Source organism: Paraburkholderia metrosideri (genome assembly GCF_904848625.1).
GTDB lineage: Bacteria > Pseudomonadota > Gammaproteobacteria > Burkholderiales > Burkholderiaceae > Paraburkholderia > Paraburkholderia metrosideri.
Genome location: NZ_CAJHCP010000014.1, coordinates 173015 through 230685 on the forward strand (window position 1 = coordinate 173015; position 57671 = coordinate 230685).

Genomic DNA, 57671 nt, shown 5'->3' on the forward strand with positions numbered 1-57671 from the left:
GTCACAGCAAAATACCGTGTCCGACGCGGCGGTTCTCATCGCACGAGAGACGCCAGGCCAAGCTGCCAGGCGCGGCAGCCTGCGCTGGTCTGCTGTTTTCGAGCGCTCGATCGCGCTGGTGGTGTTCGTGTTGCTGTGGGAGTTGTTGCCGCGGCTTGGCATCGTCAATGCTGCGTATCTGAGTCCGCCTTCGCAGGTCGCCGTTGCCATCGCCAGGCTGTTTCAGAACGGCGCTGTGTGGGTGCATCTCGGCGCGAGCGCGTGGCGCGCCCTCAGCGGTCTGCTGGTCGCCGTGGTCGGCGGAGTGGTATGCGGCGTAGCACTCGGCTGGTTCCGGCGCGCCGAACGCATCATCGATCCGTTGTACCAGTTGCTGCGGCAGGTCTCCGCGTTCGCGCTGTTCCCGGTGTTCATGCTGTTTCTCGGGATCGGTGAATCCTCGAAAATCGCCATCATCGTGTGGGCCGCGTTCTGGCCGGTTCTGCTCAACACGATTTCGGGCGTCAAGCAGGTGGAGCGAATCTTTGTCGATTGCGCGCGTTCCATGGGGGCGTCGCAAGGATTTATTTTTGCGAAGGTCGTGTTGCCGGCGGCATTGCCGCAGATCCTCACGGGCGTGCGGCTCGCCGGCGCATACAGCATCACCGCGCTGGTCGCGGCGGAAATGATCGGCGCCCGCGCGGGTCTGGGCTTCTACACGCTCAATTCTCAGGAGACGTTCCAGATTCCCGACATGTACGCGGGCATCGTGCTGCTCGCGGTTTTCGGGCTGTTGATCAACAAGAGCCTTTCATTACTCGAACGGCGGCTGCTGCGCTGGCGTGTCGGTCTCGAACAGAATGGCTAGAGCGGGGCAGGCGATCGGCGTCGGCAACGGTCGGCGGCTACGCTGGGCGCCGCTCGCGGCCGTTGCTGCGCTGGCGTTGCTGGGCGTGTTACTGAAGCCGCTAGCAGGCGGCGCATGGCAGCAGCGGTTCGATGACGAGCGCCCGTTTGCTGCGGCGCTCGCGCGTGGCACCCTGATTGTCGCGGTGCCATCACAGCCCGCGCCCATTCTGTATGTGGGCAAGGTGGACCGCTCCGTACGCGCCCCCGAGAGTTATTCAGCGTCGCTTGCGGGGGAGTTGGGACGACGCATCGGCTTGCCGGTCAAGCTGCTATTGAGCGACCCGGCGGCTGCGCGCAAGGCGGTGCAATCCGGCCGCGCCGACGTGGCGATTGCGGGTCTTTCGTTCGCTCCAGATACGTCGATTGCGTTTGCGCCGACCGCCTACTCGTCGGGCCGTGGCGCGGCGCTCGTGTTGCGCGGTGGGAGCGTGCAAACGCAAAGTGATATGCGGGGCCGCACGGTTTGCGCATCGCGCGAAAGCCCGTTTGCCAGCCGGGCTGCCCGTCAGCTCGGCGCGATACTACAGAGCTTTGACCGTCCGCTCGACGCGTTGCTGGCATTTCAGGCCGGCGAGTGCGCAGCATTGATCGACGACGAGTATGTGATCCGCGCGCTGCTGAAGCAACCCGATTGGGCTTATTACCGGGTGTTGCCTGGCGGGTTCGAACCGACTCCCGCGTTCATCGCGGTGCGGGGCACGGACGCGGCTGGCGCTGCCTACGTCGAACGAGTGGTGGGCGACTGGCGGCGTCAACGCTGGCTGAACACGGTGCGCGAGGATCGGGCAACTCAGCTCGCCTTCGAGATGTTCAATGCGGAAAACGATCTGTATTGCCACTGAGTTGCCGTTGAGTTGCCACTGAGGTCGGGCTGGCCTGCCCGAACCCGCCGAGAAATCAAAATCTGAACCAGCTCACTTCGCACGCAGATGCGGACGAAGCGCAAGCGCCAGTGGAAAGATAGCCAACGCGGTGATCGCAGTCGCGATAGTGGCACCGTGTACGCCGATCCGGTCGCCCAGAAGACCGTAGACAACCGGAGAGAGTGCCCCCGAAGCAATGGTGCCGGTATAAAACAGCGCAAACGCCCGCTCGGTGCGTTCGACCGGAGTCAATTCGGGCACGGTCCCATAAAGGACGGACGACGTACCGTTGAGCATGGCGCCAAGCAGCGGCAGCACGATCATGGCGAGCGCGAGTGGCAGCCAGATCACAGCCAGAATCAACGCTGCCGTACCGCCTTCGGTGGCGAGCACGGTGCCGATGACGCCCACCCGGGCGCCGAGCCAGCCGCACACGAACTTGCCCGCCGCGCCACCGATGAAGACGAGCGCGAGCGCCGTGCCCATCATCGGTGGCGAGATGCCTTTCGCTTTCAGCAGAAAGGGCAGAAAGGTCAGCAAGCCCATCCGCACGGCCGTGTCGAGCACGCCGATCGTGAGTAGCAAGGGGAAGCCCGATCGCGAACCGTTGCTGCTGTGGGTCGACGCCCCCTCTGTGGAAAGCGCGGTCCTCGGTACAGACGGGAGAAAAAGGGCAATCACTGCGGCGACCAGAATGCCGATGATCGACATGGCCCAAAGCGCATGGCGCCACGGCATGACGGTAATCAGGATGGAGATCGCCGCGGGAAGGGCCGATTTTCCGAGGTCGCCCGAAAAATTGTAGACGCTGAGCGGCCCTCGGGCGTTGCGCCCATACGCGCGCGAGACGGCGCCTGACGCGAGCGGATGTTGCGTGCTCGAGCCACTACCCGAAATGGCGAGCGCAACGCACAGGCCCAGCAGAGTCCCAGACATGCCCGCGACCGCATAACCGAGCGCGGCCAGACACGTGCCGACCGCCAGCGTCGTACGCGTGCCCAAGGTCCTTGCCACCCGTCCAGCGGGCAATTGCAGCATTGCCATCGTGCCCGCATAGATGCCGCGCAAAATAGCCAGCGCGGCGTAATTGAGGCCGAAGTCCGCCTGCCAGACCGGCAGTAACGCGTAAATCATATCGGTGTAGCCGTCGTGCAGTGCGTGCGCCATGCACGAGAGCCACAACACGCGCGTGCGCGGAACAGAAGCCGCTTGATCAGCGCCGTCGGGTGCGGCCGCCGTTGGAGAGGAGAAGGAGAAAAGTCTCATGGATTGACTGAATCGAAGAACGCGCCACGCTGCGGCGACGCGCAAGCTTGTGTTGGAGGACACGCTTAGTCTAGGTTCCCGCAGCATGGACAACAACTGACGTAAAATTGAGTCAGACGGGAGAAAAAGTCACCTCATGAGCACAGATCAACGCACCGGGAAGGACGCAGAAAAGTTGCCTCCGCTGAACGCGTTGCGGCACTTTGAGGCAGTCGCCCGCCTCGGGAGTTTCGCGGCCGCGGCGAGTGATCTTCACGTCACGCACTGGGCGGTGGGCAAACAGATTCGCCTGCTCGAAGACTGGTTCGGCGTGCCGCTTTTTGAGCGGCGCGCACGCGGCGTCGTTCCTACCGACGAAGGTGCGGCTCTGCTCAACGATGTCAAAGGGGCATTTGCGCGTCTGAGCGGCTCGGTGGCCCGGCTGCGTCATGAATCCATTACGCGTCGTGTAACAGGGGTCGTGCGCGTGAATACGCTGGCGAGCTTTGCGTTGTGCTGGCTGATACCGCGACTGACCGATTTCCAGGCGCGCTATCCGGACATCGATGTGCGGCTCTCCACAAGCTCACGCAGGCTGCGCTATGTCGGCGATGCATTCGACGTCGGCGTGCGTTCGGGACCGGAGGATGCAACCGGCGTCATATCCACAACGCTGATGCCCGACGTGCGGCTGCCTGCGTGTAGTCCCGGCGTGCTGCAAAGCCTGCCGATCAGCACGGTCGACGATTTGCGGCATCACACGCTGCTTCATTCCACCAGTACTCGCACAGCCTGGGCCGAATGGTTACGGGAGGCTGGCGCGCCCGGCCTGAAGTGCGCGCGTCATCTCGACTTCGATCATGTGTTTCTCCAATTGGGTGCCGCTGCTGAAGGCCTTGGCGTGACGTTGGCGTCGCTGCCGCTCATTGAGCGCGAGATCGCGACCGGGCGTCTCGTCTGTCCGATCTCGGCGCCTGCGTGGCGCGGGCCCGACTACACGCTGGTGGTGAATCGCGATCGCGCGGACGATGACGCGGTCATCGCATTCAAGGAGTGGATCGTGGCGAGCGCGGCGCACACTCACCCGGAGCGGGCTCGCAGCAAGCCTGAACGCAAAGCTCGTCAAACGACACCCCGTACGAAACGGTCGTTGCGCTAGACCCGTCCGCTTCAATCGCTATCGCACCGAAACCCGAACGCATGCTGCCAATGCCGGTGCCTCGCCAGGCCATGCGTCGGGCAGGCACGCCTCACAGGCTTGCCTGCCCGGCCCGTCAGACATCAAAGCGATAAAGCCGATACGCGTGGGGCGCCTGCAGCGACAGGTAGCCATGCACGGCATTGCGCAACACACGCTGCAGCGCGACGGGATCGATATCGACCGCGCGCGTGATCAGCGCCTGTGAAACCAGCCCATAGGCAATCGAGTGCGCCGCGAACGCGGCCTCGTGGATGGGTGCGCCGTCTGGCCACCCCGGCCCGGTTGCAAGCAACTCGGACCACATTTGAACGAACTCCGCATAGAGCTTGCGAAACGCCTCGATCCTGGAAACGCGCCGTTCTAGCAGAAAAAGCGCGGACCATTGTTCGGCTTCCAGCAGCGGGGCCTCCGTTTGCGCGGCCAGCAATGCATCGACTCTTTCCGGCAGTGGCGCGCCGCTCGATTTCATCAACGACGCCCGCATGGCGGCGGCAATCTCCTTGATCCGCAAATGAATGCAAATCGCCGCGAGTGTCTCTTTGCTGGAGAAGTATTCGTAGAAACTGCCAGCGCCGACGCCGGCTACCGAAATGACCTCGCGGATCGACACTTTGTCGTAACCCTTTTCGACCAGTAACTGGATGAACGCCTGTTGAATAGCGTCTGCCGTGGCCCGTGCTCGCGACTGTGAGGGTCTTCTACGCCGGGTTGGCGCGCTTGCTGGATGCTTCATCTTGGCCAAACCCGAACACCTGGCATGAACGACATCTTTATACTTTTTCCCAGATAAGCGAGTCCCACGGCAGTCAGCGAAGTGTGCTGACGGAACACCGCATTGGGACATACAGACAAGGAGACGCTGCGATGGATTGGACTACCCACGAGGTCACGAATGTCGTGACGGAGTTGCAGAATTATAACGTCTACGCTACGGACGCCGCGCTGCAGGAAGCCGTACAGCGCGCGGGTGCCGGGCAGCACCACGACGAACTGATGCGCTATGGATCCCTGCTCGGCCGCGAGGAAACCTTGCGGATGGCGCGAGATGCCAACTATTTCAAACCCGAACTCCGTACCTTCGACCGGCAAGGCCGACGCATAGATCGAGTCGAGTTCCATCCCGCCTGGCACGGCATGATGAAGATGGCACGTGAACAGAATCTCGTCTCGCAGCCGTTTTCGGATTCGCGCCCGGGCGCGTGGGCGGCCTATGCTGCCGGATTTTCAATGCACGGTCAGATCGAAGCCGGTTCGCAATGCCCGAACTCGATGACCTTTGCCTGTATTCCGGTCCTTCAGAAGGAGCCGGTGCTATTCGATCAGCTCGCGCCGAAGCTTTACTCGCGCAGTTACGATCCGCGAGATATTCCGCTCGCAGAGAAGGACTCGATTCTGATCGGCATGGGGATGACCGAGAAGCAGGGCGGTTCGGATGTGCGCACCAACACCACACGCGCCATTCCCCTGGGCGCCGGCGGGCGCGGTGGCGAGTATGAGATCGTCGGCCACAAGTGGTTCTTTTCCGCGCCGATGTGCGACGCTCACCTGGTGCTGGCACGCACCACGAACGGCGTTTCCTGTTTCTTCGTTCCGCGCTTCCGCCCCGACGGCCGCAAGAACGCGGTCCACATTCAGCGGCTGAAAGACAAGGTCGGCAACCGCTCCAACGCCAGCAGCGAAGTGGAGTTTCTGGGCGCATGGGGGCAAATGGTCGGTGAGGAAGGCCGCGGCATTCCGACCATCATCGAAATGGCGGCCCATACCCGCCTGAATTGCGTGATGGGCAGCACCGGCACCATTCGTCAGGCGCTCGTGCAGGCCATTCATTACGCCCGCCATCGCGAAGCATTCGGCAAGCCGCTGGCCGCGCAGCCGCTCATGACCAACGTGCTGGCGGATATGGCGCTGGAAAGCGAGGCCGCGACCCATCTGATGATGCGGCTCACCGAGGCGTTCGCAGCCGTGGATGCAACGCCGCTGCAGCAGGCCTATAAGCGGATCGTGACGCCTGCCGCCAAATTCTGGATTGCCAAACGCAGCATCGAATTGTCGGCCGAAGCGATGGAAGTGTTCGGCGGCAATGGCTATATCGACGACAGTCCGATGGGACGGCTTTATCGCGAAGCACCGGTGATTTCCATCTGGGAAGGATCGGGCAACGTGATGGCGCTCGACGTGATCCGCGCGATTGGCCGCGAACCGGCGGCGATGAGCGCGTTGCTCGATGAGCTTGGGTCAAGCTGCCGGCAGGACCCCACGCTGCGGCAGCATGCCGAAACGCTGACGGCGCTGCTGCGGGCGGACGCACTGACGCTGGAGCGTTCTGCGCGCCGGGTCGCGCAAACCCTGATCCTTCTCGTGCAGGCGAAGCTCCTCCTCGAGCATGCGCCAGGGGCGGTATCCGACGGGTTCGTCGCCAGTCGCTTCGATGCACAATGGGGCCGGGTTTTCGGCACGCTTGCGCCCGACCTTTCTCATGCGGCGATCGTCGATCGGGCTTGGCCCGTGTGAACCTGCTCATTCATCGCAGGGCTTCGAGCCTGCGGTTCCGGTTGCCGATACGCAGCCAGCTGACGCGGGTGCGGGAACGCCTTGCGAGAAAGCCACAAACATAGGTCGCCATCAGCATGAACATCGTTTCGCTCTTCGAAGGCAATGTCCGCAAATATGGTGACAAGCCGTTCTTGCGGCACGCGGGCACGTCGTATAGCTATGGTCACATCGACGCTCAGTCGAAGCGTGCTGCCGCCGTGCTTTCGCGGCACGGCGTGCAGGCGGGTGATCGGGTGGCGCTCATGTGCTTCAATACGCCCGGCTTCATTATCGCGATGCTGGGCGCGTGGCGGATCGGCGCGGTGGTGGTCCCGGTCAATCACAAATTGCAGGCACCGGAAGTCGACTACATTCTGACGCACGCCAGGGTCAAGCTGTGCATCTTCGACGGCACGCTTGCACCGGTGATGGACCGCCTCGAAACCAGCGTCCCCGCGATGAGTACGGATAGCGCGGCGCCCGGTTACGTCTGGCTCGATGAGCTTCTCGACGACGCGATCGGCTATCAGGGCAGCCCGCCTGGCGACAGCGCGATCGCCCAGATCCTTTATACGTCGGGCACGACCGGCCGGCCCAAGGGTTGTGTGCTGAGTCACCATAACGTCTGCCAGGCGGCACAGACCACGGCATTGGCGATGTCCATGACACGCGACGAGCGCACGCTCCTCGCGATGCCTCTGTGGCATTCGTCACCGCTGAACAACTGGATGCTCGGCACGCTTTATGTGGGCGGCACCGTTATCCTGTTGCGCGAATATCACCCGCTGTCGTTTATCCAGACCGTTCAGGACGAACGCGTCACACTCTTCTTCGGCGCGCCGGTTTCCTACCTGCTGCCACTGCAGATGGGACTCGATATCGGCGCATTCGACCTCAGTTCCATTCGTGCGTGGATCTATGGCGGTGGTCCGATTGGCGCCGACCTCGCTCAACGTCTCGCGCTCGTCTACCGCAGCGATCGTTTCTATCAGGTCTTCGGCATGACGGAGACCGGCCCGTCCGGCACCGTTCTCTATCCCGACGAGCAGATTGCGAGGGCCGGGTCCATCGGCCGCGTCGCGACGCCGGGTGTCGACATCCGTGTCGTACGCGAAGACGGCAGCGAGACGCTCCCCGGAGAGGTCGGTGAAATTCTGCTGAAGGCGGACTCGACGATGCAGGGATATCTCGACGACGAGGCCGCCACGGCACAGGCGTTGGTTGACGGGTGGTATCGCACCGGCGACCTGGTGCGCAAGGACGCGGACGGCTATCTGTTCATTGTCGACCGCAACAAGGACATGATCATTACGGGAGGCGAGAACGTCTATTCGAAGGAAGTCGAAGATGCGTTGCTCGCTCATCCGGCAGTCAAGGACGTCGCCGTGATTGGCCGCCCCCATGATGAATGGGGCGAGACCGTCGTCGCGGTTCTGGTCGCGCGCGACGGCGTGATGCCCGACGCGAAAGAGCTGAGTGAGTTCCTCGCCAGCCGCCTCGCGAAGTACAAGATCCCCAGGGAGTATGTTGTGCGGGACGTGCTTCCGCGCACGCCAACTGGAAAGCTGATGAAACACCTTTTGCGTCAGGCTCCGTTGCAATGAGGCGATTCGCTTGAGGTGCGCAATGGGGTGAAAGACTGAAAGCTCGATGACGATGCAGCGCCGGTGGCGGCTTGCTCGCCGATACGTATTGGCAATACCTGGAAATTCACAAGCTTTGGGTCAGCGACGCGCATCGCAAGTTGGGGCACGCATCGCGACTGCTTGAGGCCGCAGAAGCAGAAGCACGTCGGCGCGGCTGCAAACAGGCGTTTTTAGATACGTTCAGCTTTCAGGCGCCTGGCTTTTATCAGAAGCTCGGCTATAGAGAGTTCGGCAGACTTGAGGAGTTTGGTGGCGAACATAGTCGCTACTATCTGCATAAACGGCTCGATGGCGGATAAGCACGTTGGCGCGATTGGCAAGGGGAACTGTCGAGGGGCATTGTCAACTTGCTGAATGACGTGCACGCGAAAGCGTATTGACGTTTTACTCACTCACCTCGTTTCACTGCAGCTTGCCCACCAAACCTGTTAGCGCAGTTTTAGTGCGACCTATTTTGCAGGCCATAGAAAAAAAGCCCAGCACCGGCTCGCCGTTACTGGGCCCTATCAACCAGAACCGCTTGGGAACATGGGTGATCTACCTCACCTAAGTGGCTACCCGCGCGCCGCAATCACTGCGTAGTATTAGCCGCAACCAGCGCCGGTGTCGCGCTCACCCTGGCCAGCTCATCGCTTGACCAGCCACCGCCCAGCGCATGCAGCAGTTGCACATTCGCGCTCAACTGGCGGGTCTGGACGTCGAGCACGCCGCGCCGTGCATCGAGTTCCACGGTCTGCGCCTGCACCACATCGAGATAGCCGACGGTGCCCTGCTTGTATTGACGCAACGCGAGGTCGACGGTCTCCTGCGCCGAGGTGGCCGCATCCCGTTGCTCGCCCAGCGCCGTGCCGAGATACGACAGAAGGGCGAGGCTGTCTTCGACCTGCTGGAAGGCCGACAACACCACGCTGCGGTAACGCTCCCCGGCTTCATCGGTGGCTGCTTTCGCGGAATCGAGTTTCGCGCGGCGGTAGCCGCCATCGAAAATGTATTGCACGAGTTGTGGCCCGATTGCCCAGAAGATATTCGGTGCGCTAACCAGCCCGGCGTAGGCCGCGCTTTGTACCCCGCCTTGCAGGCCGAGGGCGATGTCCGGGAAGTAAGCGGCACGCGCCACGCCGATCGTGGCATTGGCCTCGGCGACCCGGCGTTCTGCGGCGGCGACGTCGGGGCGCCGCTGCAACAGCGTGGAGGGCAGCCCGGTTGGAATGGCCGGCAACGTGATGTCGGCAGTCTGTTGCGGCAGCGTGAACTCTGACGCGGACGCGCCAACCAGCACGGCGATCGCGTGTTCGAGCAACGCCCGTTGTGCGAGGTTCTGCGACAACTGCGATTTCGCCGACGAGAGCTGCGTGCGCGCGCGCGACACGTCAAGGCCGGACACGATACCGCTATCGTGCAGGGTCTGCGTGAGCTGAAGCGCTTTCGCGTAAGCCACGACCGTCTCATTCAGCAGATCGGTCTGCTGGTCGAGCCCACGCAGGCGGATATAGCTGTCTGCGAGCTGAACCTCGAGGCTGAGTCTCACCGACGCCAGATCGGCCTGGGTGGCCTGTGCCTCGTCCTTGCCGGCGGCGACGGAGTCGCGTACGCGACCCCACAGATCGAGGTCGTATTTGACGCTGGCGCCGAGCGTGACCGAGTTGTAGTTTGCCGGACCGTTGCCGCGCAACGGCGCGGTGTCGGACTGGCGCTCGCGCAGAGGCACCGCGCTCGCGCTCACGCTCGGATAGAGTTCCGACTGGACCTGCGCGACAAACGCCTGGGCCTGTCTGTAGTGATCGTATGCCGCGCGCAAGTCGGTATTGCTGGCGAGCAGCCGGGTTTCCAGGTCGTCGAGCTGCGGGTCGCCATACATTTTCCACCAGCCGTCCCGGTCGATCCGGTCGGCGGGTTGTGCACTGGTCCACGGCCCGACCGTCCTGAATTGCGCGGCCACCGGCGTTGCCGGAACGTGATAGTCCGGCGCGAGCGAGCAGGCCGATAGCGCGACGACGCCCGGCAGCAGCGCCGTAAATCGATACTTAGCCATGTGCCGCTGCCTTCCTGTCAGTCGCCGTTGCTATCTGCACGTGGTCTCCGTCTGCGAGTCCGTCAGGCGGCGTATCGATCACACGGTCGGTCGCGGCAAGGCCCGCGCCGATCTCCACCGAGTCGCCAAAGTCGCGGCTGATCTTCACCGGCTTGAACACCACCTGATTGTTGGGACCCAACGTGGCCACCACCGTGCCGCGGCTGTCGAACACCAGTGCGCTCGCCGGCACCCGGATCGAATCGGCGGACACGGGCAGATTGAATTTCAGACTGGCAAAGCCGCCAGGCAGCAGCTTGCCGTTGGCATTGTCGACCAGCAACTGGACCAGCGTGGTGCCGGAACTCGAGTTGACCGAGCCGGCCGCCGCGACGACGCGGGCGGTGAATTGCTGATCGGGATACTCGGGCACGGTCAGCGTGGCGTTCGTGCCGTCGTGAATAGCCGGGGAATAATTCTGCGGCACCTGGACATACACGCGCAGCTGTTTGACGTCGGACACTTCGAACAACTCCTGCCCCACGCCGCCGGCGCCGGCATTGACCAGTGCGCCAACGTCGGTATCGCGGGCGGTCACCACGCCATCGAACGGAGCGACGATACGCGCGAATGCCTTGGTGGCGACCAGCCGGTCCACGTTGGCCCTGGCTGCGGCAGCGGTCGCGGCGCGGGCGGTGTAGTCCGCGGTACGCTGGTCGACGTCCTGCTGGGCGACGGAATCGGTGCCGCGAAGGGCTTCCCAGCGTTTGGCCGTGGTGCCGGCAACCAGCGCATTCGCCTGCGCACTCTGAAGATCGGCGCGTGCCTGCACCAGTTGCTGGTCGAGTTCGGGTGTTTCGATTTCAGCCAGCAGCTGGCCCGCTTTGACCCGTGTACCAATGTCGACATTCCATCGTTTCAGATAGCCGCTCACCTGCGCGAAGATCGGCGCGCGCGTATAGGCTTCGAGGCGTCCGGGCAACTGTAGCGAAGGCCCGCTGGTATCGCGAATGGGCTTGATCAGATTGACGGTTTGCACCGACTGCGCGTCGGTCCAGGTTTTCAGCTTGCGGGCGTCGACGGCGCGCAGCGTGAGGCCAGCGGCGACGATGCCGATGGCGATCAGCAGGCCGATCACGCCAGCAACGCGCAGCGGACGGCGCGACGGCGGGTTAGCGGGGAACGTGGTTTCAGACGACATGGGCAGGACCTCCCGAGGCGGATGCCGGGGTAGCCGCGCGCCCGGGGCGCGCGTGGACGATACAGAAAATGGCGGGCACGAGGAATAGCGAAGCGGTGGTGGCGAAGATCAGACCGCCAATCACGGCGCGGCCAAGCGGCGCGTTTTGCTCGCCGCCTTCGCCGAGCGCGAGTGCCATCGGCGCCATGCCGATGATCATCGAAAGCGCCGTCATCAGAACCGGGCGAAAGCGCGTAAAGCCCGCTTCGAGCGCAGCCTTGAATGGATCGCCATGCACCGCAAGACGCTCCCGGCAGAAGCTGACCACCAGGATCGAGTTGGCCGTGGCCACCCCCATGCACATGATCGCGCCGGTGAGCGCGGGCACCGACAGCGTGGTGTGGGTCGCGAACAGCATCCAGACGATGCCGGCCAACGCAGCAGGCAACGCGCTCACGATCACAAACGGATCGGCCCAGGACTGGAAGTTGACCACGATCAGCAGATAGATCAGCACCACCGCGCCGAGCAGGCCGAACAACATGCCGGAGAACGCACTGTTCATGGTCTGCACCTGGCCCAGCAGTGCCACGGTCGAGCCCTTGGGCAGCGTGTGCGCGTTGTCGCGGACAATGCGCTGGATATCTGCAGCCACCGCACCCAGGTCGCGGTCCTGGGTGGTCGCGAAGATCTCGACCATCGGCTGGATGTTGTACTGGCTGACCACCTCATTGCTGCTGGTGCGCTGAACGGTGGCGAGGCCGCCGAGAATTTGCGCTGCGTTGTTGCCGCTGGCCGTGATCGGAAGGTTTTGCAGCGCCGCCAGCGAATCGAGGTTGTATTGCGGCGTTTGCATCACGATCGGGTAAGACACGCCGTTCGCATTGTTCAACCAGAACGTCGGCGCGACCTGGCTCGACCCTGCCAGATTGACGACCATGCTGTTGGTCACGTCGCGCTCGGTGATACCCAGCAATTGCGCTCGTGTCCGGTCGACGTCGACGTTAAAGGTAGGGTTGGCGTGCGACTGGGCGATCCGTGCATCGACCACGCCAGGCACATCGCGCACGAGGCGCAGGATATGGTCCGCATAGCCGTAGTTCGCCGCGAGGTTGTTGCCGCGGATCTGCAGGTCGATCGGCGCGGGCGAGCCGAAGTTCAGGATCTGACTGATGATGTCGGCCGGCGGAAACGAGAACGTCACGCCAGGGAATTCTCGTGGCAATTGCTCGCGCATGCTGCGTACGTACTCGGCAGTCGGGCGATGCCCTTCGTTGAGTGCGATCTGGATGTCGCCGTCCTGCGAGCCGACGGTGCCGGTATTGTTGTACGCGGTGTTGATGCCGCTCACCGGCAGGCCCATGTTGTCGACGACGGTGCCAAGATCGTCGGGTGGAATGATCTGGCGAATTGCGCCTTCGACGTTGGCGAAAATCTGCGCGGTTTTTTCGACGCGAACCCCGACTGGCGCGCGCACGTGCATCAGGATCTGCCCGGCGTCGACGGTAGGAAAGAAATTGCGGCCGAGGAACGGCACCAGCGCGAACGAGAGGGCAACGAAACCGAGAAAGCCCGTGACGAACGCCCGCCGATGCGTGAGCGCCAGTTCGAGCAGGCCGTGATACTTCGCGCGAACTTTTTCAAAGCGCGCCTCGAAGCCGCGCTGAAAGCGTCCGAGCGGTCCAGCGCTGGTGCTTTCGTGCTCGTGTTCGCCCGGCACATGCTGCTTCAGCAGAAATTTGGCCATGGTCGGCACGAGCGTTCTCGACAGGATGAACGACGAGATCATCGCGAAGATCACCGCTTCGGCCATCGGCACGAACAGGAAGCGCGCGACACCGTTCAGGAAGAACATCGGCACAAACACGATACAGATGCAGAGCAGGGACACGAATGCCGGCGTGACGATCTGCGCGGCGCCGTCGAGAATCGCGGTCTCCACTTCCTTGCCATGCTCCAGGTGCCAATTGATGTTTTCAATGGTCACCGTCGCGTCGTCGACCAGAATCCCCACCGCTAGCGCGAGGCCGCCCAGCGTCATGATGTTCAGCGTCTCACCGAGCGCAGACAGCGTGGCGATGGAGCCGAGAATGGCGAGCGGGATCGAGGTGGCGATGATGATGGTCGAGCGCCAGCTGCCGAGAAACAGCAGGATCATCAGGCTGGTCAGCACGGCGGCGATCACGCCTTCGCGCGCGACGCCAGTAATGGCGGCGCGCACGAACAGCGACTGGTCGCCAATCGGGTCGATCTGCAGGTTGTCGGGCCATGAGGCTTTCGCTGCGGCGATCTGATCCTTGATGCCGGAAATGATGCCGAGCGTCGACACCGAACCGTTCTTGAGCACCGACATCAGCACGGAGCGCTTGCCGTTGACGTGCACGATATTGGTTTGCGGCGGACTGCCGTCGCGCACGTTGGCAATGTCGCGGATGTAGACCGTGGTGCCGTTGGCGGCCTTGATCGGCAGATCGCCCAATGCCTTGATCTGCGACGGCGCATCGTTCAGTTGCAGCGTGTATTCGTAGTCACCGATCTTTTCCGTGCCCACCGGCGTGATCAGATTCTGGCCCGCCAGCGCATTGGCCACGTCCTGGGCGGACAAACCGCGCGCCTGCATGGCCACCGGGTCGACGTCGATCTGCACCTGACGCGTCTTGCCGCCGAACGGATAGGGAATGGCTGCGCCGGCAACCGTCGTGAGGATCGGTCGCACCGCGTTCAGGCCAAGGTCGCCGAGATTCTGTTCCGACAGTCCCTTACCCGACAGCGCCAACTGGATGATCGGCACCGTCGACGCGTTGTAGTTCAGGATCAGCGGCGGGGTCGTGCCGGGAGGCAGTTGCCGCAACTGGGTTTGCGCGACGGCGGTCACCTGCGCGTTGGCCGTACTGATGTTCACGCCCGGCTGGAAGAAGATCTTGATGATCCCAAAGCCGGCGACCGACTCCGCCTCGATATGCTCGACGTCGTTGACGGTGGTGGTCAGCGTACGTTCGAACGGCGACGTGATGCGGCCGACCATCTGGTCCGGCGGCAGACCCGTGTATTGCCACACCACGCTGATAACCGGAATCCTGATGTCCGGGAAGATGTCGGTCGGCGTCCGCATCGCAGACAACGGACCGATGATGAGGATGAAGATCGCCAGAACGACGAAGGTATAGGGTCGCCGGAGGGCTATACGGACTAGGCCGAGCATGAGGGTTCCAGTGCTTTGAGAAGAACGTGGCGCGCCTGCTGCACACAGCGAGCCATGCGGCGAATCTCACGCCTATGCGCGTCCAGGGAGCAGACTCGGCACGCGGCTGGGCCGGACAGCGGTTCGCTCGTGACGGAGCAGGGGCCAGGGGTTCGCATCATCGATATTTCTTGAGGTCGCTTGCGGCTTGATATCAATTGGAAAAAGCTAACGTGCGTGACTGCCTTCACGCGCTGTTCGCAGCGCTGCTCGAGAGCGACAACCCCGCACTGCGTAGGGTCGTTTTGAATCTCGCGCGAACGATCCAGAACCGGATCCAAGCGCTAACGTACACAAAGCACGACATTCCTGCTGACCGTCAAAATGTCTCAAACCATGTTCACGCTCAACGGGGCCGCTTATCTCCGTGCGTGACGCGAGCGCGCATGTCACTGTCGGGTCATGTGCAGGTGGACCAACGCGTGACCGGGACGACACACTGCGGGGATGCATGGAAACAGGAATGCGGATGCACTCTCGGGCCAATGCGCCGCCAGGCAGCTTGAATGCTGCTAACTGCCTGAATAAGGAACTCACAACGCTTACTCAAAACTTTCAAATGGCGAGCGTCGGCCATTTCGAAAGTGCACGTCGTTGTATTGACCCCGTGCCGTTAAAGCGACGCAGAATAGCGGGCGCTATCGGTTTGGGAAAGGTAGCTTTCGCACAATACTGTTGTGTGGAAAACAGCGTGATTTTGGTCGGGTGGGAGGCGTGGCATTGTCGGGAGGAAGCGGCCAGCGGAAGCCGCTAACCTTCCCTATAGTTGCACAAGTTCAGTCGCGATTAAACCAGTACGATCAGTCGAAAGCAAAGCCGGTTTCATTCCGGATCAGTGCCGTTGCGAGTCGTTGTGCCGAAAGACTATCTGGGAGAATAAATTAGATAAGAAGGATCACTTATCTATAGACGGGAAGTATTCCATTCGCTTCACACAGCGATCTCCTTGAAGACGACCCTCGCAAGTTCGAGTGGATCTTTTCGAATCCGGTGCATCAACTCGATGCCGGCCAGAATGTTCTTTGCATTCCTGAAATGCGTGAAGGCCTGTATGACATTCGTTCGGCACCTGATAGGACGATGGTGCTGTTCGATCAGGATCGTTATGCAGACCAGCGACAGGCTGCGCACGATCACGCAAGCCGAACTTGTAGCGCAGATGCCACCACACCCACAGCCATGATCGCCTCGCAGTTGACGTGATGGCCCGAGAGCCCATCGTCGATGCGTCTTTTACCTGTCCGTTTCCCCCAACATAACGCAACTAACTGTCATAACCTTACATTTCATTAACTTCAAAATGCGGGCGCCGCGATCGCGAATTCTTGTCCGCCACCGTCGCGCCAGTGGACTATGATGAATTCGACCAGTGATAACCACTGAAACCGGCTACAGGCGGAGCGAGTTGTGCGGGTAGAGTAAGGGCGTCCATTCGAGGCGTACCTCCGAAACAGTAACGAGGTGAACATGTACGGTTCAAGCGCCCTTGTTCTAGCCCGTATGCAGTTTGCCTTCACGGTCGGTTTTCACATCATCTTTCCCGCCATCACGATTGGACTCGCGAGTTTTCTTGCGGTGCTGGAGGGGATGTGGCTGAAGAACGGGGAGGAGGCCTATCGCGATCTCTATCACTTCTGGTCGAAGATCTTTGCTGTGAACTTCGGGATGGGCGTGGTCTCCGGGATCGTCATGGCCTACCAGTTCGGCACCAACTGGAGCCGCTTCGCTTACTTCGCGGGCGGCATTACCGGGCCATTGCTGACCTATGAGGTTCTCACCGCGTTCTTCCTCGAGGCAGGTTTTCTGGGGGTGATGCTGTTTGGCTGGAACCGGGTCGGACGGGGACTGCATTTTTTCGCCACGGTCATGGTGGCGATCGGTACGCTCATTTCAACCTTCTGGATTCTGGCGTCCAACAGCTGGATGCAAACGCCGCAAGGCTACGAAGTGATCGGCGGGCGCGCGGTACCTATAGACTGGTTCGCCGTGATCTTCAATCCTTCGTTTCCGTTCAGGCTGGCTCATATGGCCATTGCGGCCTTTCTGGCGACGGCATTCTTCGTGGGTTCCTCGGCGGCGTGGCACCTATTGCGTGGACGCGACAATCTGGCAATACGCACGATGTTTTCGATGGCCATGTGGATGGCGCTCATCGTCGCGCCTATCCAGGCAGTGGTGGGCGATGCACACGGGCTGAATACGCTCGAATATCAGCCTGCGAAGATCGCTGCGATAGAAGGGCACTGGGAGAACATTCCGGGGCAGCCCACGCCGCTTATCCTCGTCGGCTGGCCGGACATGAAGGCCGAGGTGACCCGCTTCGCGATCGAAATTCCGGTGCTGGGCAGCGTGATCCTGACACACAGTCTTCACAAGCAGGTTCCCGCACTCAAGGAGTTTCCAGCGAGCGACCGCGCCAATTCCACGGTGGTGTTCTGGAGCTTCCGGATCATGGTCGGCATGGGCCTGCTGATGATTCTCGCCGGCCTCTGGGGCCTCTGGCTACGCACGCAGCGGCGGCTTTATCAGTCGCGGGCATTCCTGACCCTGGTCCGGTGGATGGGGCCGGTGGGCCTGATCGCCTTGATCGCCGGGTGGATCACGACCGAGATGGGCCGGCAGCCCTGGGTGATCTACGGCGTGATGCGCACAGCCGACGCGTCGTCACCGCAAAGTACCGCCCAATTAGGCCTGACCCTCGTGCTATTCGTGGTGGTCTATTTTTCGGTGTTCAGTCTGGGGATCATGTACATGATGCGCCTGGTCCGCAAAGGACCGATACCCGACGAAGGCCGGCTGCAGACGCAGGGCGGAGCCGGGCAGCATCGCACGGCGGCCCGGCCGCTGTCGGCTGCAACGGACGATGACGACCACGGCGCCACCCGCTGAGGAGCTGAGTGATGGGAATCGATCTCGCAGTGATCTGGGCGCTGATTATTGTTTTCGGCTTGATGATGTACGTGGTCATGGACGGCTTCGACCTGGGCATCGGCATTCTCTTTTACTTCATCAAGGATAAGGAAGAGCGCGATGCAATGATGAACACCGTGGCGCCAGTCTGGGACGGTAACGAAACCTGGCTGGTGCTGGGCGGCGCCGGACTATTCGGCGCATTTCCGCTCGCCTATGCGGTGATCCTGAGTGCGCTATACCTGCCGTTGATCTTCATGCTGATGGGGTTGATTTTTCGCGGCGTCGCATTCGAGTTTCGTTTCAAGGCCCGCGACGCGAAGCGCCACATCTGGGACAAAGCGTTTATTGGCGGATCGCTGGTCGCGACTTTCTTTCAGGGCGTCGTGCTGGGCGCATTTATCGACGGCATTCCGGTCGTGGACAACGGCTATGCCGGAGGACCGCTCGACTGGCTCCGGCCATTTCCGCTGTTTTGCGGCATTGCGTTGATCGTCGGCTATGCGCAGCTGGGTTGCACGTGGCTCATCATGAAGACAGAAGGCCGCTTGCAGCGCCAGATGCATGAGCTCGCACGACCGTTGGCGTATGCGTTGCTGTTGATGATCGTCGTGATCAGCGTGTGGACGCCGCTGTCGCATGCGGAGATTGCCCACCGCTGGTTCAGCATGCCCAATCTGCTTTTCTTCCTGCCGGTTCCCGTGCTCGTCATTCTCGGGTTTTTTGCCGTCTTGCGCGAGATTGCGCGGCGCGCGACGGTGACGCCGTTTCTGCTGACCCTGATGGTGGTCTTTCTGAGCTATAGCGGCTTTGGCATCAGCGTATGGCCGAACATCATTCCACCGTCGGTGACGCTCTGGGAGGCGTCGTCCGCGCCGCAAAGCCAGGGCTTCTCGCTCGTCGGCGCGTTGTTCATCCTGCCGTTCATCCTCGGTTACTCTGCGTGGAGCTATTACGTGTTTCGCGGCAAGGTCAAGGTCGGAGAGGGCTACCATTGAGGGATCCAGCATGGAGCAAACCGTATTGACGGATCACGCGTCTGCGAACCGGTCGCCGCTATGGAAACGTATTGCCTGGCTCTTCGCCATCTGGCTTGCAAGCGTTTCGACTGTGCTGATCGTCGTGGAGATCATCCGCTTTCTGATGTCTGCGGCTGGTCTGAAAACGCACTGATTTTTCTGTCCGGCATGCGGACTGAGTTCGTCCAGATACGATGATGAGTTCGCGCTCGACGTGCCGGTCCCTGACAAGGTTGGCCAGATCGAGCAGCGACGGAGATCCGCATGGAACACCACGCCCGCACGCAGGACGAACGGCTTGAGATCAAGACCACCACCTGCTACATGTGCGCCTGCCGCTGCGGCATTCGGGTTCATCTGCGCGAAGGCGAGGTGCGCTACATCGACGGCAATCCGGAACATCCACTCAACCAGGGTGTGATTTGCGCGAAGGGCGCGTCCGGGATCATGAAGCAGTATTCGCCCGCACGCCTGACCCAACCGTTGATGCGCAAAGCCGGTGCCGAGCGCGGCAGTGCGCAGTTCGAGCCGGTGTCGTGGGAAGTCGCTTTCGACGTGCTTGAAAAACGGCTCGCCGCGATTCGCGCCACCGACCCGAAGAAATTCGCGCTCTTCACCGGTCGCGACCAGATGCAGGCGCTGACCGGACTCTTTGCCCGGCAGTTCGGCACCCCCAATTACGCGGCGCATGGCGGCTTCTGCTCGGCCAACATGGCGGCGGGCATGATTTATACGATCGGCGGATCGTTCTGGGAGTTCGGCGGTCCCGATCTCGACAGTGCGCGGTTGTTTTTCATGATCGGCACCGCGGAGGATCATCATTCGAATCCGCTGAAAATCGCGATTTCGAAGTTCAAGCGCGCGGGTGGCCGTTTCATCGCGATCAATCCGATCCGCACCGGCTATGCGGCCATTGCCGACGAGTGGGTGCCGATCAAGCCCGGCACCGACGGCGCATTGTTCATGGCGTTTCTGCACGAACTGATCGCCGCCGACGCGTGGGACCATGAGTTCGTCCAGCGCTACACGAACGCGGCGGAACTCGTCGATCTCGACGAGACGAGCGAGAACTTCGGCCTGTTCGTACGCGACCCTGACCGGGCAGCCGGCAACCCGCTCTTTCCGCAAAACCATCTGTGGTGGGATGCCGAACGCGCACGCGCGGTGCCGCATCATGCGCCGGGCGTAACGCCGGCGCTCGACGGCCGGTATACGCTCGACGACGGCAGGCCGGTCACACCGTCGTTCGCGTTGCTGCGTGAACGGGTCGCGCCGTGCACGCCCGAGTGGGCCGCGCCGATCACCGGCATTGCGGCAGACACGATTCGCCGCCTCGCCAGCGAAATGATCGAGACGAGCCGCGCGCACCGGATCACCTTGCCGATCCCGTGGACCGACGCGTGGGGCGTGAGCCACGACAGCGTCAGCGGTAATCCGGTGGCCTTTCATGCAATGCGGGGGCTCGCGGCGCACTCGAACGGCTTCCAGTCGATCCGTGCGCTGGCGGTGCTGATGTCGTTACTCGGCACCATCGACTGTCCTGGCGGGTTCCGTCACAAGTCGCCGTTTCCGCGCGCCGTGCCGCCGTCGGCCAAGCCGCCGAACAGTCCCGCTGCCGTCAAACCCAATACGCCGCTTGCCACCGGTCCGCTAGGCTGGCCGGCTGCGCCGGAAGATCTGTTCATCGACGAACAGGGCGGTCCCGTGCGCATCGACAAAGCCTTCTCGTGGGAGTATCCGCTCGCTGTGCATGGGGTGATGCACAGCGTCATTACCAACGCGTGGCGTGGCGACCCGTATCCGATCGACACCTTGCTGATTTTCATGGCCAACATGGCGTGGAATTCGTCGATGAATACGATGAAGGTGCGCGAGATGCTCGCCGACAAACAGGCCAACGGCGACTACAAGATTCCGTTTCTCGTGGTGTGCGATGCGTTCCAGTCCGAGATGACGGCGTTCGCCGATTTGATCCTGCCGGATACGACGTACCTGGAGCGATACGACGCAATGTCGATGCTCGACCGGCCGATCTCCGAGTTCGACGGCCCGGTCGATTCCGTGCGTGTGCCGGTCGTGCCGCCTACGGGCGAGTGCAAGCCGTTCCAGGAAGTACTGGTCGAACTGGCGTCGCGGCTCAAGTTTCCGGCGTTTACCACCGCCGAAGGGACGCGGCGCTTTCGCGACTATTCCGACTTCGTCATCAACTACACGACTTCGGCTGAATCCGGTGTCGGCTTTCTGATTGGCTGGCGCGGCAAGGACGGCGACAAGGCGCTGGTCGGCGAGCCGAATCCGCGGCAGTGGGAGCAGTATGCGAAGAACAATTGTGTGTTCCGCCACGTGCTGCCCGAGACGATGCAATACATGCGCAATTGCAACGGGCCGTATCTCGACTGGGCCGTCAGGAACGGCTTTCGCAAATTCAACGAGCCGATCCTGATCCAGCTTTACTCCGACGTGATGCAGAAGTTCCGCCTCGCCGCGCAGGGGCGCACGAGCGGCCGGCAGCCGCCCGATCATCTGCGGCAGCGGGTCGAGACTTACTTCGATCCGCTGCCGTTCTGGTACGCACCGCTGGAGAGCCACTCGACTGATCAAACGCGCTTTCCGCTTGCTGCCGTCACGCAGCGGCCCATGGCCATGTATCACTCGTGGGACTCGCAGAACGCGTGGCTGCGTCAGATTCATGGCGAGAACTATCTGTACATGAATCCGCTGATGGCGACCGGGCTCGGCATTGCAGACGGAAGCTGGATTTACGCCGAATCGCAATGGGGGCGAGTGCGCTGCATGGCGCGCTTCAGCGAGACGGTCGAGCCGGGAACGGTGTGGACGTGGAACGCGATCGGCAAGGCCGCCGGTGCGTGGAACCTCGGGGCGGGCGCGAACGAGTCGCAGCGCGGTTTCCTGCTCAATCACCTGATCACCGATGAATTGCCGGGCACCCGTGACGCAGCGCAGCGTCTATCGAACTCCGATCCGGTGACCGGGCAGGCAGCGTGGTACGACGTGCACGTGCGCATCTACCCGGCGGAAGCGGACGCGCGCAACACGCTGCCGCAGTTCGAAGCGATCTCGGCGGTGCCGGGCCAGAACAGCGTGATTTCGCGGATCGTGCAGACCTACTTCGCGGGACGCGGCGAGTTCGCGGCGCGGCTGCGCGGCGCAGTGGGACGCAAGTAACGACTGACGCAAAGGAGTGTCCGATGACCCAGATGGCGTTGGTAATCGACCTGAACGTATGCGTGGGTTGCCAGGCATGCGTGACGAGTTGCAAGGAGTGGAATACGTCGGGAGAGTCGGGCAGTCTCGCTGACTTCAATCCGTACGATGCCGACCCGTCCGGCACTTTCTTCAACCGCGTGCAGACCTTCGAGGCGGGCAGTTTTCCGGACGCGGAGACGATTCACTTTCCGAAATCCTGTCTGCATTGCGAGGACCCGCCGTGCGTGCCCGTGTGTCCGACCGGCGCGAGTTACAAACGCAAGGAGGACGGCCTGGTGCTGGTCGATTTCGACCGCTGTATTGGCTGCAAGTACTGCGCGTGGGCGTGCCCGTATGGAGCACGCGAACTCGACGAAGCGCGCAGGGAGATGACCAAATGCACGCTGTGTGTCGATCGCATTCACGATGAACATCTGTCGGAGCGTGACCGGCAACCTGCCTGCGTGCTCGCGTGTCCAACTTCAGCGCGGCTCTTCGGCGATATTCACGACCCGGAGTCGGTGGTGTCGAAGGCGATCGAGGAGCGGGGCGGCTATCAGTTGATGCCCGAGTGGAACACGCGGCCGGCGAACCACTATCTGCCGCGTATTCCGACGACCTCCGCCGTAGGGTGCGGCAGCGATGCGTGCACCTGCGGAACCGCGAACGCGGCATTCGACGAACCGGCAAGCGAAGCGGCAAGCGAACCGGCAAACGAACCGGCAAGCGAACCGGCAAGCGAACCGGCAAGCGAACCGTCGTCGCCCGAGCAGCAGATGGAGCGCGGTGAACTACGTCTCGTCTCCATGGCGACGCGCATGGAAAGGATCACACGATGAATCCGGCCTTCTCCGTCGTTTTTCTAACTACGCTGAGCGGCGCGGCGCAAGGTTTGCTGATTGCGCTGGTCGGCCTGGAAGCCGCCGCACATCTCGGACTCGTGACCGGCGCGCCCGCTGATTTCTATGTCGGCGGCGCAGCGCTGTGCTTCGTGTTGGGCGGACTGGGGCTGATCGCATCGTTCTTTCATCTCGGTCATCCCGAGCGCGCTTGGCGTGCCATTGCAATGTGGCGCACGTCATGGTTGTCGCGTGAATGTCTGTGCCTGCCGGTGTTTCTCGCGTGCGCGTTTTTCTACGGCGTCGCGCATTGGTTCGGCGCGTCCGCGTCGCTGGCGATTGGCGTGCTCGGTGTGATTGCGAGCGCCGCGCTGTTCGTCTGTACGGCAATGATCTATGCGTGTCTGCGCTTTTTACAGGAATGGGCGACGCCGCTCACGCTGGTGAACTTTACGCTGCTTGGATGTGCGTCGGGTTTCACGCTGGCCACCGCACTGACAGCCTGGTTCGTGCCTCAGCTCACCGCCGGTCTGGCGCTCTGCGCATGCGTGCTGACGCTCGCCGGTTGCGCGAGCCGCTCGGCCTCGCTGGTACGCAATGCGCGACTACGGCCGAAATCGACTGTGCAGAGCGCGACCGGCATCAAGAATCCGAAACTGGTTCAGGTGTCGCGCGGTTTTACCGCTGGGGCGTTCAATCTGCGTGAGTTCTTTCATGGCAAGTCGGCGGGTACGCTACGCGGCGTCAAGTGGGGCTTCCTCGTGGCCGCGTTCGTTGTGCCGATCCTGCTGATGGCACTGGGTGTAGGGTGGCATTCGTTCGGCGTGTCGCTCGGCTTGCTGGCGGCCGCGTGTGTCGTTCAATACGCCGGGCTCGTGGCGGAGCGCTGGTTCTTCTTCGCGGAAGCGAAACATCCGCAGAATCTGTATTACGCAAGAGTCGGGTGACGAGGGTTGGGGCGGGATAACGCAGGCCATTCGACAAGAGCCGGGATAGGACGGGTTGCGTGGCCATGATGCTCACCGGGCGCCGTTACGCCAATGGCACGGGCGCTCGATGAGGCGTGGCTATCGAGTCGCGCCCGGGATGAACGCGACCCTGTCACCCCAGTCACCCAACGCAGTGACCGCAGTCGCCTGCTGCTCCGCCAACTCACGCTTTACGCGCTCGATGTCGCGAAAGCGGGCGGCGGGGTGATTGTCCGGCAACAACGGGGCGGCACCGAAGAGCTTCTCGCGCAGGGTGCCGGGCTGGTACGCGGTGGCATACACGCCGCGACGCTGCAACTCCGGCACGAGGTAGTTCACCACGTCCTCGAACGTCTCGTGAGCGATTGCGTAGGCCAGGTTGAAACCGTCCACATCCGTTGCCTCGACCCATTGCTGCAGGATGTCGGCAACCGTTGCAGCCGAGCCGACGAATACCGGTCCCATCCCGCCGATACCGCCCCACCGTGCGAGCTCTTCGATCGTCCATGCCTTGTCGCCGCCCGCGAGGTGTTCGACGGCTGATACGATCGCGTTGGTTTCGACACGCTTCACCAGGTCCGTCGGTGCGTACTGGCCGAAATCGATGCCGGTCCAGCCGGACATGAAGACGAGCGAGCCGTCGTACGACACGTAGCGTTGGTATTCCTCGAACTTCGCCTGCGCTTTGGCGTCGGTCTCGTCGACGATGACGGTGACGAGGTTGTAAATCAGAAGCTGACGCGGGTCGCGTCCCGCTTCCGCAGCCTGGCGGCGCACGTCCGCGACATAGTGTGTCAGCACCGCTTGCGAGGGCGCGGCGACGAACACGCATTCGGCATGTTGCGCGGCAAACGTCTTGCCCGGACCCGAAGCGCCTGCCTGATACAGCACCGGCGTGCGCTGAGGCGACGGCTCGCACAGATGGTAGCCGGGCACGTCGAAGAACTTGCCCTTGTGGCCGATTTCATGGACCTTGTCGGGGTTCGTGAATACGCGATTCTGCCGGTCGCGAACCACCGCGCCGCTTTCCCAACTGCCTTCGAACAGCTTGTAGAGCACCTCGATGTATTCGTTGGCGACCTCATAGCGGTTGTTGTGGCCGCGCAGGCCGCCTTCGCTGATATTCTTCGCGCCGCTTTCGAGGTACGACGTGACGATGTTCCAGCCGACCCGTCCCTTCGTGTGGTGATCGGCCGTGGAAAGACGGCGTGCGAACGTGTACGGATGCTCGAAGGTGGTCGACGCAGTAATGCCGATGCCCAGATGCTCGGTCACCATCGCGATGGGTGCTGCGAGTTGCAGCGGATCGTTGACGGGGATCTGCGCCGCCTGGTGCAGCGCATGGAAGTTGCTGCCCTTGTAGACGTCGTAATAACCCACCACGTCGGCGATGAAGATCCCGTCGAAGATGCCTTTTTCCAGAACCTTGGCGAGATCGGTCCAGTATTCCAGATCCTTGTACTGCCAGGAGCGGTCGCGCGGATGCGCCCACAAGCCCGGTGACTGATGACCCACGCAATTCATTTCGAACGCGTTGAAGCGAATGGTTTTACTCATGATGGTTACTTGTCTCCGCGGCCGGCAGCCGTGCCGATCTGCCACACGTAAGGCGGCTCAGTGCCGTTGATCGCCCAGTCGCCGACGATCCGGGCTTTATAGACGAGCGGGTTGTGGGATGCAATCGTCCGTGCGTTGCGCCAGTGCCGGTCGAGCGCCTTGCTCGTGCTCGTCGCAGACGCGCCGAGCGCATTGAACAGGTGCGTGGCCGCCCGCAAGACGAGTTCCGACACGACCACCTGGGCCTGCGCCGATTCGATCTCCGCATCGATGACAACTGCGCGCTCAGCCTCGGCGTCACCCGCCAGGTGCAATTCATACGCACGTTGCGACGGACGGGCCGCTTGCAGCGTGACCGCTTCGGCCGCATAGACCCACGATGCTATTTCGCCGACGACTTGCTGGATCTGCGCATCGTCGCTTGCCTGCGGTGCGTTGCCATGGCTGTAGACGCGCGTGCGCTCGCGAACCAGCGTCGCGGCATCACGCCTGATGGCCTGGCCGATACCGGCCAGCGTCGCGAGATGAAATAACTGATAGAACGCCGTCTGATACCTGAAGCGGCGTGCGAAGTCGATGACGTTGTGCTCATCGACCACGGCGTCGTCGAAGATCGTCGTGCCGCTGCCGGTGGTGGTCTGGCCGAAGCCATCCCAGTCATCCTTGCGCACGACGCCCGGCTGGTTCGTGCTGACGGCGGCGATCACGTCGCTGCGGTCGTCCGAGCGTTGCGCGTACACGTCGATCCAGTCGGCGAAGATGCTGCCCGTGCTGTAGTACTTCGCGCCGTTCAGAACCCAGCGACCCTCCTTTTTCGATACCTTCGTATTCACGGTCCCGATGCTGGCGCCGCCGGTCTCTGTCCATGCGCCACCGACAACCTGTCCGCTGACGAAGCGATCGAACCATGTCGACTGTTCAGCGCCGGCCGGTGCGTTCAGCCAGTCTTCGACGAACGCGAAGTGAGAGCGCAGCGCCTGCGGCAGATTGGAATCCGCTTCGGCCAGTTCGATCAGCAACTGCAGCAGCTGCGGAATCGACGCGCCCGCGCCGCCGAATCGGATGGGCACACGCACGGCGCCAAAGCCCGCTTCCTTGAGCAGCGTAATGGCGTCGTGCGGCAAAGTGCGCGAGCGATCTCTTTCGACGGCGCCTTCGGCAATGCGCGCGAAGATCGGTCTGAACCGGTTGGCCAACTGGTCGTAATCCGTGCCGGCCGACGGGTCGTGGTCGCGTTGGAGCTGGCTCATCCCTCTATCCTTTAGATTGGTTGGTACATCCAGTCCGCCGCCACGCTGGCCTGACCTGCTGCGAGGTTAGGGACGAAGGTGTCGGGCGAAGGGATGATGGCGGAATCGAGCCGTTCGAATGGAGATCAACGGCTGCAAGACTGCGGATGCGACTGCCTGCATCTCTATGCGACGCTAAAGCACGACGGTCAATGTGGCTACCACCGAATTTTCACTTGCTAATGATGTTTTCTTGATTCCGAATCAAGTCTTTGTTTTTGTAAATGATTTATTGGAATCGCCCAATTTCCGGCTGGCGCAGTCATAGCGGCGCTATCTGTATCGGGAACAGACCGCACGGCAGCCACCCGGTCGCCGGCAGGCAGGCATCGGCAACCGCGAGCAATGCATCAGAACGAGAAAGCTAAGCATAAAAAACTGTTTGTCATTGCAGGGCCAGTCAGCCTCTAATAGTTGGTTCCTGTTCGCGAGGCCACGGCTTTTGCCGACAGAGGTTCGCTGTCCGTATCGCTGGGCAACATGACGCCCCGGACGCGTGTCGCGCTGCATTGGCTCCGTCGCGGAGCAATCCTTTTTTATCGATATTTCGAGGCCGTATGGCTGACGTCACCTATTCTCGCAACAGCCATGTCGCTTCGACCAGGCACTATCTGGGTGTGTCGAAAGGGGCGTTCTACCGATGGCTCTCGTGGATCGTTCCCGCGCTCCTGATCGTGTTGTGGCAAGTTGCAGCCAGCACTGGACTGGTTTCCCCTCAGGTGCTGCCCGCGCCGAGCAGCGTCGCGGCAACCGCGCTGGATCTGGCACGAAGCGGCGATCTGTTCGTGCACCTCGGCGTTTCGCTGTTGCGTGCCGCGGCGGGGTTTGTCATCGGCGGCACGATCGGGCTGGCGATCGGCGTCGTGGTCGGCTTCTCACCGCTAGCGCAGGCGCTACTCGATCGCTCGATCCAGATGGTGCGCGCGATTCCTTTTCTTGCGATGCTGCCGCTCGTGATCGTCTGGTTCGGTGTCGGTGAGGTCGCAAAGATCTTTCTGGTCGCGCTCGCGGTCCTGTTTCCCATCTATATCAACACGATGCTCGGCATCCGCCAGATCGATCCGAAGCTGATGGAACTCGCCAAGGTCGTCGGGTTGGACTGGGCCGCGGTCGTGCGACGGATCATTCTGCCTGGCGCGATGCCGTCGATCCTCACCGGCGTGCGTTATGCGCTCGCGCATGCGTGGCTCGCATTGGTCATTGCCGAAACGCTTGCGACGACGAAAGGCATCGGTTTTCTGGCCATGGATGCCCGCGAATTTCTGCAGACCAACGTCATTCTGCTGACCATGATCATCTACGCGATCATCGGTGTCGTGGCGGACGGACTGGTACGGTTGCTCGAATCTCACTTCCTCTCATGGCACGCGAATTACGCGAAAGGACTGCGCAAATGAGCGTTCATCTCGCCCTGTCACGGGACGCCGTCGTACCCACGGTCGCTGAAGAGCGAGTGAACCGCTCACCACTCGCGGTATCGGTGCGCGGTTTGCAGCGCCGCTACGGCACGCGTGTCGTCATCGACGCGCTCGATCTCGATATCCGGAAAGGCGAATTCGTCGCACTGCTCGGAGAGAGCGGCTGTGGAAAGACCACACTGTTGCGTGCACTGGCCGGGCTCGACGTGCCTGACGCCGGCCAGATCCGCGCACCCGAACGTCCTTCCGTGGTGTTTCAGGAGCACCGGCTATTGCCGTGGGCGACGCTGTGGGAGAACGTCGCGCTCGGTCATGAAACGACGGTCGGTCGCGCGGGCGCAGCGCGCGCGCTGGCCGAAGTCGGACTGTCCGGGCGGGAGGACGACTGGCCACGCAACCTGTCCGGAGGGCAGGCGCAACGCGTGGCGCTGGCCCGGGGGCTGGTTCGCGATCCTGCGTTGCTGCTGCTCGACGAACCGTTCGCCGCGCTCGATGCACTCACGCGTATCAAGATGCACGGACTCGTCAAGGAACTCGTCGCACGCCATCAACCCGGGGTGCTGCTCGTGACCCATGACGTCGACGAGGCGCTCACGCTCGCCGACAGGATTCTTGTCATGCGCGCGGGACGCATCGCGGCTTCGTTTCAACCCGGCAATCACGCACCGCAGACCCTGCGGTCGAGCCTGCTCGAAGAACTCGGCGTTCAGTCTCACTGAGCGCTTTCTGTACGACTCCAAGGACCCGATAAGGATGAACGATTCATCGCTGAGCCGCCGCCAACTGTTGCGCGCGGCGGGTGGACTGCTGGCCGGCGCCGCCGCCAGCAGTCTGTTTCCGGCTCGCGCAGCCGAACCGCGCAAGCTCACACGCAACACCGATACGGTCCGCCTTGGATGGGGATACGGCAGCTTGCCGGACCTGGCCCGCCAGCGCGGCGTATTCGACAAGACGCTGGCTGCGAAGGGCATCAAGGTCGAATGGGTCGGGCCGTTCCCGAATCATGCGCCGTCGATTCAGGCCGTCGTGGGCGGCAGTGCGGATTTCGGCTTCTGGGGCTCGACGACGCCCGCACTGGCCGCGATGCTGGCCGGTTCGCCGCTCGTGTTCAATGCGTTCGACGTCTATTCCCCGCGCTCGACCGCGATCATTGTGAAGAAATCGAGCGGCATCAATTCGGTTGCCGATCTCGTGGGCCGCAAGGTCGCGATCAACCGGTCGGGGTTGGGGGAGTTCCTGCTGATCGCAGCACTGGAAAAGAACCACGTCGACCGCAGCAAGGTCGAGTTCGTTTATCTGAACCCACCCGACGCCGCGCCGGCCTTTGCGCAAGGGGTGGTCGATGCGTGGTCGATGTGGTCGCCGGCTGTCGACATCGCCCGCTATAGCAATAATGCCAAAGACATTTTCAACGAAGGACGCGACCTCGATTTCCTGATCGATTACAGCTCGCTCGTGACGCGCAGAAAATTTACCGAAGAGAATTCCGAACTGATTCGCGCAGTGATCGATGCGTACTATGTCGAAGGCGCATGGCAGTCCGCGCATTCCGCCGAATCTGAACAGATCGCGCAGAAGGAGGCTAAATATCCCGATCAGGTGCGCGACTATTTGACGAATCTGAAGCGCGTGAATCAATTCCACGAACCGGACGACGCAGCTTTCATCGCGCAATTCCAGCGTGCTGCCGACTGGCTCGCGGAACGCAAGATCATCAACTCGCGAATCAAGGTCGCGGATTACAGCGTCAAGGTTTGACAGACAGACGATGGCAACCACGCTCGTTTCACCGTTGTCCGCCAACCTCGGCTTCGCCGGGGTTATCGCCGATCTCGCCCGCACCGCAGTGGAGCGGGAGCGCAGTCATCGTTTACCGCACGAGGAAATCGCGCTGCTCAAGGAGCTCGGCTTCGGCGCACTGCGCCTGCCGCCCGACGCTGGCGGGCGAGGTGCGTCGTTGAGCGAGTTGTTCGTCGTGGCGCGTGACATCGCGGCAGCGGACTCGAACATCGCTCACGCATTTCGCAATCATCTGTGGCTGGTCGAAGCGGCGCTCCGGCATCGGGATCACCCTTTCCATGCACACGTTCTCGATCTGACGGGAAACCGCAAAACCGTCGGCCTGAGTTTCGCGCACACCGACGCGGTGGCGGCCGGTGCGCGTCCCAGCCAGGTGTTGAGCCGGCTCGACTGGGACGAAGAGCGGCGCGCCTATATCGGCTCGGGCGAGAAGGTCTACGCGACCGGCAACCTCTATAACGACGCGTTCGTTGGCGTCGCGGTGGAAAGCCGCGAAGGCAGAACCGTTCAATACGTGCTCGAGCGAGGCCCGGGCGTCAGCAACGATGACGACTGGCAGGGATTCGGTCAACGACTGACGGGCTCGGGGACGGCGAAGTTTCGTGCCGTGACGGTGCCCGCGGCTCATGTCTATCCGCCAGACCCGCCGCGCACCGACGAAGCGGCACCGTGGGGATACACCTTTCATCAGGTCTATCTGACCAGCTGTATTGCCGGGATCGTCCGGCGGATAGCGTTGGATGCCGTCGACGTGTTGCGCGCGCGTGGGCGCAACTTCTATCACGGTGATGCGGTGCATCCGTCGGACGAGCCCGTGCTGCAAGCGCTACTTGGCCGCATTCGAGCCTATTCGGCCAGCGTCGAAGCAACCGCCGATCGCGCGGTGGACGCGCTGCAGCGTGCGTGGGATAGCTATGGAACAGCCGACGAATATCACGCCACGCTCGCCGCGACGCTTTCGGCGGCAGAAGCCAAAGTCGTGATCGACGATCTCGCGCCGCAGATCGCCAGCTGGCTGATCGACTTGGGGTCCGGCTCGGTGGTGTCTCGCGTGGGCGCGCTGGACCGCCACTGGCGCAACATCAAGGTGATCGCTTCGCACAATCCGCGAACCTACAAGGAACGGCTGCTTGGACAAAACCTGCTGACGGGCCAACTGCCGCCCACCGGCGCGTTCTTCTGAGTTAGCGGGAGGGGTTGCAACGCGGCACCGGTTATCCGGTTGATGAGCGGCGTGTCAGCGTCGTTGAGTTATCGCTGTCGAGGCGCGCAGCTTGTCTGCGCGCCTTTGCATGTGGACGATCTGCGAGGGGCTAGAGCGCTTTGCGCGGATGGTATCGGCGTAACGTTCGCCAAAAATAAGTAAAGCGAAATTGCTTGGTTGGGTCAGGCCGGCCGTGCCGCGATACTTGTCTGTCCGATGGCCTGGTCATCGGCATTCAATGTATCCGCTTGCGGTATCACTTCCAGGCTGAGCTTTGCACCATGACGCAATTCACTGATCCCGATCAGCATGCACTCGTCGCCGACGGCACCGCCGCCGACGCGGCTGCCCCGATTCTGACCGCTCACGCGTTGACGAAGCAGTTCGGCGCCACCATCGCGTTATCGAATCTCGATCTGTCGATCAGGCCGGGCGAAGTCGTCGCGCTGATGGGCGCGAATGGCGCGGGCAAGTCGACCTTCGTCAAGATATTGAGCGGCGTGTATGCGGCCGATGGCGGCACCCTGACGCTGGCGGGCAAGCCGTATCGACCCGCCTCGCCACAAGCGGCCAAGCAACTCGGCATTGCCACCGTGCATCAGTCGATTGCGGATGCGGTAGTGCCGACGTTGTCGATCGCGGACAACCTGCTGCTCGACCGCCTGTGCGATCCCGCATCGCCATGGCGCGTGCCGCCTGCCGTGCGCCGCGAAGCGGCAGCCCCGTTAGCGTCGCGCGTCGGTCTCGAGGTCGATCTGTCTGCGCCGCTCGGCACGCTGTCGCTCGCGAGTCAGCAACTCGTGACGCTGGCGCGCGCGTTGGCTTCGCAACCGCGGCTGCTGATTCTCGACGAGCCCACTGCAAGTCTCTCCGCAGCCGAGGCCGAGCGGCTCTTCGCGCGGCTTGAGCCATTGCGCGAGGAGGGTGTCGCGATCCTGCTGGTATCGCATCGGCTCGGCGATTTGCGGCGCATGGCGGACCGCGTGGCGATCATGCGTGACGGCCGCCTGGTGGCCGACCTGCAACCCCCGATCGATTTCGATGCGGCGGTCGAAACCATGATCGGACGACCGTTGCCGCAAGCGCGCACGCTGGAGGCAGCCAGCGCAGCATCGCTCACGCCGTGTTTCAGCGCTCGCGAGTTGCAGTTGACACCCACCAGCGTTGCGTTCGACCTCGACGTGCAGCGCGGCGAAATCGTGGCGATTGCCGGTCCGGTGGGCGGCGGCAAGTCGCGTCTCGCGCGCACGATTTTCGGCGCGACGCGTGCCAGCAGCGGCGCCATGAAGCTCGACGGCAAGCCATGGAGTCCCCGTTCTCCCGCCGATGCGATTCGTGCCGGCGTGTTCCTCGCGGGCGAGGATCGCTGGCGCTCATCGCTGTTTCCGGACAGCGTACCGTTTGCGTCGATTGCGGGCACGCTGAGCTTTCCGTTCCTGTCGCGCTGGTTCAAACGCGGTGCGGTGCGCGAAGCGACGGAACGCACTGCCGCCGTCGACGCGATCCAGACCTTCGGCATTCGCTGCACCGGTCCCGACGACCGTCTCACGCGGCTATCCGGTGGCAATCAGCAGAAAGTCGTGCTGGCGCGCTGGCATGTCGAACCTGCGCGCCTATTGCTGCTCGACGAACCGTTTCAGGGTGTCGACGCCGGCGCGCGCGCCGATATCGTCGATACCTTGCGGCGGCACGCGCACGAACGCGCGACGCTCGTGTTCGTCAGCGACCTCGAAGAAGCGCTGGAAGTTGCGGATCGCGTCGTGTGGTTCGATCGCGCGACACTCGAGCGTTTGCCCACGTCTAACCTGAAAGCCCTTCATTCATGAAACCGGTCACCCCTTCCATTCCCCGCGACGGTACCGCTGGCGAACCCGCGCGGCCCGCGCTGCGCAATCTGCGCAGTCTGCGCGATCACCTTGAGCGAACCGGCATTCTGCTGGTGCTGGCGATTCTGATCGTCGTCTTTGCCACCAAAGAGCCCGCGTTTCTGAACCTCGACAACCTGTTCAGCATCTTGCAGGCGGTATCGATCGTCGCGCTGCTCGGCATCGGCGTGACGATCACGCTGGCTGCGGGTGGCTTCGATCTGTCGGTGGGCAGCGTGGCCGCGTCGGCACAGATGGCAGCGAGCTATGTGTTGATCGTATGGCACGGCAGCGCGCTCGCGGCGGTGACCGCGTGCGTGGTGCTCGGCGTGGTTGCAGGGTTGTTCAATGGCCTGCTGATCACGCGGTTGCGGGTGCCGGACCAGTTGGCGACGCTCGGCACGCTGTTCCTGCTCGCCGGTCTGCAACTGATTCCAACCGGCGGACGCTCGCTTGCCACCGGCACGGTGTTGCCTGACGGCACGGAAGCAAGCGGCGTTTTCTCCGACGCGTTTCTCGCCCTCGGGCGCTTTCGTCTCTTCGACGTCGTGCCGTTGCCGGTGTTGATCCTCGTTGCGCTGACGGTGCTTGCCTGCATCGTGATGGAGACGACGCGCTGGGGCCGTGTCATCTACGCAATCGGCGGCAATGAGACGGCCGCGCGGCTCGCGGGTGCGCCGACCGCGCGCTATCGGATCGCGGCGTATGTCGCATCCGGTGCAATTGCGTCGTTGGGGGGCGTGCTGATCGCCGCGCGGGTCGGACGCGGCGATGTCAGTGCGGGCCACTCGCTGCTGCTCGACGCGGTGGCCGCCGCGCTGATGGGCTACGCGGTATGGGGCGCAAAGCGTCCCAACGTATTCGGGACGGTGGTGGGGGCGGTGTTCGTCGGCGTGTTGCTGAACGGCCTGACGATGCTGAATGCGCCGTATTACATGCAGGATTTCATTAAAGGCGTGTTGCTGGTGCTGGCCCTGGCGTTCACTTTTAGCGTGGGGCGGCGTACCGATTCGCGTGGATAGTTTCGGTATCTGCGCTTATTGCCAGCCGAAACCGGCATGACGGAATCTGTTTGCCATCCGAAGGAATATCGATTGCCGAAACGTTCAGTTTGCGCGCGAGATACCCGCTGATAGATTGAGCGAACAGTCAATCACGCGGAGATGCTCATGGCAGAAGTTCACGAAACGGCTTCATCGAATACGGTCGATGCAAATAAGCAGGCGGCACAAGTGATCGCTAACGACGCGCAAGCTATCGCGGTCGCGCACGAACTCGCCACCCGTCTCGCCCAGCAGGCGGCTACGCGTGACGTGGAGCGTCGCTTGCCGCGCGAGGAAATCGAATGGTTCTCGCAGTCCGGACTGTGGGCGATCACGGTGCCGAAGACTTATGGCGGAGCGGGCGTGTCGTTCGTCACGCTGACCGAAGTCGTGAAGATCATTGCAGCAGCAGATCCGTCGCTTGGGCAGTTGCCGCAGAATCATTTCGGTCTCGTCGATGTCATTGCGCTAACCGGTTCGGAACAGCAGAAGCACTATTTCTTCGGCCAGGTTCTGCAGGGTAAGCGTTTCGGCAATGGCTTTTCGGAGAAAGGCACGAAGAACGTGCTCGATCTGAAGACCAGCGTGACGCACGAGGGTGACGATTACGTCGTGAATGGCACCAAGTTCTACGCCACTGGTGCGCTCTTCGCCGACTTCGTGCCGGTGCTGGGGCTCGACAGTGAGCGCAGGAGCTGGCTCGCGTACATTCCGGCGGGCACGCCGGGGCTGACCGTGATCGACGACTGGTCAGGTTTCGGCCAACGCACCACGGCGAGCGGCACAGTCGTGCTGGAGAACGTGCGCGTGCCCGCTTCGCACGTGCTTCCCGCGCACCGCGTATCTGATTTCCCGACCTTGAATGGACCGATTTCGCAGATCATCCAGGCCGCGATCGACGCCGGCATCGCGAAGGCTGCGATTGACGATACGCTCGCATTCGTGCGCTCACGCTCGCGCCCATGGATCGATAGCGGTGTCGAGCGTGCGAGCGACGATCCGCTGACGGTGCGCGAGATCGGCCATCTGCACATTCAGTTGCACGCAGCCGAAGCGCTGCTCGAACGGGCGGCCCGTGTGATCGACGAGATCGCGGCAAAAGCCGAAACCACCGAGGACGACGTCGCCCGCGCGTCCGTCGCGGTGGGCGAAGCGAAAGTGTTGACCACTGAAGTTGCGTTGCTCGCAGGCGAAAAACTATTCGAACTGTCGGGCACGCAATCGACGCTCGCCGAACACAATCTCGACCGCCATTGGCGCAACGCTCGGGTGCACACGCTGCATGATCCGGTGCGCTGGAAGTATCACCTGGTCGGCAACTACTACCTGAATGGCGTCAAGCCCGCGCGGCATCCGTGGAATTGATGTGATGGCCGGTGCAATAACGGGTGCGCAGATTAATCACGATGAGCGTCATGCGCTCGCCGCGAGTATCTCGAAGTCTGCGACAAGCGGTGGGAATACGCCGACTAATAACTACATCTTCTATCTGGTTGGAGATCAATGATGAAATCGTTTCTTCGTCACGCGCGCAAGGTGCACGTCAATGCGAACCGCACGTTAAGCGTGCTCGCCGTAGCGGCTGCCGCGATGCTGGCAGCGCCTGTTGCACACGCGGATCCGCTCAAGGGTGCGCCTGCGCCATTCGATAAGGGCGGTGTGAAGATCGCACTCGTCAACTATCTGTCGACCGGCGATTTTTTCCAGGCGTATGAAGCCGGCGCACAAAAGCAGGCGAAGGCGCTCGGCGTCGATCTGCGCATCTACGAAGGCCGCCAGGACGCCGCCGAACAGCGTGAACAGATCCAGCAGGCGATCAGCCTGGGGGTGTCGGCCATTATCGTCAATCACGGCTTGCCGGAATCGCTGAAAGACGTCGTGCAGCGCGCGTTGGACAAGGGCATCAAGGTCGTCGCGTTCGATGTCGATCTGGGTAATCCCAAGGTGCCGCAAATCGAACAGAGCGATCACGATCTGGCCACCTTGCTGTTGAATCAGGCCGTGAAGGACAACGGCGATACCTTCGACGTGGGCTATGTGTACGTCGCGGGTTTCGCGCCGCTCGACCGGCGCGATGCCGTGTGGCGCGAATTCAAGGCCGCGCATCCGAACGTGCAGGAGAAGGCTCGCTGGGGCACGGTGGACAATCCGATCGCGCAGTCGGTCGCGAATCAGGCTGCGGCGGCGTATCGCGCACATCCGGAAATTCGCGTGGTGTTCGCACCGTATGACGAATTTGCGCGCGGCGCCAAGCTCGCAGCCGACGAGGCGAACCTGTCGTCGAAACTGCGCATTTACAGCGCCGACATCTCGACCTCCGACATCGAAGCAATCCGCGCCCCGAACAGCGCATGGGTCGCGACGGCGGCGACGAATCCGGCCGTGGTCGGTGCGGTGTCCGTGCGTGCTGCTGCATTGCTGCTGGCAGGACAGGAGCCCGAGCATCACATTGTCGTGAAGCCGACGCTGATTACGCGCGACGATCTGGTGAAGAACAACATCAAAACGATTGCCGAGCTAGGAGAGAAATTCCCGGCATTCCGTTCGAGCGACGCTGCCAAGGCTGCGTGGATTCCGACGGCGAATTGATGAATATGACATGCGGCTTCAGCGCGTGTAGTGCGATGCTTTCAGCAATCAGGAAGATCTCTCAAGACGCGTTGTACGCACTGTCGCACGGCGGTCTTTATCAGAAAGCGGAATGCGAAGCGCGACTACCCGTTGATAAAGATCGAAGCATTCGTTCGTTTCGAATGCCCGCAAGGTTTCGTATTGTTTGAAGCGTGTCGCAAGCTTCGAACATCGCCCGACACACCCTGGACCCGGCAGCACCGGAGCGCTGTATGCGCGAAACGCCTACGCCGTGGTCCTGCCCAACAACCAGCAAGGAAGAAGACTCATGGCAACAGGCACGGTCAAGTGGTTCAACGATTCGAAAGGCTTCGGTTTCATCAAGCCCGATGACGGCGGCGAGGATCTGTTCGCACATTATTCCGAAGTGCGGGCGGCTGGATTCAAGTCGTTGCGCGAGGATCAGAAGGTGAGTTTTGACGTGAAGCAGGGGCCGAAGGGAAAGCAGGCGGCTGACATTACGCCGCTGTAGTCATACTGCTTCCGGCTGTGAAGTGCGGCTTTTGATTGAGCTGCCATTCTGACTGCCGACACGGGCGTCGCGGGCATTGCCGCTATCGCGCGAATACCGGACGCCCGCCATAAAATTCTCCGAGTCAATGCGCAAACGCGATCGGTGTGCGATCCTCTCGCCACAGTCCGACGGCGTGCGCTGACTGGCAAATCCTCACTGTCAACGGCCGGGCGGAAAACTCGTCACAGGTCGTCCCGGCAGCATCGGTAATTCGTCCCTCCCAATAGAAAACATCCAGAAAACGCTGATTTTCTGTTGCGCTTCAATATGGCCGCGCGCCGCGCTGGCGTACGACACGTCCCGTGTCTCTCATTGCGCAAGCTAGCCTCGTTCGTCGTTGGACTTACGATTCGCATGCCACGACAGCAGCTCGTGTATTTGGGTGCGACAGAAGTTCAAGGTTTTCGGCCATATCGCCTGACGCACCATATTGGTGGCCTATGCTTCAGTGCAGCATAAAGCGGGCGTGAGCGCGCGCCTGGAGAGAGGCGTGTGATCCGCCCGGCGCGTATCGAACCTTGTCCCGGTGCACTCTGCGCAAGTGGCCGCTTGCGGAACCCGTCCAAAATAGCCAGTCGAGAGGTTTTTCCGATGAGTACGCCAAATGATGTTGGGAGGCGGACGCAGGGGCGTTTCTGGTCCGCGCCGAAGACGCACTCTGCGGCAGAGAATCCCGACACGAGTTCATCTAAATCGGGCAGGCAAATAATCGCAAAAAGTGTGGGTTGGCTTTATACGAGAGTGCTTCATGGCGTGAAGTATTTTCTTCCTGATTCAGCTTTCTTATTCCTTTCACATCGCAGAAGAGTGGGGCGCTTTCCCAATCTGGTAAAGCCTGCAACATTCAACGAAATCATTCTGGATCGTTGTCTGCATCCCGATCCCTTGTGGAGCGTGCTGGCGGACAAGCTTGCGGTTCGGGAATATGTAAGGACAAAGATCGGGGAAAAGCATCTGATTCCTTTGCTGGCGGTGCCGGACGTTTTTACTCAGGACGTGTTTGACGCGCTTCCTGACGCGTTCGTCATGAAAGCGAACCATGGATGCGGATTCGTCAAGGTCGTCCGGAGCAAAGCCGACGTTTCGTTCGTCGAGCTGCAACAACTCGCGGACGAATGGCTGCGCACCGATTTTTATATTGCGTCGCGCGAACGGCACTACCGGTCGATCAAGCCAAAAATCTACTTCGAGAAGTTATTGACCGACCGAAGCGGCAAGGTGCCGGCGGACTACAAAATAAACATCTTCGATCGCGTCCAGGGTGAGCCGGTGGTTTATACCGGCGTGGTGTCGGACCGGTTCGGCGACCCACGCCACGATTTCTACGATACCCAATGGAATCGGCTGGATATCGCCGCAGCCGGCTATCCGTGCAGCGAGGATCCCGCTCCGCGCCCTGCCAACTGGCAGGAAGTCCTCAACGTTGCCGCATTGTTGTCGGAAGGTCTCGGGTATGTTCGCGTCGACCTTTACGCATACGACGACGGGATTTTCTTCGGCGAATTGACCTTCACGCCAGGTGCAGGCGTGACGCGTTTTTCGCGCGACAGTTTCGACTACGAGTGGGGGCAACTGATCAGAACGATGCCATCGTCGCGAGCGAGATGCCCCGCTTGCGGGTCGTAGAACCTGAATAGCCGCGCGCACGAAGGGCGCGCACTTCGCTGTCAATCGCACGCCAGATAGATGTTTCGCCAGAGGCTGGTCGATCTGCTTCTAACTTTTCTGAACCCCGCGAATAATGAGGTTGACCATGGCAATAGGCCTGTCAGCGTCAGACAGTATTTCTTTTGAAGAAGCGTCTATTGACGGGAGTTTCTCCCGAATCCTCAGATGGATTGAAGATTTTCTATGTGCTCCCAACACCGAACTGGGAAGATTGGGCGATGTTTGCCCATTCGCTAAAACCGCCGTTCTGAAGCGATCAATAGAGTTTTATCGGAATCATTCGTTAAGCGTAGCCTGTCTGTCGGACGACGTTGAACTGCATAGGGACGAGTTCTTGCGCAGTGGCGGGCGGGACGATATCTATCGTTGCCGGATCATTGTTCCGGACAGTCTCGACAACGCATCCAGTGCAATCGAATCCGTGCAGAAGCAACTCAAGCCAAAATTTGTCGGGAACCACTTGATGCTCGGCCAGTTCTTTCCCGACTGCGAGGAGCCCGGTTTGAGGAACAAAATGTTTCGGCCACTGCAAACGCCAGTGCCGTTGATCGCCATTCGTAATATGGTGCCGACAGACATTGCATTTCTGTATGGTAATGAGCAGTACGTGAGCGTGTATATGGAAAAATTCGGGAGCCGCGGTATCGTTGCCCTTCGGCAATTTGAGGCGACCTTGGAGACGACAAAATGAGCGCATCGAAAGTGGAGATATTTGCCGACCATATCTACCGGCACAGCACCTATATCGAAAAGATCAATCTCAGCTTTTCGCAGTTCTTTATCCGCTCGGACTCGGGCACGCTCTGCATAGAGACGGGATCGCGTGGCGACTTCCCGTTGTTGAAGGCGAACCTGCTGTCGGCCGGCATTGACGTGGCATCGGTCGGCGGTCTGATCGTGCCGCACTTTGAAGACGACGAAATGGGCGCGCTCCCGGAGTTTCTTGCGCTCAACAAGTCGCTGACTACCTATGCTCACCCCATTTGCGCGCACGCGCTCGCCGATATCTTCTCTGCCCGAACGAAGCTCTTCAAAGACGAAACGCCGATCACAATCAGCGGTGAGGTGGTCATTCCGATCTTCGCGAAGCACGTTCATCAGTGGGATGCGTTGGTGATTTACGTGCCGCGTTTCAAGGCGCTTTTTTCATCGGACATCTTCATGAGGTTTGGATCCGTTGACGAGAGATTGGCGAACCCGCTGGAGAAGATGATCTCGTCGATCGAGGAGTCCGGATACCTGCCGTCCATCGAATACCTGCACGCTGCTTTGATGAAAATAAAAAAATACGATATTGAGTGGATCTTTCCGATGCACGGTCCTGCGATTCTGGAAAATGCTGCAGCAGCGATTGATGGGCTGATCGAATACTGCGTGAACAAGCGCGTCAAGGAAACCGCCGAAGGGTGAGCGGCGCTGACCGTGAGGTCGACGCGTACCCGCTTCACGACACTGCCTTCGCGGCCAGGATCCACTCGCGACCAGCGTGAGTGAATCGTAAGTCGGGGTAGGCAGGGTGAAACCGTTTCGGGCGTGGCCCGACAGAGATTTCGGCGATTTGTTAATCTCATGTCGGAATGAATATCCCCACCACGCAAGGAGCTTCGGGCATGAGCAATTCTTCCGACTACGTACCGCCGGCGGTCTGGAACTGGAACAAGGGTAACGACGAAAGTAGCGGCGGCCGCTTCGCGAACATCAACCGCCCGGTGTCGGGGGCGACGCATCAGAAGGAACTGCCGGTCGGCCGCCATCCTCTTCAACTCTATTCGCTGGCGACACCGAACGGCGTCAAAGTCACCGTGATGCTCGAAGAGTTGCTGGCTCTCGGGCACAGTGGCGCGGAGTACGACGCGTGGCTCATCAGGATCGGCGAAGGCGAGCAGTTTGGCAGCGGCTTCGTGGGCGTGAATCCGAACTCGAAGATTCCGGCGCTGCTGGATCGCAGCGGCTCGAAGGCGGTCCGGGTTTTCGAGTCGGGGGCGATCCTGCTTTATCTTGCCGAAAAATTCGGCGCGTTCGTGCCCAACGATCCCGCTGCGCGCGCCGAGTGCCTGTCATGGCTGTTCTGGCAGATGGGAAGCGCGCCTTATCTGGGCGGCGGTTTTGGGCATTTCTATGCGTACGCGCCGACCAAGATCGAATATGCGATCGACCGCTTCACGATGGAAACCAAACGTCTGCTCGACGTGCTCGACAAGCAACTCGCTACTAATGACTATGTGGCGGGCAGCGAGTACACGATAGCCGATATGGCTGTCTGGCCGTGGTACGGCGGGTTGGTCAAGGGCTGGTTCTACGAGGCGGCTGAGTTTCTTTCCGTGCAGGATTACAAGCACGTGCAGCGCTGGGCCGACGCGATCGGAGAGCGTCCTGCCGTGCAGCGTGGGAGGATGGTGAACCGTGTGTTCGGCGACCCTGCAAGTCAATTGCACGAACGCCATGACGCTGGCGATTTCGCAATCAATACCCAAGACAAGCTGGTTGGGGAGAAGTAGCAGCGTGGCGCGCAGGTGGCTTCGACCGCAGTCATTCAGGCACCCACCCGCGCGAGCTTAAGCATCGCGCGGGGTTGCCCGGGCCGGGCACGGAAGATCCCGGGCAACGCTAACTTCATCGGGACGATTCGTTCCAGGCCGGCAACGTCGCACCGTGATACACCTCGAGAATTTCCTTCTCGACGTTCGGCTGCTGATAGCTTTCGACCAGAGCATGCACCCATGGTGCGTTCGCGTCTTTTTCGTTCACGGCGAGGAAGTTGCGATACGGGTTGCCCGCCACTTTCTCCTGCGCGATGCGCTCTTGCGGAATCTTGATCCCGGCCTTGATAGCCCAGTCTGTGTTGATCACCGCCGCATCGAGATCGCCGATCGCGCGTCCTACGATGCCTGCGTCGAGTTCCTTGATGTGAATGTCTTTCGGGTTGCTCGCGATGTCGCGAATCGTGGGCAGCAACGCCACATCGGCGCGCAGCTTGATCAGCCCCAGGCTTTGCAGCAGCAGGAGCGAGCGGCCTTCGTTGCTCGGGTCGTTCGGCACGCCGATGGTTGCCCCCTTCGGCAGGTCGGCGACCGATTTCACCTTGCGCGAGTACAGGCCGATCGGCTGAACGTAGGTGTAGCCCACCTGCACGATGTGGTAGCCGCGCGCGGCGATCTGCGCATCCAGATAGGGTTTGTGCTGGAAGGAGTTGGCGTCGAGATCATGCTGGGATAGCGCTTCGTTCGGCTGGGTATAGTCGTTGAAGGTCGTGACCTTGATCGCGAGACCATGCTTCGCCGCGTTCGCGGCAACGACCCGCCAGACGTCCTCGTCTTCGCCCGACATGATGCCCACGCGCAGCGTTTGATCGGCCGCCAGCACCGTCTGGCTGATCGCCATGCTTCCACCCAATGCCACCACGGCGAGCATCGCCCGGATAAATGTTTGTCTTTTCATTTTCTGAAGTGTGATTGTGTTTTTGCAAACGACATGTTGCAAACGATGTAGATGCTAGAGAAGAGAGGCACTCGCTGACAAATAGATAAGTGCGGAATGCTATGCAGGTTCGCGTATATCAGCCGCTTTCGGGTCGGCGCATTGATCAACCCAGGGCAACTTATCGCGAGCTATATCCTGGAGTTTGAGAAACACGGGACTCGCTATCCGCGCAAAACGAGCCGGTCGCGGCGTGTCGGCGAGACCGTTTTGAACGCGCGCGGTCAGTCGGCCGACCCCCCGATGCATCGTTGACCGAGACGGTCATACCGTCGCTTTCCCTGGTTACGGGTATACATGGATTAGGAGGCGCAACCACGGTGCACTAACATTTTCTCGGTACCGCACGGCGCAGATCGAGCGCTTTCGAATCGGGGTTGCACGTCTCCAATTCCCAGTCCAGCGCTGCACAGCGCACTCCCGATGCCGTCCAGCATTCGCACACGATCGACTTGACGTCGACCTCACCGACCAACGACGAAGTGAACCGGAGGAAGAAATGGCACAGCAACGGGATGACGACGAGGAACGCAACGGCCCCGGCTTCAGTGCGGCACGGCGAGGGCTGATGCAGGGTACGGGCTTAGGTGCAGCGCTGTCGCTATTGGGCGCGCTAGGCGGGGCGGGTGGCCTGATCGGCACGGCGCAGGCGGCTGAGGCGGCTTTTCCGCCGCACAAGAAGTGGCGGATCGTGTTCGTCAATCACGTCACCACCAACCCGTTCTTCGTGCCCACGCAGTACGGCATTCAGGATGCATGCTCGCTGCTCGGCATGGATTATCAGTGGACCGGCTCGGCCACCTCGGACGCGGGCGAAATGGTCCGCGCGGTGAATTCGGCGATTGCCGCGAAGGCCGACGCCATCGCTGTGCCGATCGTCGATCCAGGCGCGTTCGACAAGCCGATCCAGGCCGCGCTCGACGCCGGTATTCCGGTATTCGCCTATAACGCCGACGCGCCGCGCGGCAAGAAGAATCCGCGCCTCGCCTATATCGGCCAGGACCTGTATCTGTCCGGCTATCAGATGGGCGAGCGCATTGTGAGCCTGATCGACAGCGGGATGGTCGCGCTTTTCATTGCGACACCGGGGCAGCTCAATATCCAGCCGCGACTGGACGGTGCGAGTGACGCCATCAAGAAGTCCGGCAAAAAAATCGACATCCAGACTGTGGCAACCGGCGCGACAGTTAACGAAGAGCTTTCGAAAATCAAATCGTTCTATCTCGGCCATCAGGACCTGAAAGGCATGTTCGCCGTCGATGCCGGCAGCACGCAGGGCGTCGCGCAGGTGATGAAAGAGTCGAACCTGCCGTCGAAAGGCGTTCACGGAGGCGGCTTCGACCTGCTGCCGACCACGATCCAGCTGATCCACGAGGGCTTCCTGGATTTCACCATCGATCAGCAGCCGTACGTGCAGGGCTTCTATACGGTGATGGAGGCGTTCGTGTTCCTGACTTCGGGTGGCCTGGTCGGGCCGGCTGACATCAATACCGGTCTGAAATTCGTGACCAAGGATACCGTCGAACCCTACCTGAATACGTCGACGCGCTTTGAAGGCAAGACCACCAAGCCGCAAATCGTTCCGATGAGCGGCGCCATCAAGTCGTGATGAATACAGTGAAAGAAGCGAGCAAGGCGGATACGCCCCGCGTGCCCCGGCGCGCGGGGGTGTCATTCGCATCGCACTGGGCGGCGGAGCTGCGTATCCTGCTGGTGGCCGTGTTGCTGGCCGCCTACTTTGAATTCGCCAATCGGGATTTTCTGCTCACCAGTGCGAGCCTCGTCAACCTGTCGCAGTTCATCGCGCCGGTGGCGATCATTGCGTTTGGCGAAATCATGCTGATGATTGGTGGCGACATCGATCTGTCGGCGGGCATGGTGTTCGCGTTCGCGCCGTTCATGATGGTGTTTGCCAACGACGCAGGCGCGCCGATGTGGCTTGCCATGATTGCGGGGCTGGTGGCGGCGGCGCTGGTCGGCTTTGTGAATGGCGCCGTGACGGTATGGCTGCGGCTGCCTTCGTTCGTCACCACGCTCGGCACGCTGTTTCTCATCAACGGCATTACGCTGACGGTGTCACGCGGGACGCCCGCGCCCGCGCCAGGGTCGCCGACGTTCACCGGGTTGATGGGCTCGTGGGGTTATAGCGAGATCATCTGGACCGTGGCGATCGCCTTCGCGATGCACGTGTTGCTGCGGCATACCCGCTGGGGCTTGCATACGCAGGCTGCGGGCGCGAATCCAGTTGGCGCGAGCGAGGCCGGCATTCATGTGAACCGGCTGCGCCTCGGCAACTTTATTCTCGCTGCGGTGCTGGCGGGTTTTACCGGCATGCTCGAAGCCTTCCGGATTACCTCGATCGATCCGCAGGCAGGCGGCAACCAGATCATGTTCCTTGCGGTGGCGGCTGCCGTGATCGGCGGCACGCCGCTCACGGGTGGCTCGGGCACCATCGTGGGTGGGCTGATCGGCGCGGCGGTGCTGGGCATTCTCAACGACGGCTTCACGCTCATCGGCATCAATGCGTTCACGTTCAACATTATTCTTGGCGCAGCGATTCTGGCGGCGATGATCTTCAATATCCATGTCGGGCGTATTCGCCGAAGGGCAGGGCGCTAATGGACGAATTGCAAACCTCGTCCGCAGGCGAACCTGCTGCGCCGGATGCACTGCTCGCGCTGCGCGGCGATCAACTCGTCAAACGCTTCGGCGCAGTGACCGCGCTCGACGGCGTCTCGCTCACGCTCGGCAAAGGCGAGATTCTGGGCGTACTGGGCGACAACGGCGCGGGCAAGTCGACGCTCGTCAAGATCCTCACGGGCTATCATCAGCAAACGAGCGGCTCGCTTTATGTCGACGGCCAGGAAACGCTGCTGCGCTCGGTCGACGATGCGCGTTCGCTCGGCATTGAATGCGTGTATCAGGATCTCGCGCTCGCGAATTCACTGAGTATTTATCACAACATGTTTCTGAACCGCGAGATCGTGCGACCCGGTCTGTTCAGGCTGCTCGATCACAAGCAGATGCGTGAGCGCGCGGCACAATGTCTCGACGATATCGGTGTGCATGTGCCTTCAGTGGATCTGCCCGTGGAGCGGCTTTCGGGTGGCCAGCGCCAGGCGATTGCGGTGGCGCGCGCCGTGTATTCCAACGCAAAGATTCTGTTGCTCGACGAACCGCTCGCTGCGATGGGCGCGCGCGAGGCGGGGCTCATCATCGACCTGTTGATGCGCCTGAAGGAAAAGGGTGGCTTGTCGATCATCATGATCATGCACAACTACGCGCAGACGCTCGATATCGCCGATCGCATCATGTTGATGCAACGAGGCCGTGTTACCTATGAGCAAAAGAGTGCGCTGACTTCGGTGTCGGAACTGATGGACATCGTGCGACGGGAATACCGGGCAATGCGCACGGCGGCCGCTAATTGAGCTCGTGATTTAGGGCTTATGTCTGGCCGGGCAGCGTCGGCCGGTTGCGGTACAGGATCAGTCGGTGTCGATCAGGCCGGCGGCTGTTGCGCGGATCTGCATGGCTATTCAATTTTTTGCGTGCATGACGCGTGAACCGGGGAAAACATAGAACGGCAGCGCATCACGATGGTTCACCTGCACCGGAACCGCCGGGTGCTGTTGCGGGTGCGGTCAGGTCATCGCCGGAAGGGACATATGCGGTCCCGTTGCCAGCCGGCTTCGCGTCTGATTCGGCAATTTCGACCCGCAGACTTCCTTGATTATTCCAGTATGCCCAGCTGGCATCATTGGCAAAACAATACAGGTAACCCGAGCAGGGAGCCTTGATCTCGACCTGTCTGCCAATCCGGAAGTAAAACGGTTCAGGTGGGGCGCCTGCGGCACCCGGCAGCCCTGGGTCAATGATGGCGCCACACAGTTCGAACCAGTTCGCCGTTCTGACTCGCCTCGCCCATCCAGACAGGCGCTGTACCCAGTTACCCGGCGTGCCCTCCGCGCCCCACACGTTGTCGCCGTCCAGCCACGTTTGACCAAGGGGTACGTTGAACCGGTAGCGCACACCTTCCTTCATGAAAATGCCGGTCCAATTCCACAACGGGCTGGCAAAAACCCGCACCTGAACCGCCGCCACCGGGTCTATGTTCGGCCGATAAGGCGCCTGAAAGATCGGCGGACTGGCCTGCCGCGCCAATGTCAGAGGCGATACCGATTCAGAACATCTTCGTGAATCTTTCACCAGGTACGGAAAGGCCCGCGGACGAAATCCGATCCTCCTGTAAAAGCCGGTGAGTGAGTTGTGGAGAACGCCATGCACCGCGGACGGCGACGACTGGTCCGCATGGGCTAACTGCCGCAACATGTCTGGCTCAAACACCGCGCCGCACTGCTCAGCCTCGGCAATCATCCATTTAAGTGTGGCATCGGAGAGCCCGGTCTCCTTGTAGCCGCCGCCAACGTCAGCGTGCACGCCAGGGAACCACACTTGCGTCACGCGAGCCGGGTCGCAGCCGTCTTCGTCAGTCCATAACGTTGGCGAGAAGTTGTTCCGCTGTTCGTCGATGGCAAGGCCTTGTACCGCGCGTTCGACTTCTGGCGAAAGCGTCGTGTCATGAAACTCGAAGCGCTGTCTCGGCAAACCGAACAGGTTCATGATTTCGGGGATGCCGAGCGCGCCCACCGTCTCCCACACGCCCAGGAAGCGAACGGGCGGCGGCTTGCCATGCTCGATGCGAAATCGTTGCTGCTGGCTGAGGTTTGCCGGTATTTTGGGGTCGAGCCGGTACAGGTTCCATGCCTGTTTGACCAGCGCCCAGCTTGCGTCGTGAGGCAGTCCGCAATGATGCAGCATGCCCACGAGGCTTCGCGCCGTGAACGCGCCACGCGAGAAGCCAATCACAAAGATTTCGGCATCTTCGACGTAGTGGTCGGACAGCCACTTGTAGGCGGTTCGAATGTCACGGGAGAGATCGATGCCCAGCGCACCATCGATGATGCGGTGGACCCAGCGTTCGTTGGCGCCCACGCCGACGTGGTAGTACCGGAGTTGCTCGACGCCGTCGTCGCCGTACTCGCTCAGCGCATTGAAAAAGCGCACGACGTTGGTGGGAACGGGCACACCCTGAAACTCGTCGCTATCCGAGTTCCAGGTGCCGTCGCAGCAAACGAAGAGCCTCTTCATGTCGGCGGGCTCCGCTTCAAATCTCGACGCGTGAACCCAGTTCGATCACCCGGTTTGCCGTCAGCTTGAAATACGCCGCAAGGTTGCCGATATTGTGTGCCATCACGCTGAACAGCCTTTCACGCCACACCGGCATGCCCTTGCCTCCGGTTGCCACCACCGTGGCATGACTGAGGAAGTAGGACACCTGTGCCGGATCGACCACCAGGCCCTTTGGTTCGCAGTCGCGCAGCGCCTGCGGCAGGTTGGCCTCGTCCTTGAAGCCATAAGAGACGACGATCCCGTAGCAGTTGCGGCTAAGCGACGTGATCGCCACACGTTGTTCGCTGGGCACGTAGGGCACTTCCCGGTTGATCACGTGAACGAACAACACACGCTCGTGCAGCACGTGGTTGTGCGCGAGATTGTTGATCAACGCGTGCGGCACGGTGTCGGGGTCGATCGCCAGAAACACGGCGGTACCGGGTACGCGTATCGTTTCCTTCGCGAACAGGGTGTCCAGATACGAGGCCAACGGCAACGCGCCTGCATGGACGCTGGCTTCTTCGATCATCAATTCGCGGCCGCGATGCCAGGTGGACATCACGGTGAACATGATGGCGCCCAACAGCAGCGGGAACCATCCGCCATCCACGAACTTGAGCAGGTTGGCCGAGAAGAACGCGAAGTCGATGACGAAGAAGAAGCCCGTGGCCAGCACACACAGCAACCAGTTGTAGTGCCACGCGTAGCGCACCACGTAGAACGTGAGGACGGTGGTGATTATCATGGTTCCAGTCACCGCGATGCCGTACGCCGAACCCAGCGCCGTGGAAGAACCGAATCCCAGCACCGCCGCCACCACGGCAATCAGCAGCAACCAGTTGATCGCGGGTACGTAGATCTGGCCAACCTCGCGTTCGGACGTGTAGACGATGCCCATGCGCGGCATGAAGCCCAGTTGCATGGCCTGCCTGGTCATCGAAAACGCGCCGCTGATCACCGCTTGCGACGCGATCACGGTCGCCACCGTGGCCAGCACGACCATCGGGAACAGCGTCATCGAGGGGAAGAGGCGGAAGAAGGGGTTGTCTACGGCCTTGGGGTCCGTCAATAGCAGCGCGCCCTGGCCCAGGTAGTTCAACCCCAGCGCGGGCAGCACGAGAGCGAACCACGAAAGGCGTATCGGCGGTGCGCCGAAGTGACCCATGTCGGCATATAGCGCCTCGGCGCCGGTCAACGCCAGCACCACCGCGCCCAGCGAGACAAACGCGCGCCAGCCGTTGCGCATCAGGAATTCGAGGCCGATGAACGGATTGAACGCATCAAGAATCCCCGGCGCGCGGCCGATATTGAGCAGTCCCGCCACCGCGATCACGCCGAACCACAGCACCATCACCGGCCCGAACACTGCGCCGATGCCGGCCGTGCCGTGCCGCTGCACCACGAACAGGCCGACCAGTACGACCAGCGCGATCGATACTACGTAGGGCTTGAGTTGAGGCTCTGCTACCTGCAGCCCTTCCACCGCGCTGAGCACCGAGATGGCTGGTGTGATGACGCCGTCGCCATAGAACAGCGCCGCGCCGAACACCCCGGCGAGCAACAGGCCGTTGCGCAGGCGGGGCCGGTCCATCACCGAACTGGAGGCCAGCGCGAGCAGCGCCATGATGCCGCCTTCGCCGTGGTTGTGGGCGCGCATGATCAGCGTCACGTACTTCAGCGACACCACGATGATCAGCGCCCAGATGATGAGCGACACCACGCCCACTACATTGAAGCGGTTGAGCACGAGCCCGTGCCCCGAATCGAATACCGTGCTCATGGTGTAGAGCGGACTCGTGCCGATGTCGCCGAACACGATGCCGATGGCGCCCAGTGCCAGCCCCGCCATCGACCCATGACGGGTTGCCTGGGCGCCCGCTTGCGGGCCTGAAGACGATTCCATGAATGGCTCCTTCTCAGCGGGCGCGACCCTCAGCCAGCGACCGGTGCGCCGCCGGCCCGCACGCGCCGGTCGGCTCGTGTGGTCAAGCAGGTTTTGCCGCGATGGGCTGATCAGCGGCCAACTCACAGAGACAGCGTACAGAAGAAAAGGCGCGTATCAAAGGGCTCCTGATCCCGATGCTTCGCAGCTGTTTTCAGCCGACGCTGTTGAAGCAAAAGGCTTTTTGTAAACCACGATGCGCCGGGCGCCACGCAAGCCCGGTTGTGTCGGGTGGACGCTGGCATCGACTTGTTCTTCGCGAATAAGTCTTAGGGAATAACCGGAGCTGATGGGGCGCAGTTCTGTTTGATTCTGGAATGTTGACGTATTGAATAGACAACGCGCCGCCTCTCTACAGTCAACGCAAAATCGCGTCCACCGCAGTGAGGACTCGCCCAAAGAACTCGTCAGCGCTATCGGGCCGCAACCAGCGGACGACCACGGTCATCCTGCGTTCCGGCTCGATCCAGGTGAACGAGCTGCCCGCGCCGACGCCGAAATAGCTCGATGCCGGCACACTCGGAAACACCTTGCGGTCGGTATTTAGCCATATCAGGTAACCGTAGAATGGCGCGAGCGCGCACGGAGTCCGCATTCGCGAGATCCACTCACGCGAGAGAATCCGGCGGCCGTTTGCGTCGCCGTCATTCAATAGCATCTGCGCGACTTTAAGCTGATCGTTCGCGCTGACCGACATGCCGCCGCCCCAGTGCGTGCCGCCAGGAACAGACTGCATGCGGCGCCCGTCGATCTCGACCCACGCATTGTCGTAACCGACCCATTGCCAGTTTTCGCTCGCGCCGATCGGGCGCATGATCGCTTCGCGGAATACCTCGGGCAACGGCCGCCGGAACAGGTGGAGCAACGCCAGCGAAAACTGGTTGATACGCACATCGTTGTATTCCCAATAGGTCCCGGCGCGTTGCAACGGGCGCAGGTCGCCCTTTTTGCCATCCGGCGGTGCCGCAAAGTTGACTGCCCGATAGTGGTCGGCCTGGTCCGACAGCCCGAAATAGGTGCCTTGCCATTCGCTCGTCTGTTGAAGCAAATGCGCCCATGTCACGGCGGCGTTGTGTTCGTCGTCAAAGCCGATGTTGGGCACGCGCACGTGTACCGGTTCGTCGACGTCCGGTAGCAGCCCGCGATCGTAAGCAACGCCCGCGAGCAACGCGAGGTACATCTTGGCGACACTGAAGGTCAGATCGGCCCGTTCGGGTTCGCCCCATGAAGTCAACACGCGGCCGTCGACGGCGATCGTGCCGGATACGGGGCCGCGATCATGCACCGGACCGAGTAGCCGGTTCCACGGCGGCGGGTCGTTCACATGCACGCCCCAGTTGCCATGGACGTGACGATCCCACAGCGATTCATGATCTATCGCGAACTGCACGGCGTGTTGCAAAGCGTCTTGCATAAGTAAAGTCCTGACGATTCAAGGAGCCTGGTGGGCCTAATGCGCATTCAGGCGCACACGTGCCCATACCAAAGTGAAGAGACTGATGACGGCGGCGAGCATCAGATAAAGTCCGGGTGCGAGATTGTTACCGGTCAGCGCGATCAGCGCGGCCACTGCAAGTGGTGTGAAGCCGCCGAATACGGTGGTGCCGATGTTGTAGCCGAGCGCCATGCCGGTGGTGCGCGTACGGGTTGGGAAGAGTTCCGACATCAGCGCAGGAATCGGCGCGAAGTACGTGGCCTTCAATATCGCGACCCAAACGACCGCGGCAAGCAGTGTCACAAGCGACGGGTGCGCGTTCATGAACATGAACGCGGGATAAACGGTCAGGAAGAACAGAGTGCCGGCGCCGAGCATGATGCGAATGCGGCCGACCTTGTCGGACCAATGCCCGACGATCGGCGTGAGGATCATCATGGTGAAGCCGGCCAGCAGCGTCGCAATGAAACCGGACGACGGCGCGAGACCGAGTTGGCGCGCCGCATAAGTCGGCATGTAAAGCAGCATGTAGTTGGCCGTCGTGGTGAGCACGAGCGAGCCGATCGACACCAGAACACGCTCCTTCTGCGTAGCCAGCAACTCACGCACCGGCGACGCGGACTTCTCGGTACGCTCGAACTCCGGCGTTTCGTCGATACGGCGCCGAATATAGAATCCGATTGGCCCGATCAGCATGCCGAACAGAAACGGGATGCGCCATCCCCAGCCTTCCAGTTGGGACTGCGTCAGCGTACCGGTGAGCACCGCGCCGAATGCCGATGCGATCAGGGTGCTGGCCCCCTGGCTGGAAAATTGCCAGCTTGCCATGAAGCCTTTGCGCTCGGGTGCATGCTCGATCAGAAACGCAGTGGAACTACCGAATTCGCCGCCAGCCGAAAAGCCCTGCAACAGACGCGAAGCAAAAATGCCAATCGGCGCGAGCAGGCCAATCGTGGCATAGGTCGGCATCAGTGCGACCATGCCTGTGCCGAGCGTCATCATCGTAATGGAGAGTGTCAGTGACGCCTTGCGGCCCTTGCGGTCGCTGAACGAACCGAGCACCAGCGCGCCGACCGGCCGTGCCAGATAGGACAGCGCGAAGGTGCCCAGCGTGAGCAGAAGCGACACAGTCCTGTCGTGAACGGGAAAAAACAGTCGCGACAGCGTGGTGGCGAAGTAGCCGTACACGATCAGGTCGTAGAACTCGAGCGCGTTGCCAATCGAAGTCGCGAGGATCAGACGGGGCACGCCCGTGCGCGGCACAGGCCGCGCGACCCCGCCATGGGCCGCGGCGGCGGAGTCGGTGCTCATGCGGATGCCCCCGTGGCGATGCTTCGTGGGAGGTGCGATGCGCTGTTGGGCGCCTCAGGGTCTTGCACGCCCATGTCCCAGAAGAGGCCCGCCATGATGCGCAGTCCCTCGCGGGCGACCGGACCGAGCAGATGCTCATCCGGCGCGTGCTGCGAGCAGCCTGGATACGAGTGCGGCACCCACAGCGTCGGCATGCGTAGCACGTCGGCGAAGACGTCGTTGGGCAGCGTGCCGCCGAGATTCGGCAGCAGCACCGGCTGAACGCCCGTGGTCTGCTGCAGCGAATGCAAAGCCCACTGGACCCACGGGTTGTCCGGATCGACGCGGGTCGCGGGCATGCCGCGTTCCACGTCGATCTCGACCATGCTGAAGCCGTGCTGGTCCAGATGGCGGCGCACTATGGACTCGAGGTTCTGCCAGTCAGTGCCGACGACAAAGCGAATCTGCAGGTGCGCGAACGCGTGCGGCGGAATCGCGTTGACCGGTTTCTCCGGATTGCCGGTGCGAAATGCGAGCACTTCGAGGTTATTCCAGCCGAACACGCGTTCCGTCGGCGTGAGGCCGGGCTCACCGTAATCCGCATCCACGTCCGGCTCGCCGGGATTGCCGCCCACCGCGATATCGGCCAGCGCCCGGCGCACGGCGTCCGGTATGGGCGGCGGCCGCAACCCCTCGACCAGGATCTGGCCATTCGCGTCCACCATCGACGCGATCGCATTGGCGAGCACCACGCCGGGATTGCGCAGCAGGCCACCCCAGTTGCCCGAATGATGACCGCCGTCGCGCAGTTTCACGTCCAGCCGGAAGTTCACCAGTCCGCGCGAGCCGAGAAACACAGTCGGGCGATGCGCGCCCAGGCGGGGTCCGTCGGAAGCGATCAGCACGTCGGCGGCCAGTTCGTCGCGCAATTGCGTGCACAGTGCGTGCAGCCCCGGTGAACCCACTTCCTCGCCGGTTTCGAACAGCAGCTTCAGATTGAAGCCGAGTCGCCCGCCGCGGGCGTCCAGCACCGCTTTCAGTGCCGCCAGGTTGATGCTGTGCTGGCCCTTGTTGTCCGCCGTGCCGCGGCCATACCAGCGATCGCCATCGACGGTGACGCGCCATGGCGTGAGGCCGTCGCGCCACTGCGCGTCGTAGCCGCGCACCACATCGCCGTGGCCGTATGTGAGCACGGTCGGCAACGCGTCGTTCTCGTGCCGGTGCGCGATCAGAAAGGGCCCCGCGCCCGCCGCGGGATTATTGACGACACGGCATGTGAAGCCGTATTGGAGCAGCGTCGGTGTGATTTCGTCGGCCAGGTAAGCGCGCAGACTCGCGCCGCTGTCGGCCTCCTGGCTCTCGGTGCGCAACGCGACCCGGCGCTGGAGGTCGTCGAGAAACTGGCCGGAATCGTACTGTTCCGCCGCGGATTGGATGGCTGTGTCTCGGGTCAACGTCGTTCTCCAGTGCAGCGTGCTGCGGTGGGCGAGTCGTTCATGTCAGCAACGCGCCGATCTTGCCGTGGACGATATCGGTAGACAATTACAATATTTGACAGATATCGTTGCCGAAACGGCAAAGCGGAGCAGCGGGACAGCCCGATCGACATGGACAACACGGCACTGCGTTATTTTCTCGAAGTGGCACGCAGCGGCTCACTTAGCAAGGCATCGGAGCGACTTTACGTCGCCGTGTCGGCTTTGAGCAGGCAGATTGCGAAGCTGGAAGAAGAACTCGGTGCCGCGCTGTTCGAACGGCGGCCGCGTGGGATGGTGCTGAGCGATGCCGGGCGCTTGCTCGTCGCACATGCGCAGCGCAGCCTGCTGGACGCCGAGCGCGTCACCGAAGAGATTCACGGGCTCAGCAACGGCGGCAGGGCGACGATTCGTATCGCCAGTTCGGAAGGCGTGGCGGCGCATTTTCTGCCACAGGTTTTCGCGCGCTTTCTGAAGACCCACCCAGCCACGCATTTCCAGCTCGACGTGTCGGCCCCGACCATTGCGACGCAGCGAGTGCGCGAAGGCAGCGCCGATATTGCCGTGTGCTTCAGCATCGCGCCGGAGAAAGACATCAACGTCGTGTATTCGCAGCGCGCGCCAATCTTCGCGCTGGTCAGGCGCGCTCATCCGCTGGCTGCGCGCGAGTGCGTCTGCCTCGCTGACCTGACACCGTGGCCGTTGGCGATAGACCACCAGGGCGTAACGTTGCGCCAGTTATTCGATATTTCGTGCAGCCTGGAGGGGCTCGTTTTCGAGCCCGTGTTCGTCAGCAACTTTCATGCGGCGTTGCAAAGCTTCGTGTTGCAGACCGATGCCGTCACACTGACCGCGTTCCTGACCGTGCGTAGCCGCCTGCAGGCAGATGGCCTCGTTGCCGTGCCGATCAGCAATCCCGATTTGCATCAACGCACGCTCCAGATCCAGACCATGGCGGGTCGTACACTCCCCCAAACGGTCCAGGCGTTTATCGAATTGCTGACAGGCGCGATCGATAATCCTGCTTTGCTCGACTGACGCCGCGGGAGCGTGCATCCGGTGATGGCATAGGCACGCGCTCATGTCACGCTGCGATGTGCAACTACATGAATGTCCGCTACCGCGAGCGATGGGGAAGGGCAACGCCATTGGACTGTCGCAATCAGGTTGGCTTTTTCTGGCGACGCAGATGTCTTGAACCCGGGTAATGTCCACCGGGTGCATCGTTCGATTGCCCTTTTGATCGTATGGCAAGCGGCGCGCGATCCTACGCGCGCCATCATCATTGGGAAAGGAGCCGCCGAACGCGCGGGATCACCTCTTCAGCAAAGCTGCGCATGTCGGCTTCGAAAGGCTGAAACTGCAGCATGAAAAGTTCGACGCCCGCCTGGTGGAACGCAGCAATGCGCTGCGCAACGACATCGTAGTCGCCGACGAGGCCCGCAGCCGTGCCGCCATTCGAACCAACCCGCGGAGATTGTGCGAAGGTTTGATGCATCACCGCCTTCGAATCGATGTTGACCTTCTGTCGCTCGCGCAGCGGCTTGTCCAACTCGGCGAGCGCAAACAGGTGGGCGAGATGAGCGTCAGCCTGTACCTGCGTTTCCCGTGCAATCACGAAAGCCGACAGACCGAAACGCAGCGCTGCCTGCCCGGCCGGGCGCGTGCGAGCAGAGACATCCGTGATCAGACGCGCGACATCGTCGGGCGCCTGGCCGTTGATGAACCACACATCGCCCTGCGCCGCGACCAGTTCGCGCGCCGGCTCAGATTCGCCACCGACATAGATGCGCGGACGCGCGCGAAACGGATCAGCGGGCTGCAACTGATAGTTGTCGATATGAAAATTGTCGCCATGATGATTCACGGTTTCGCCGCGTAATAGCGCAGAGACGACTTCAAGCCATTCGCGGCCATACAGATAGCGCGCGTCGTGCTCCGGAAAGCCGATGCCTGCACGTTCGAGTTCAGGGCGATTCCACGCGTTCACCACATTGATCGCAAACCGGCCGCCGCTAATGTGTTCGATTTGCTGGGCCATCTTCGCGAGCACGACCGGGTGATAGAGATACGGCTTGATCGCGGTAATGATCTCGATGCGCGAGGTCAGTGCCGCCAATGCTGCCGATGATGTCCAGGCCTCGAGCTGATCGAGCGAAGGGTCGTGCGGATTGATGGTGTGCTGTGCCACCAGCACCGAATCGTAGCCGAGGCGCTCGGCCTCCAGCACGAGCGACTTATTGCGGGCCCACGACGCGTCATAGGGTTCTGCGGGATCCTGCAACGCGGCGCGGCTGCCGTGCACGAGTGCCCAGACACCGAAACGGGGAAGTTTGACTGACATCGGTTTGATAGGCGGGGAGGCGGAGGAGAGAAGCCGACATGCTAGCGCTGCTCGCGGACGCGGCCTTCCAATTTCTAACGATATGGAATTGACGGTTAGGTATTAAGAAGGAGGGCGGACCTTGTGTTGGCTGAACGTTGGGCGGGGATGGGCTTTGGAGGGACGTGGGGACTGCTGGTCACGGGCTTCGAGGTGGGCAGATGGGGATCTTCGTCGTGTACGGCCAAGGCGCGAATTGGCAAGGCAGTAGATGCTTTATACACGACATTATAACTGTAATGTCGTATTTTCTATTGATTTGGTTAAAAAGTTGACATTTTACGTAATAATATTATTGAGTTAAGGCTGTCGAATTTCCTGCGCGCCGGAGGTTCTTGTCGCCGGCGCGGCGCTGGACTTGGGTATCGGGCGAAGGCTACGCGCGCCGAAGCACGCGCATTGAACGGCGACGCGTGCGCGCTACTGGCCGCGCAGGTCGAGAGAAAGGAGTGGGAAAAGGCGCTGGGTGAAGCTCACATGCAGCGTTTGGCGCTGAAGGCCGAGTTCGAAAGGAGCAGGGCGGCGCTGGCCGCCATCGAGGGATTGGAAAAAATGTCCGCGTTATTCCCGCAGTTCAAGCCGGCGCGGTAATTGCCCGATTTGTTGGAACACGGTTAGCCAATCTTCCAGATGCCACGTCTTCGCGACAAGATCGCCCCTCATTTCGTGGAAGGAATGAATGGCAAAGCGAACGGGCTTTGAGGTTGCCGCAATGCCCATCAGCGGCCCGGTCTGGGTACCACTGACTTCCGCTCGCACACCGACGCGGTTGCCATGTATCAGGAGGTCGTGGATTTCAATCTGCATGTCGGGAAGGGCCGCCGCGATGTTCCGGAAGATCGCGGCCATCTGGTCCGGGCCGGGCAGCGCCCCTTTGGGTTCTGGAATGTATTCCCAGTCAGGGGTGACCACTTTTCGCAACATCTCCAGATCATGGCGCGAGAATGCCTCGTATAGGCGTTCAATCCTCGCTCGCGTCTCCGTCTCGGCAATCAGGTTCGATGTCATGGCTATCTCCGTTGCTGGGTCACGTGTCATCGGCTAGCAGGCTTCCTGCATCTTACGACAATGGAGTGCCCAGCCGCTTTGCCACCTGTCCCGCACTTACTCGGCCACGCACTGACGCGCGTCGAGTCTGCTCAGCATCGCTTCAAAATCGTCGATGGGAAGCGGGCGGCAGAAATAGAAGCCTTGATAGGCGTAGCATCCCGCTGCCGCGAGGAAGTCACGTTGAGCCTCGGTCTCGACCCCTTCGGCGATCACGCCCAGGCCGAGACTGCGCGCGAGCGCCACGATGGTTTTCGCAATGACCGCATCGTTGGGATCGACGAGGACATCTCGCACGAATGAACGGTCGATTTTCAACTGGTCCAAAGGCAGGCGCTTCAAATAAGAAAGCGACGAATATCCGATACCAAAGTCGTCTAGCGAAAAAACCACGCCTCGTGCTTTGAGCGCACCCATCTTCTGGATGATGTCCTGCACATTGTCCACCAGCACGCTTTCCGTCAACTCCAGCTTCAGTCGGTCCGGCCTCGCGCCGGTTCGACGCAGGATGGCGAATACCTTGGCCACGAAATCAGGTTCGCGGAACTGTTGGGCGCTGACGTTAACCGCAATCGTGAGATCGGCCATGTCCGGCCGCGTCGCCCAGCGTGCCAGTTGTGTGCAGGCCTCCTCCAGAACCCAGCTTCCCAATGCGAGGATCAGTCCGGTTTCTTCAGCGAGTGGAATGAAGTCGGCGGGCGGCACGAT

47 protein-coding genes (1 of these 47 cut by a window edge) are annotated in these 57671 nt (G+C 61.5%); 31 read left to right on the forward strand and 16 right to left on the reverse strand.

Annotation, left to right across the window (positions count from 1 at the left end):
* Window positions 1-37 precede the first annotated feature (37 nt).
* Entirely contained in the window at window positions 38-847 is an 810-nt protein-coding gene (locus LMG28727_RS27865; protein ID WP_201645605.1) for an ABC transporter permease, read from the forward strand.
* The gene (locus LMG28727_RS27870; protein WP_201645544.1) at window positions 840-1730 is read left to right on the forward strand and encodes a type 2 periplasmic-binding domain-containing protein; all 891 of its coding nucleotides are present in this window, start codon (window positions 840-842) and stop codon (window positions 1728-1730) included. The genes LMG28727_RS27865 and LMG28727_RS27870 overlap by 8 nt, the downstream gene beginning before the upstream one ends.
* Before the next feature lie 72 nt (window positions 1731-1802).
* On the opposite strand, the gene LMG28727_RS27875 is transcribed toward LMG28727_RS27870, so the two are convergent.
* Entirely contained in the window at window positions 1803-3017 is a 1215-nt protein-coding gene (locus LMG28727_RS27875; RefSeq protein WP_201645545.1) for an MFS transporter, read from the reverse strand.
* Window positions 3018-3153: 136 nt separating this feature from the next.
* Here LMG28727_RS27875 and LMG28727_RS27880 point away from each other — a divergent pair, with 136 nt between their 5' ends.
* On the forward strand, window positions 3154-4155 hold the full coding sequence (locus tag LMG28727_RS27880; protein WP_201645546.1) for a LysR substrate-binding domain-containing protein: 1002 nt from the start codon (window positions 3154-3156) through the stop codon (window positions 4153-4155).
* 115 nt (window positions 4156-4270) lie between these two features.
* Here the strand turns inward: LMG28727_RS27880 and LMG28727_RS27885 are convergent, their stop codons facing one another.
* Window positions 4271-4930, reverse strand: a complete 660-nt coding sequence (locus LMG28727_RS27885; RefSeq protein ID WP_201645547.1) for a TetR/AcrR family transcriptional regulator — start codon at window positions 4928-4930, stop codon at window positions 4271-4273.
* Between the two features lie 131 nt (window positions 4931-5061).
* Here LMG28727_RS27885 and LMG28727_RS27890 point away from each other — a divergent pair, with 131 nt between their 5' ends.
* The 3 genes from LMG28727_RS27890 to LMG28727_RS27900 all read left to right on the forward strand — a co-directional run bounded on the left by LMG28727_RS27890 (window position 5062) and on the right by LMG28727_RS27900 (window position 8674).
* Window positions 5062-6708, forward strand: coding sequence for an acyl-CoA dehydrogenase family protein (locus tag LMG28727_RS27890; RefSeq protein WP_201645606.1), 1647 nt, complete (start codon window positions 5062-5064; stop codon window positions 6706-6708).
* 116 nt (window positions 6709-6824) lie between these two features.
* Window positions 6825-8333, forward strand: coding sequence for a class I adenylate-forming enzyme family protein (locus tag LMG28727_RS27895; protein ID WP_201645548.1), 1509 nt, complete (start codon window positions 6825-6827; stop codon window positions 8331-8333).
* Window positions 8334-8404: 71 nt separating this feature from the next.
* Complete coding sequence (locus LMG28727_RS27900) at window positions 8405-8674, forward strand: GNAT family N-acetyltransferase (protein WP_201645549.1); 270 nt, start codon at window positions 8405-8407, stop codon at window positions 8672-8674.
* Window positions 8675-8946: 272 nt separating this feature from the next.
* On the opposite strand, the gene LMG28727_RS27905 is transcribed toward LMG28727_RS27900, so the two are convergent.
* The 3 genes from LMG28727_RS27905 to LMG28727_RS27915 are packed head-to-tail and all read right to left on the reverse strand — an operon-like array spanning window position 8947 to window position 14768.
* Window positions 8947-10407 (reverse strand): efflux transporter outer membrane subunit, encoded by a 1461-nt coding sequence (locus tag LMG28727_RS27905; RefSeq protein ID WP_201645550.1) that lies wholly within the window; start codon window positions 10405-10407, stop codon window positions 8947-8949.
* Window positions 10400-11587, reverse strand: a complete 1188-nt coding sequence (locus tag LMG28727_RS27910) for an efflux RND transporter periplasmic adaptor subunit (protein WP_201645551.1) — start codon at window positions 11585-11587, stop codon at window positions 10400-10402. Before LMG28727_RS27910 ends, LMG28727_RS27905 begins: the two co-directional genes overlap by 8 nt.
* Window positions 11577-14768, reverse strand: coding sequence for an efflux RND transporter permease subunit (locus LMG28727_RS27915; protein WP_201645552.1), 3192 nt, complete (start codon window positions 14766-14768; stop codon window positions 11577-11579). The genes LMG28727_RS27910 and LMG28727_RS27915 overlap by 11 nt, the downstream gene beginning before the upstream one ends.
* A 1029-nt stretch (window positions 14769-15797) precedes the next feature.
* Between LMG28727_RS27915 and LMG28727_RS27920 the strand changes: the two genes are divergently transcribed.
* From LMG28727_RS27920 to LMG28727_RS27950, 7 genes are all read left to right on the forward strand, one after another.
* On the forward strand, window positions 15798-16010 hold the full coding sequence (locus LMG28727_RS27920) for a hypothetical protein (protein ID WP_201645553.1): 213 nt from the start codon (window positions 15798-15800) through the stop codon (window positions 16008-16010).
* Window positions 16011-16274: 264 nt separating this feature from the next.
* Window positions 16275-17696, forward strand: a complete 1422-nt coding sequence (locus LMG28727_RS27925) for a cytochrome ubiquinol oxidase subunit I (RefSeq protein ID WP_201645554.1) — start codon at window positions 16275-16277, stop codon at window positions 17694-17696.
* Window positions 17697-17707: 11 nt separating this feature from the next.
* A complete protein-coding gene (gene cydB / locus LMG28727_RS27930) occupies window positions 17708-18715 on the forward strand; it encodes a cytochrome d ubiquinol oxidase subunit II (RefSeq protein ID WP_201645555.1) in 1008 nt (335 codons plus the stop codon).
* Between the two features lie 10 nt (window positions 18716-18725).
* Complete coding sequence (locus tag LMG28727_RS27935) at window positions 18726-18890, forward strand: DUF2474 domain-containing protein (RefSeq protein WP_201645556.1); 165 nt, start codon at window positions 18726-18728, stop codon at window positions 18888-18890.
* A gap of 110 nt (window positions 18891-19000) precedes the next feature.
* Window positions 19001-21922 (forward strand): molybdopterin oxidoreductase family protein, encoded by a 2922-nt coding sequence (locus LMG28727_RS27940; RefSeq protein WP_201645557.1) that lies wholly within the window; start codon window positions 19001-19003, stop codon window positions 21920-21922.
* A gap of 23 nt (window positions 21923-21945) precedes the next feature.
* Window positions 21946-22782, forward strand: coding sequence for a 4Fe-4S dicluster domain-containing protein (locus LMG28727_RS27945; protein ID WP_201645558.1), 837 nt, complete (start codon window positions 21946-21948; stop codon window positions 22780-22782).
* Complete coding sequence (locus LMG28727_RS27950; RefSeq protein ID WP_201645559.1) at window positions 22779-23729, forward strand: dimethyl sulfoxide reductase anchor subunit family protein; 951 nt, start codon at window positions 22779-22781, stop codon at window positions 23727-23729. The genes LMG28727_RS27945 and LMG28727_RS27950 overlap by 4 nt, the downstream gene beginning before the upstream one ends.
* A gap of 120 nt (window positions 23730-23849) precedes the next feature.
* On the opposite strand, the gene LMG28727_RS27955 is transcribed toward LMG28727_RS27950, so the two are convergent.
* Window positions 23850-25307, reverse strand: coding sequence for an LLM class flavin-dependent oxidoreductase (locus LMG28727_RS27955; protein ID WP_201645560.1), 1458 nt, complete (start codon window positions 25305-25307; stop codon window positions 23850-23852).
* 5 nt (window positions 25308-25312) lie between these two features.
* Window positions 25313-26557 carry an acyl-CoA dehydrogenase family protein gene (locus LMG28727_RS27960; protein WP_201645561.1) on the reverse strand — a complete coding sequence of 415 codons (1245 nt, stop codon included), beginning with the start codon at window positions 26555-26557 and terminating at the stop codon, window positions 25313-25315.
* Between the two features lie 596 nt (window positions 26558-27153).
* Between LMG28727_RS27960 and LMG28727_RS27965 the strand changes: the two genes are divergently transcribed.
* From LMG28727_RS27965 to yghU, 13 genes are all read left to right on the forward strand, one after another.
* Window positions 27154-27993 (forward strand): ABC transporter permease subunit, encoded by an 840-nt coding sequence (locus LMG28727_RS27965; protein ID WP_201645562.1) that lies wholly within the window; start codon window positions 27154-27156, stop codon window positions 27991-27993.
* A complete protein-coding gene (locus LMG28727_RS27970) occupies window positions 27990-28733 on the forward strand; it encodes an ABC transporter ATP-binding protein (protein WP_201645563.1) in 744 nt (247 codons plus the stop codon). Before LMG28727_RS27965 ends, LMG28727_RS27970 begins: the two co-directional genes overlap by 4 nt.
* Window positions 28734-28767: 34 nt before the next feature.
* Window positions 28768-29772, forward strand: a complete 1005-nt coding sequence (locus LMG28727_RS27975; RefSeq protein ID WP_201645564.1) for an NrtA/SsuA/CpmA family ABC transporter substrate-binding protein — start codon at window positions 28768-28770, stop codon at window positions 29770-29772.
* Between the two features lie 10 nt (window positions 29773-29782).
* Complete coding sequence (locus tag LMG28727_RS27980) at window positions 29783-30997, forward strand: acyl-CoA dehydrogenase family protein (RefSeq protein WP_201645565.1); 1215 nt, start codon at window positions 29783-29785, stop codon at window positions 30995-30997.
* 302 nt (window positions 30998-31299) lie between these two features.
* Window positions 31300-32844 carry a sugar ABC transporter ATP-binding protein gene (locus LMG28727_RS27985; RefSeq protein WP_201645566.1) on the forward strand — a complete coding sequence of 515 codons (1545 nt, stop codon included), beginning with the start codon at window positions 31300-31302 and terminating at the stop codon, window positions 32842-32844.
* Window positions 32841-33905, forward strand: a complete 1065-nt coding sequence (locus LMG28727_RS27990) for an ABC transporter permease (RefSeq protein WP_236592421.1) — start codon at window positions 32841-32843, stop codon at window positions 33903-33905. The genes LMG28727_RS27985 and LMG28727_RS27990 overlap by 4 nt, the downstream gene beginning before the upstream one ends.
* A gap of 147 nt (window positions 33906-34052) precedes the next feature.
* On the forward strand, window positions 34053-35291 hold the full coding sequence (locus tag LMG28727_RS27995; protein WP_201645567.1) for an SfnB family sulfur acquisition oxidoreductase: 1239 nt from the start codon (window positions 34053-34055) through the stop codon (window positions 35289-35291).
* Window positions 35292-35432: 141 nt separating this feature from the next.
* The gene (locus LMG28727_RS28000) at window positions 35433-36515 is read left to right on the forward strand and encodes a substrate-binding domain-containing protein (protein WP_201645608.1); all 1083 of its coding nucleotides are present in this window, start codon (window positions 35433-35435) and stop codon (window positions 36513-36515) included.
* 310 nt (window positions 36516-36825) lie between these two features.
* Window positions 36826-37029: a cold-shock protein gene (locus LMG28727_RS28005; protein ID WP_201645568.1), complete on the forward strand. Its 204-nt coding sequence runs from the start codon at window positions 36826-36828 to the stop codon at window positions 37027-37029.
* A 795-nt stretch (window positions 37030-37824) separates the two neighbouring features.
* Window positions 37825-38697, forward strand: a complete 873-nt coding sequence (locus tag LMG28727_RS28010; protein WP_236592424.1) for an ATP-grasp fold amidoligase family protein — start codon at window positions 37825-37827, stop codon at window positions 38695-38697.
* 127 nt (window positions 38698-38824) lie between these two features.
* On the forward strand, window positions 38825-39430 hold the full coding sequence (locus LMG28727_RS28015; RefSeq protein ID WP_201645570.1) for a DUF6875 domain-containing protein: 606 nt from the start codon (window positions 38825-38827) through the stop codon (window positions 39428-39430).
* A complete protein-coding gene (locus LMG28727_RS28020; protein ID WP_201645571.1) occupies window positions 39427-40149 on the forward strand; it encodes an oxygen-binding di-iron domain-containing protein in 723 nt (240 codons plus the stop codon). Before LMG28727_RS28015 ends, LMG28727_RS28020 begins: the two co-directional genes overlap by 4 nt.
* A gap of 200 nt (window positions 40150-40349) precedes the next feature.
* Window positions 40350-41237 carry a glutathione-dependent disulfide-bond oxidoreductase gene (yghU, locus tag LMG28727_RS28025; protein WP_201645572.1) on the forward strand — a complete coding sequence of 296 codons (888 nt, stop codon included), beginning with the start codon at window positions 40350-40352 and terminating at the stop codon, window positions 41235-41237.
* Window positions 41238-41352: 115 nt separating this feature from the next.
* Here the strand turns inward: yghU and LMG28727_RS28030 are convergent, their stop codons facing one another.
* Complete coding sequence (locus LMG28727_RS28030; protein WP_236592439.1) at window positions 41353-42150, reverse strand: MetQ/NlpA family lipoprotein; 798 nt, start codon at window positions 42148-42150, stop codon at window positions 41353-41355.
* 565 nt (window positions 42151-42715) lie between these two features.
* Here LMG28727_RS28030 and LMG28727_RS28035 point away from each other — a divergent pair.
* From LMG28727_RS28035 to LMG28727_RS28045, 3 genes are read left to right on the forward strand one after another with little or no spacing between them, the layout of a single operon-like run.
* Window positions 42716-43825: a sugar ABC transporter substrate-binding protein gene (locus tag LMG28727_RS28035; RefSeq protein ID WP_201645574.1), complete on the forward strand. Its 1110-nt coding sequence runs from the start codon at window positions 42716-42718 to the stop codon at window positions 43823-43825.
* The gene (locus LMG28727_RS28040) at window positions 43825-44835 is read left to right on the forward strand and encodes an ABC transporter permease (protein ID WP_201645575.1); all 1011 of its coding nucleotides are present in this window, start codon (window positions 43825-43827) and stop codon (window positions 44833-44835) included. The genes LMG28727_RS28035 and LMG28727_RS28040 overlap by 1 nt, the downstream gene beginning before the upstream one ends.
* The gene (locus LMG28727_RS28045) at window positions 44835-45647 is read left to right on the forward strand and encodes an ATP-binding cassette domain-containing protein (RefSeq protein ID WP_201645576.1); all 813 of its coding nucleotides are present in this window, start codon (window positions 44835-44837) and stop codon (window positions 45645-45647) included. The genes LMG28727_RS28040 and LMG28727_RS28045 overlap by 1 nt, the downstream gene beginning before the upstream one ends.
* 163 nt (window positions 45648-45810) lie before the next feature.
* Here LMG28727_RS28045 and LMG28727_RS28050 read toward each other — a convergent pair whose 3' ends face one another.
* The 5 genes from LMG28727_RS28050 to LMG28727_RS28070 form a co-directional block, all read right to left on the reverse strand.
* Window positions 45811-47367, reverse strand: a complete 1557-nt coding sequence (locus LMG28727_RS28050; RefSeq protein ID WP_201645577.1) for a DUF2235 domain-containing protein — start codon at window positions 47365-47367, stop codon at window positions 45811-45813.
* 16 nt (window positions 47368-47383) lie between these two features.
* On the reverse strand, window positions 47384-49294 hold the full coding sequence (locus tag LMG28727_RS28055; protein WP_236592426.1) for a potassium transporter Kup: 1911 nt from the start codon (window positions 49292-49294) through the stop codon (window positions 47384-47386).
* A 397-nt stretch (window positions 49295-49691) separates the two neighbouring features.
* The gene (locus tag LMG28727_RS28060; protein ID WP_201645578.1) at window positions 49692-50747 is read right to left on the reverse strand and encodes a serine hydrolase domain-containing protein; all 1056 of its coding nucleotides are present in this window, start codon (window positions 50745-50747) and stop codon (window positions 49692-49694) included.
* Between the two features lie 36 nt (window positions 50748-50783).
* On the reverse strand, window positions 50784-52079 hold the full coding sequence (locus tag LMG28727_RS28065) for an MFS transporter (protein ID WP_201645579.1): 1296 nt from the start codon (window positions 52077-52079) through the stop codon (window positions 50784-50786).
* Window positions 52076-53512, reverse strand: coding sequence for a M20 family metallopeptidase (locus LMG28727_RS28070; protein ID WP_201645580.1), 1437 nt, complete (start codon window positions 53510-53512; stop codon window positions 52076-52078). Before LMG28727_RS28070 ends, LMG28727_RS28065 begins: the two co-directional genes overlap by 4 nt.
* Before the next feature lie 153 nt (window positions 53513-53665).
* Between LMG28727_RS28070 and LMG28727_RS28075 the strand changes: the two genes are divergently transcribed.
* The gene (locus tag LMG28727_RS28075; RefSeq protein ID WP_201645581.1) at window positions 53666-54571 is read left to right on the forward strand and encodes a LysR family transcriptional regulator; all 906 of its coding nucleotides are present in this window, start codon (window positions 53666-53668) and stop codon (window positions 54569-54571) included.
* 244 nt (window positions 54572-54815) lie between these two features.
* Here the strand turns inward: LMG28727_RS28075 and LMG28727_RS28080 are convergent, their stop codons facing one another.
* Window positions 54816-55877, reverse strand: a complete 1062-nt coding sequence (locus LMG28727_RS28080) for an LLM class flavin-dependent oxidoreductase (RefSeq protein ID WP_201645582.1) — start codon at window positions 55875-55877, stop codon at window positions 54816-54818.
* Between the two features lie 438 nt (window positions 55878-56315).
* Between LMG28727_RS28080 and LMG28727_RS28085 the strand changes: the two genes are divergently transcribed.
* Entirely contained in the window at window positions 56316-56507 is a 192-nt protein-coding gene (locus LMG28727_RS28085) for a hypothetical protein (protein WP_201645583.1), read from the forward strand.
* On the opposite strand, the gene LMG28727_RS28090 is transcribed toward LMG28727_RS28085, so the two are convergent.
* Both LMG28727_RS28090 and LMG28727_RS28095 read right to left on the reverse strand, forming a co-directional pair.
* Window positions 56478-56924, reverse strand: a complete 447-nt coding sequence (locus LMG28727_RS28090) for an ester cyclase (protein ID WP_201645584.1) — start codon at window positions 56922-56924, stop codon at window positions 56478-56480. The genes LMG28727_RS28085 and LMG28727_RS28090 overlap by 30 nt on opposite strands.
* Window positions 56925-57020: 96 nt before the next feature.
* Window positions 57021-57671: the end of a bifunctional diguanylate cyclase/phosphodiesterase gene (locus tag LMG28727_RS28095; RefSeq protein ID WP_201645585.1), read on the reverse strand. The gene runs 2460 nt beyond the window's last position; only the last 651 of its 3111 coding nucleotides appear in the window; its start codon lies off the right edge, out of view; the stop codon is at window positions 57021-57023.

What these genes read in the sequence shown, in the direction of transcription:
- LMG28727_RS28000 (WP_201645608.1), top strand. Translation starts at nt 35,433, where the DNA reads ATGAAATCGTTTCTTCGTCACGCGCGCAAGGTGCACGTCAATGCGAAC.
- LMG28727_RS27945 (WP_201645558.1), top strand. Translation starts at nt 21,946, where the DNA reads ATGACCCAGATGGCGTTGGTAATCGACCTGAACGTATGCGTGGGTTGC.
- LMG28727_RS27925 (WP_201645554.1), top strand. Translation starts at nt 16,275, where the DNA reads ATGTACGGTTCAAGCGCCCTTGTTCTAGCCCGTATGCAGTTTGCCTTC.
- LMG28727_RS28015 (WP_201645570.1), top strand. Translation starts at nt 38,825, where the DNA reads ATGGCAATAGGCCTGTCAGCGTCAGACAGTATTTCTTTTGAAGAAGCG.
- LMG28727_RS27980 (WP_201645565.1), top strand. Translation starts at nt 29,783, where the DNA reads ATGGCAACCACGCTCGTTTCACCGTTGTCCGCCAACCTCGGCTTCGCC.
- LMG28727_RS27905 (WP_201645550.1), bottom strand. Translation starts at nt 10,407, where the DNA reads ATGGCTAAGTATCGATTTACGGCGCTGCTGCCGGGCGTCGTCGCGCTA.
- LMG28727_RS28030 (WP_236592439.1), bottom strand. Translation starts at nt 42,150, where the DNA reads ATGCTCGCCGTGGTGGCATTGGGTGGAAGCATGGCGATCAGCCAGACG.
- LMG28727_RS28020 (WP_201645571.1), top strand. Translation starts at nt 39,427, where the DNA reads ATGAGCGCATCGAAAGTGGAGATATTTGCCGACCATATCTACCGGCAC.
- LMG28727_RS27910 (WP_201645551.1), bottom strand. Translation starts at nt 11,587, where the DNA reads ATGTCGTCTGAAACCACGTTCCCCGCTAACCCGCCGTCGCGCCGTCCG.
- LMG28727_RS27915 (WP_201645552.1), bottom strand. Translation starts at nt 14,768, where the DNA reads ATGCTCGGCCTAGTCCGTATAGCCCTCCGGCGACCCTATACCTTCGTC.
- LMG28727_RS27990 (WP_236592421.1), top strand. Translation starts at nt 32,841, where the DNA reads ATGAAACCGGTCACCCCTTCCATTCCCCGCGACGGTACCGCTGGCGAA.
- LMG28727_RS27935 (WP_201645556.1), top strand. Translation starts at nt 18,726, where the DNA reads ATGGAGCAAACCGTATTGACGGATCACGCGTCTGCGAACCGGTCGCCG.
- cydB (WP_201645555.1), top strand. Translation starts at nt 17,708, where the DNA reads ATGGGAATCGATCTCGCAGTGATCTGGGCGCTGATTATTGTTTTCGGC.
- LMG28727_RS27895 (WP_201645548.1), top strand. Translation starts at nt 6,825, where the DNA reads ATGAACATCGTTTCGCTCTTCGAAGGCAATGTCCGCAAATATGGTGAC.
- LMG28727_RS27970 (WP_201645563.1), top strand. Translation starts at nt 27,990, where the DNA reads ATGAGCGTTCATCTCGCCCTGTCACGGGACGCCGTCGTACCCACGGTC.
- LMG28727_RS28045 (WP_201645576.1), top strand. Translation starts at nt 44,835, where the DNA reads ATGGACGAATTGCAAACCTCGTCCGCAGGCGAACCTGCTGCGCCGGAT.
- LMG28727_RS28055 (WP_236592426.1), bottom strand. Translation starts at nt 49,294, where the DNA reads ATGGAATCGTCTTCAGGCCCGCAAGCGGGCGCCCAGGCAACCCGTCAT.
- LMG28727_RS28050 (WP_201645577.1), bottom strand. Translation starts at nt 47,367, where the DNA reads ATGAAGAGGCTCTTCGTTTGCTGCGACGGCACCTGGAACTCGGATAGC.
- LMG28727_RS27995 (WP_201645567.1), top strand. Translation starts at nt 34,053, where the DNA reads ATGGCAGAAGTTCACGAAACGGCTTCATCGAATACGGTCGATGCAAAT.
- LMG28727_RS27985 (WP_201645566.1), top strand. Translation starts at nt 31,300, where the DNA reads ATGACGCAATTCACTGATCCCGATCAGCATGCACTCGTCGCCGACGGC.
- LMG28727_RS27885 (WP_201645547.1), bottom strand. Translation starts at nt 4,930, where the DNA reads ATGAAGCATCCAGCAAGCGCGCCAACCCGGCGTAGAAGACCCTCACAG.
- LMG28727_RS27960 (WP_201645561.1), bottom strand. Translation starts at nt 26,557, where the DNA reads ATGAGCCAGCTCCAACGCGACCACGACCCGTCGGCCGGCACGGATTAC.
- LMG28727_RS27955 (WP_201645560.1), bottom strand. Translation starts at nt 25,307, where the DNA reads ATGAGTAAAACCATTCGCTTCAACGCGTTCGAAATGAATTGCGTGGGT.
- LMG28727_RS27870 (WP_201645544.1), top strand. Translation starts at nt 840, where the DNA reads ATGGCTAGAGCGGGGCAGGCGATCGGCGTCGGCAACGGTCGGCGGCTA.
- yghU (WP_201645572.1), top strand. Translation starts at nt 40,350, where the DNA reads ATGAGCAATTCTTCCGACTACGTACCGCCGGCGGTCTGGAACTGGAAC.
- LMG28727_RS27940 (WP_201645557.1), top strand. Translation starts at nt 19,001, where the DNA reads ATGGAACACCACGCCCGCACGCAGGACGAACGGCTTGAGATCAAGACC.
- LMG28727_RS28090 (WP_201645584.1), bottom strand. Translation starts at nt 56,924, where the DNA reads ATGACATCGAACCTGATTGCCGAGACGGAGACGCGAGCGAGGATTGAA.
- LMG28727_RS28040 (WP_201645575.1), top strand. Translation starts at nt 43,825, where the DNA reads ATGAATACAGTGAAAGAAGCGAGCAAGGCGGATACGCCCCGCGTGCCC.
- LMG28727_RS27880 (WP_201645546.1), top strand. Translation starts at nt 3,154, where the DNA reads ATGAGCACAGATCAACGCACCGGGAAGGACGCAGAAAAGTTGCCTCCG.
- LMG28727_RS27950 (WP_201645559.1), top strand. Translation starts at nt 22,779, where the DNA reads ATGAATCCGGCCTTCTCCGTCGTTTTTCTAACTACGCTGAGCGGCGCG.
- LMG28727_RS27975 (WP_201645564.1), top strand. Translation starts at nt 28,768, where the DNA reads ATGAACGATTCATCGCTGAGCCGCCGCCAACTGTTGCGCGCGGCGGGT.
- LMG28727_RS27965 (WP_201645562.1), top strand. Translation starts at nt 27,154, where the DNA reads ATGGCTGACGTCACCTATTCTCGCAACAGCCATGTCGCTTCGACCAGG.
- LMG28727_RS28060 (WP_201645578.1), bottom strand. Translation starts at nt 50,747, where the DNA reads ATGCAAGACGCTTTGCAACACGCCGTGCAGTTCGCGATAGATCATGAA.
- LMG28727_RS28035 (WP_201645574.1), top strand. Translation starts at nt 42,716, where the DNA reads ATGGCACAGCAACGGGATGACGACGAGGAACGCAACGGCCCCGGCTTC.
- LMG28727_RS28075 (WP_201645581.1), top strand. Translation starts at nt 53,666, where the DNA reads ATGGACAACACGGCACTGCGTTATTTTCTCGAAGTGGCACGCAGCGGC.
- LMG28727_RS28065 (WP_201645579.1), bottom strand. Translation starts at nt 52,079, where the DNA reads ATGAGCACCGACTCCGCCGCCGCGGCCCATGGCGGGGTCGCGCGGCCT.
- LMG28727_RS28005 (WP_201645568.1), top strand. Translation starts at nt 36,826, where the DNA reads ATGGCAACAGGCACGGTCAAGTGGTTCAACGATTCGAAAGGCTTCGGT.
- LMG28727_RS28080 (WP_201645582.1), bottom strand. Translation starts at nt 55,877, where the DNA reads ATGTCAGTCAAACTTCCCCGTTTCGGTGTCTGGGCACTCGTGCACGGC.
- LMG28727_RS27890 (WP_201645606.1), top strand. Translation starts at nt 5,062, where the DNA reads ATGGATTGGACTACCCACGAGGTCACGAATGTCGTGACGGAGTTGCAG.
- LMG28727_RS27875 (WP_201645545.1), bottom strand. Translation starts at nt 3,017, where the DNA reads ATGAGACTTTTCTCCTTCTCCTCTCCAACGGCGGCCGCACCCGACGGC.